The 56660-nt window shown below is 71.8% G+C and carries 53 protein-coding genes and 1 pseudogene (1 of these 54 running past the window's edge); 14 read left to right on the top strand and 40 right to left on the bottom strand.

Features of this window, described 5'->3' with window-relative positions; all coding sequences use genetic code 11:
* From ACWGH1_RS28025 to sigE, 3 genes are all read right to left on the bottom strand, one after another.
* On the bottom strand, positions 1-120 hold the beginning of the coding sequence (locus ACWGH1_RS28025; RefSeq protein WP_453357157.1) for a S1C family serine protease. It extends 1200 nt beyond the left edge of the window; only the first 120 of its 1320 coding nucleotides appear in the window; the start codon lies at positions 118-120; the stop codon falls past the left edge of the window.
* 151 nt (positions 121-271) lie between these two features.
* Positions 272-910 carry a zf-HC2 domain-containing protein gene (locus ACWGH1_RS28020; RefSeq protein ID WP_453409106.1) on the bottom strand — a complete coding sequence of 213 codons (639 nt, stop codon included), beginning with the start codon at positions 908-910 and terminating at the stop codon, positions 272-274.
* Positions 907-1686 (bottom strand): RNA polymerase sigma factor SigE, encoded by a 780-nt coding sequence (gene sigE, locus ACWGH1_RS28015; protein WP_453357560.1) that lies wholly within the window; start codon positions 1684-1686, stop codon positions 907-909. Before sigE ends, ACWGH1_RS28020 begins: the two co-directional genes overlap by 4 nt.
* A gap of 188 nt (positions 1687-1874) precedes the next feature.
* On the opposite strand from sigE, the gene ACWGH1_RS28010 reads away from it, so the two are divergent.
* Positions 1875-2537: an O-methyltransferase gene (locus ACWGH1_RS28010; RefSeq protein ID WP_453409105.1), complete on the top strand. Its 663-nt coding sequence runs from the start codon at positions 1875-1877 to the stop codon at positions 2535-2537.
* Positions 2538-2639: 102 nt separating this feature from the next.
* Here the strand turns inward: ACWGH1_RS28010 and ACWGH1_RS28005 are convergent, their stop codons facing one another.
* Positions 2640-2807 (bottom strand): DUF3117 domain-containing protein, encoded by a 168-nt coding sequence (locus ACWGH1_RS28005; protein WP_003966491.1) that lies wholly within the window; start codon positions 2805-2807, stop codon positions 2640-2642.
* A gap of 331 nt (positions 2808-3138) precedes the next feature.
* Between ACWGH1_RS28005 and chcB the strand changes: the two genes are divergently transcribed.
* Positions 3139-3942, top strand: coding sequence for a 2-cyclohexenylcarbonyl CoA isomerase (gene chcB / locus ACWGH1_RS28000; protein ID WP_453409104.1), 804 nt, complete (start codon positions 3139-3141; stop codon positions 3940-3942).
* A 49-nt stretch (positions 3943-3991) separates the two neighbouring features.
* Here the strand turns inward: chcB and ACWGH1_RS27995 are convergent, their stop codons facing one another.
* Positions 3992-4573 (bottom strand): DNA-3-methyladenine glycosylase I, encoded by a 582-nt coding sequence (locus ACWGH1_RS27995; RefSeq protein ID WP_453355683.1) that lies wholly within the window; start codon positions 4571-4573, stop codon positions 3992-3994.
* The gene (locus tag ACWGH1_RS27990) at positions 4570-4893 is read right to left on the bottom strand and encodes a DivIVA domain-containing protein (RefSeq protein WP_453355684.1); all 324 of its coding nucleotides are present in this window, start codon (positions 4891-4893) and stop codon (positions 4570-4572) included. Before ACWGH1_RS27990 ends, ACWGH1_RS27995 begins: the two co-directional genes overlap by 4 nt.
* A gap of 82 nt (positions 4894-4975) precedes the next feature.
* Here ACWGH1_RS27990 and folP point away from each other — a divergent pair, with 82 nt between their 5' ends.
* Complete coding sequence (folP, locus tag ACWGH1_RS27985; protein ID WP_453355685.1) at positions 4976-5836, top strand: dihydropteroate synthase; 861 nt, start codon at positions 4976-4978, stop codon at positions 5834-5836.
* A gap of 103 nt (positions 5837-5939) precedes the next feature.
* Here the strand turns inward: folP and ACWGH1_RS27980 are convergent.
* Positions 5940-6698, bottom strand: a pseudogene (locus tag ACWGH1_RS27980) (LOG family protein); the annotation flags it as partial.
* A 64-nt stretch (positions 6699-6762) separates the two neighbouring features.
* The gene (gene dapE / locus ACWGH1_RS27975; protein WP_453355686.1) at positions 6763-7842 is read right to left on the bottom strand and encodes a succinyl-diaminopimelate desuccinylase; all 1080 of its coding nucleotides are present in this window, start codon (positions 7840-7842) and stop codon (positions 6763-6765) included.
* Positions 7843-7940: 98 nt separating this feature from the next.
* On the opposite strand from dapE, the gene ACWGH1_RS27970 reads away from it, so the two are divergent.
* On the top strand, positions 7941-8900 hold the full coding sequence (locus ACWGH1_RS27970; RefSeq protein ID WP_453355687.1) for a hypothetical protein: 960 nt from the start codon (positions 7941-7943) through the stop codon (positions 8898-8900).
* Positions 8901-9153: 253 nt separating this feature from the next.
* The gene (locus tag ACWGH1_RS27965; protein WP_453355688.1) at positions 9154-9534 is read left to right on the top strand and encodes an ATP-binding protein; all 381 of its coding nucleotides are present in this window, start codon (positions 9154-9156) and stop codon (positions 9532-9534) included.
* Between the two features lie 99 nt (positions 9535-9633).
* Here ACWGH1_RS27965 and dapC read toward each other — a convergent pair whose 3' ends face one another.
* Both dapC and fdxA read right to left on the bottom strand, forming a co-directional pair.
* Complete coding sequence (gene dapC, locus ACWGH1_RS27960; protein ID WP_453356218.1) at positions 9634-10731, bottom strand: succinyldiaminopimelate transaminase; 1098 nt, start codon at positions 10729-10731, stop codon at positions 9634-9636.
* A gap of 178 nt (positions 10732-10909) precedes the next feature.
* On the bottom strand, positions 10910-11236 hold the full coding sequence (gene fdxA, locus ACWGH1_RS27955; protein ID WP_356739959.1) for a ferredoxin: 327 nt from the start codon (positions 11234-11236) through the stop codon (positions 10910-10912).
* A 117-nt stretch (positions 11237-11353) separates the two neighbouring features.
* On the opposite strand from fdxA, the gene ACWGH1_RS27950 reads away from it, so the two are divergent.
* Both ACWGH1_RS27950 and ACWGH1_RS27945 read left to right on the top strand, forming a co-directional pair.
* A complete protein-coding gene (locus ACWGH1_RS27950) occupies positions 11354-12337 on the top strand; it encodes a GNAT family N-acetyltransferase (RefSeq protein WP_453356219.1) in 984 nt (327 codons plus the stop codon).
* Complete coding sequence (locus tag ACWGH1_RS27945; RefSeq protein ID WP_453356220.1) at positions 12334-13125, top strand: transglutaminase-like domain-containing protein; 792 nt, start codon at positions 12334-12336, stop codon at positions 13123-13125. Before ACWGH1_RS27950 ends, ACWGH1_RS27945 begins: the two co-directional genes overlap by 4 nt.
* A 231-nt stretch (positions 13126-13356) precedes the next feature.
* Here ACWGH1_RS27945 and ACWGH1_RS27940 read toward each other — a convergent pair whose 3' ends face one another.
* The 21 genes from ACWGH1_RS27940 to ACWGH1_RS27840 form a co-directional block, all read right to left on the bottom strand.
* Complete coding sequence (locus ACWGH1_RS27940) at positions 13357-13974, bottom strand: response regulator (protein WP_453356221.1); 618 nt, start codon at positions 13972-13974, stop codon at positions 13357-13359.
* Positions 13971-15089 (bottom strand): sensor histidine kinase, encoded by a 1119-nt coding sequence (locus tag ACWGH1_RS27935; RefSeq protein WP_453409107.1) that lies wholly within the window; start codon positions 15087-15089, stop codon positions 13971-13973. Before ACWGH1_RS27935 ends, ACWGH1_RS27940 begins: the two co-directional genes overlap by 4 nt.
* A gap of 74 nt (positions 15090-15163) precedes the next feature.
* Positions 15164-15916, bottom strand: a complete 753-nt coding sequence (locus ACWGH1_RS27930) for an ABC transporter permease (RefSeq protein ID WP_453357132.1) — start codon at positions 15914-15916, stop codon at positions 15164-15166.
* Positions 15913-16872 (bottom strand): ABC transporter ATP-binding protein, encoded by a 960-nt coding sequence (locus ACWGH1_RS27925; protein WP_453357131.1) that lies wholly within the window; start codon positions 16870-16872, stop codon positions 15913-15915. The genes ACWGH1_RS27930 and ACWGH1_RS27925 overlap by 4 nt, the downstream gene beginning before the upstream one ends.
* Positions 16873-17048: 176 nt before the next feature.
* Positions 17049-19118, bottom strand: coding sequence for a hypothetical protein (locus ACWGH1_RS27920; RefSeq protein ID WP_453409103.1), 2070 nt, complete (start codon positions 19116-19118; stop codon positions 17049-17051).
* Positions 19119-19322: 204 nt separating this feature from the next.
* Positions 19323-19706 (bottom strand): DUF6113 family protein, encoded by a 384-nt coding sequence (locus tag ACWGH1_RS27915; protein WP_453357461.1) that lies wholly within the window; start codon positions 19704-19706, stop codon positions 19323-19325.
* On the bottom strand, positions 19703-20608 hold the full coding sequence (gene mshB / locus ACWGH1_RS27910; RefSeq protein ID WP_453357460.1) for an N-acetyl-1-D-myo-inositol-2-amino-2-deoxy-alpha-D-glucopyranoside deacetylase: 906 nt from the start codon (positions 20606-20608) through the stop codon (positions 19703-19705). Before mshB ends, ACWGH1_RS27915 begins: the two co-directional genes overlap by 4 nt.
* 23 nt (positions 20609-20631) lie before the next feature.
* A complete protein-coding gene (locus ACWGH1_RS27905) occupies positions 20632-20826 on the bottom strand; it encodes a hypothetical protein (RefSeq protein WP_136213899.1) in 195 nt (64 codons plus the stop codon).
* A 336-nt stretch (positions 20827-21162) separates the two neighbouring features.
* Complete coding sequence (locus ACWGH1_RS27900; RefSeq protein WP_453355648.1) at positions 21163-22260, bottom strand: ABC transporter ATP-binding protein; 1098 nt, start codon at positions 22258-22260, stop codon at positions 21163-21165.
* The gene (locus ACWGH1_RS27895; protein ID WP_453355647.1) at positions 22253-23236 is read right to left on the bottom strand and encodes an ABC transporter ATP-binding protein; all 984 of its coding nucleotides are present in this window, start codon (positions 23234-23236) and stop codon (positions 22253-22255) included. The genes ACWGH1_RS27900 and ACWGH1_RS27895 overlap by 8 nt, the downstream gene beginning before the upstream one ends.
* A 13-nt stretch (positions 23237-23249) precedes the next feature.
* On the bottom strand, positions 23250-24251 hold the full coding sequence (locus tag ACWGH1_RS27890) for an ABC transporter permease (RefSeq protein ID WP_453355646.1): 1002 nt from the start codon (positions 24249-24251) through the stop codon (positions 23250-23252).
* Positions 24244-25167, bottom strand: a complete 924-nt coding sequence (locus tag ACWGH1_RS27885; RefSeq protein WP_453355645.1) for an ABC transporter permease — start codon at positions 25165-25167, stop codon at positions 24244-24246. Before ACWGH1_RS27885 ends, ACWGH1_RS27890 begins: the two co-directional genes overlap by 8 nt.
* 30 nt (positions 25168-25197) lie before the next feature.
* The gene (locus tag ACWGH1_RS27880) at positions 25198-26820 is read right to left on the bottom strand and encodes a peptide ABC transporter substrate-binding protein (RefSeq protein WP_453409102.1); all 1623 of its coding nucleotides are present in this window, start codon (positions 26818-26820) and stop codon (positions 25198-25200) included.
* 105 nt (positions 26821-26925) lie between these two features.
* On the bottom strand, positions 26926-27861 hold the full coding sequence (locus ACWGH1_RS27875) for a GNAT family N-acetyltransferase (RefSeq protein WP_453409101.1): 936 nt from the start codon (positions 27859-27861) through the stop codon (positions 26926-26928).
* Positions 27862-27999: 138 nt separating this feature from the next.
* Positions 28000-29145 carry an ABC transporter ATP-binding protein gene (locus ACWGH1_RS27870; RefSeq protein WP_453353964.1) on the bottom strand — a complete coding sequence of 382 codons (1146 nt, stop codon included), beginning with the start codon at positions 29143-29145 and terminating at the stop codon, positions 28000-28002.
* The gene (locus ACWGH1_RS27865; RefSeq protein WP_453353965.1) at positions 29138-30193 is read right to left on the bottom strand and encodes an ABC transporter ATP-binding protein; all 1056 of its coding nucleotides are present in this window, start codon (positions 30191-30193) and stop codon (positions 29138-29140) included. Before ACWGH1_RS27865 ends, ACWGH1_RS27870 begins: the two co-directional genes overlap by 8 nt.
* Before the next feature lie 17 nt (positions 30194-30210).
* A complete protein-coding gene (locus tag ACWGH1_RS27860) occupies positions 30211-31131 on the bottom strand; it encodes an ABC transporter permease (RefSeq protein WP_453353966.1) in 921 nt (306 codons plus the stop codon).
* Between the two features lie 31 nt (positions 31132-31162).
* Complete coding sequence (locus ACWGH1_RS27855; protein WP_453353967.1) at positions 31163-32086, bottom strand: ABC transporter permease; 924 nt, start codon at positions 32084-32086, stop codon at positions 31163-31165.
* Positions 32087-32260: 174 nt separating this feature from the next.
* Positions 32261-33904 (bottom strand): peptide ABC transporter substrate-binding protein, encoded by a 1644-nt coding sequence (locus ACWGH1_RS27850; RefSeq protein WP_453353968.1) that lies wholly within the window; start codon positions 33902-33904, stop codon positions 32261-32263.
* Positions 33905-34341: 437 nt separating this feature from the next.
* Positions 34342-36246, bottom strand: a complete 1905-nt coding sequence (gene typA, locus ACWGH1_RS27845; protein ID WP_453353969.1) for a translational GTPase TypA — start codon at positions 36244-36246, stop codon at positions 34342-34344.
* 354 nt (positions 36247-36600) lie between these two features.
* Complete coding sequence (locus ACWGH1_RS27840; protein ID WP_453409100.1) at positions 36601-39030, bottom strand: ABC transporter family substrate-binding protein; 2430 nt, start codon at positions 39028-39030, stop codon at positions 36601-36603.
* Between the two features lie 377 nt (positions 39031-39407).
* Between ACWGH1_RS27840 and ACWGH1_RS27835 the strand changes: the two genes are divergently transcribed.
* The 4 genes from ACWGH1_RS27835 (at position 39408) to ACWGH1_RS27820 (ending at position 43238) form a co-directional block, all read left to right on the top strand.
* Positions 39408-39626, top strand: a complete 219-nt coding sequence (locus tag ACWGH1_RS27835; protein WP_453357661.1) for a hypothetical protein — start codon at positions 39408-39410, stop codon at positions 39624-39626.
* Positions 39627-39728: 102 nt separating this feature from the next.
* Positions 39729-40562, top strand: a complete 834-nt coding sequence (locus ACWGH1_RS27830) for a hypothetical protein (protein ID WP_453353528.1) — start codon at positions 39729-39731, stop codon at positions 40560-40562.
* Position 40563: 1 nt separating this feature from the next.
* Positions 40564-42468, top strand: a complete 1905-nt coding sequence (locus tag ACWGH1_RS27825; RefSeq protein ID WP_453353525.1) for a fumarate reductase/succinate dehydrogenase flavoprotein subunit — start codon at positions 40564-40566, stop codon at positions 42466-42468.
* Entirely contained in the window at positions 42465-43238 is a 774-nt protein-coding gene (locus ACWGH1_RS27820) for a succinate dehydrogenase/fumarate reductase iron-sulfur subunit (protein ID WP_453353524.1), read from the top strand. Before ACWGH1_RS27825 ends, ACWGH1_RS27820 begins: the two co-directional genes overlap by 4 nt.
* A 171-nt stretch (positions 43239-43409) precedes the next feature.
* On the opposite strand, the gene ACWGH1_RS27815 is transcribed toward ACWGH1_RS27820, so the two are convergent.
* From ACWGH1_RS27815 to ACWGH1_RS27790, 6 genes are all read right to left on the bottom strand, one after another.
* Positions 43410-46025: a SpoIIE family protein phosphatase gene (locus tag ACWGH1_RS27815; protein WP_453353527.1), complete on the bottom strand. Its 2616-nt coding sequence runs from the start codon at positions 46023-46025 to the stop codon at positions 43410-43412.
* Positions 46026-46182: 157 nt separating this feature from the next.
* A complete protein-coding gene (locus ACWGH1_RS27810; RefSeq protein WP_453353526.1) occupies positions 46183-46611 on the bottom strand; it encodes an ATP-binding protein in 429 nt (142 codons plus the stop codon).
* 392 nt (positions 46612-47003) lie between these two features.
* Positions 47004-47408 carry a (deoxy)nucleoside triphosphate pyrophosphohydrolase gene (locus tag ACWGH1_RS27805; RefSeq protein ID WP_453353523.1) on the bottom strand — a complete coding sequence of 135 codons (405 nt, stop codon included), beginning with the start codon at positions 47406-47408 and terminating at the stop codon, positions 47004-47006.
* Between the two features lie 62 nt (positions 47409-47470).
* Positions 47471-47665 (bottom strand): SPOR domain-containing protein, encoded by a 195-nt coding sequence (locus ACWGH1_RS27800; RefSeq protein WP_453353522.1) that lies wholly within the window; start codon positions 47663-47665, stop codon positions 47471-47473.
* 234 nt (positions 47666-47899) lie between these two features.
* Positions 47900-48652, bottom strand: coding sequence for a GntR family transcriptional regulator (locus ACWGH1_RS27795; RefSeq protein WP_453353521.1), 753 nt, complete (start codon positions 48650-48652; stop codon positions 47900-47902).
* Between the two features lie 141 nt (positions 48653-48793).
* The gene (locus tag ACWGH1_RS27790) at positions 48794-49948 is read right to left on the bottom strand and encodes a DUF4190 domain-containing protein (protein ID WP_453353520.1); all 1155 of its coding nucleotides are present in this window, start codon (positions 49946-49948) and stop codon (positions 48794-48796) included.
* A gap of 201 nt (positions 49949-50149) precedes the next feature.
* Between ACWGH1_RS27790 and ACWGH1_RS27785 the strand changes: the two genes are divergently transcribed.
* The 3 genes from ACWGH1_RS27785 (at position 50150) to ACWGH1_RS27775 (ending at position 53241) form a co-directional block, all read left to right on the top strand.
* Positions 50150-51262, top strand: coding sequence for a pyridoxal-phosphate dependent enzyme (locus tag ACWGH1_RS27785; protein WP_453353519.1), 1113 nt, complete (start codon positions 50150-50152; stop codon positions 51260-51262).
* Positions 51263-51464: 202 nt separating this feature from the next.
* Positions 51465-52301, top strand: a complete 837-nt coding sequence (locus tag ACWGH1_RS27780) for an isocitrate lyase/PEP mutase family protein (protein WP_453355841.1) — start codon at positions 51465-51467, stop codon at positions 52299-52301.
* 46 nt (positions 52302-52347) lie between these two features.
* The gene (locus ACWGH1_RS27775; protein WP_453355842.1) at positions 52348-53241 is read left to right on the top strand and encodes an EamA family transporter; all 894 of its coding nucleotides are present in this window, start codon (positions 52348-52350) and stop codon (positions 53239-53241) included.
* Between the two features lie 16 nt (positions 53242-53257).
* Here the strand turns inward: ACWGH1_RS27775 and ACWGH1_RS27770 are convergent, their stop codons facing one another.
* The 3 genes from ACWGH1_RS27770 to ACWGH1_RS27760 form a co-directional block, all read right to left on the bottom strand.
* Positions 53258-54043 carry a trypsin-like serine peptidase gene (locus tag ACWGH1_RS27770; protein ID WP_453409099.1) on the bottom strand — a complete coding sequence of 262 codons (786 nt, stop codon included), beginning with the start codon at positions 54041-54043 and terminating at the stop codon, positions 53258-53260.
* A gap of 8 nt (positions 54044-54051) precedes the next feature.
* Entirely contained in the window at positions 54052-55128 is a 1077-nt protein-coding gene (locus tag ACWGH1_RS27765) for an alpha/beta hydrolase (RefSeq protein WP_453355844.1), read from the bottom strand.
* 257 nt (positions 55129-55385) lie between these two features.
* Positions 55386-56438 carry an alpha/beta hydrolase gene (locus tag ACWGH1_RS27760; protein ID WP_453355845.1) on the bottom strand — a complete coding sequence of 351 codons (1053 nt, stop codon included), beginning with the start codon at positions 56436-56438 and terminating at the stop codon, positions 55386-55388.
* Positions 56439-56660: the final 222 nt, after the last annotated feature.

Below are 56660 nucleotides of genomic sequence, written 5' to 3'. Positions count from 1 at the left end.
CTCCGGCCCCGGGGCCTGCTCCGGCTCGGCCGCGCGCGGACCCGGTACGTCCACCGGGCCTTCGGGGCGGCTCCACCAGCGGGGCGCCGGGGCCGGTTCGGTGTGCTGGCTGTCGGACATGGGCGCTCCCCCGCGGCTGGCGGACTTCCAAAGCTGTCGCACCGCCGGGCGGCGCCTCAGGCGCCGATTCAATCAGGTCCGCCCGCAGGGCGAGCCCCCCGGCCCGCTTCCCGCAGGCCCCCGCACCGGAGCCGCGGGCGGCGGCTCCGGGTCAGTGCGCCAGGGACACGGCGGGTCGGGCCGAGACCGGCGCGGAGGGCGTCAGTACGCCCCTCGGCGCGAGGGTGGGCAGCACGCCGGGACTGGGCAGCCGGTCGCGCACCACCGCGTCGGTGAGCGGCGCGTACGGTCCCGGCCGCGCGGCGGGGGCCTCGCCCCGCGAGGCGCCCGGCTCGACCGTCTCCAGCGGCAGGGAGCCGCCCAGGGCGAGCGCGGCGAGCGAGACCGCGCCGGCGGCGACGAAAGCGAACCGGCGTCTGGGGCGGCCCGTCTCGTGGATGCGGCCGCCCTCGTGGATCGGGAGGGCATCGCGCGGCGCGGACGGAGCCACGTACCCGAAGGCGGCCGTGGGTCCGCCACCGCCCGGCGATCCGGAGGGGGGGTTCCCGGGGTCGCCGCCCGGCAGGCCCTGCAGGCGGGCGAGCAGCCCGGCGGACAGCGGCGGCGGTGCGCTCTCCACGAAGAGAGTCTTGAGCCGGCGCTGGGCGTCGGCTTCGGTCTTGCACTTGGGGCAGGTCGCCAGATGGGCGAGCACCCGCTCGCGGGCGTCATGGCTCAGTTCGCCGTCGACCAGGGCGGCGAGCCGGTCGCCCAGGTGCTGTTCCGCGGGGGAGGGTCGGGTTCCGCTCACTCGGTTCCGCCCTCTCCCCCGGCGCCCGGAGCGCCCACCGCCGCCCCTGCCAGCGCACGCTGCTCCGCGCGGGCCTCGGGGGACCGGTGCTTGAGCGCCCTGCGCAGGTGCGAGCGGCCCCGGTGGATTCGGCTGCGCACGGTGCCGAGCTTCACGCCGAGCGTGGCGGCGATCTCCTCGTACGACAGTCCCTCGATGTCACAGAGCACGACGGCCGCGCGGAACTCGGGCGCGAGGGTGTCCAGCGCCTGCTGCACGTCCGCGTCGAAGTGGGTGTCGTGGAGCACCTGCTGGGGGGACGGCTCACGGCTGGGCAGCCGCTCGGCGGCGTCGTCGCCGAGCGCGTCGAACCGGATCCGCTGCTTGCGGCGGACCATGTCCAGGAAGAGGTTGGTGGTGATGCGGTGCAGCCAGCCCTCGAACGTACCGGGCGTGTAGGTGGACAGCGAGCGGAAGACGCGGACGAAGACTTCCTGCGTCAGGTCCTCGGCGTCGTGCTGGTTGCCCGTCAGACGGTAGGCGAGGCGGTAGACCCGCGCGCTGTGCGTGCTGACGATCTCCTCCCAGGAGGGAGGCGTCCACGCCTGCGGTCCCGCTTCGGCGGCAAAGGTCGCGGTGGTTGCGGTGTCGGCGGTGTGGATGCGGTCAGCAGTCTCGGTCACGGATTTCGGCTCACCTGCCGACCAGAAGAGGCGTCGCAGCACCCCTCCTCGATCCGTAGGCGCAGCCGCACCTCCCCTATCGGCTCTGGTGGTGTCCAGTGGAGCCCCTACCATAGCCACCCCTCCCGTCAGCTCCGGATAAGTATTTTTGCAGTAACTTTGCACGAGTCTTATGGGTCCGCGGGCCTCCGGATCGCCGATCTGCCCTCTGCCGTCCCCTCTATCCCGCATCCGCCCGCGTCTACTTCTCCCAACGCCCGGTCCCATCTGCGGGTTCCCGACGTCAGCGGATACAGTCACCGTTGCGCCAACTATGGGGACAGGAGAGGGTCATTAGCGGCAACCGGCAGACGAGCTGGGCGTTCGCCGACGCGTTTGTCGCCGAGGACGACGCTCTGCGATGGGCCCGCGACCGGTCCAGGGAAGCGGGGCTGCGCTCCGTCTCCCCCGGCACCGGGGCCGCGCTGCGCCTGCTGGCCGCGGTGGCGGACGCCAAGGCGGTGGCCGAGATCGGCACCGGCACCGGCGTCTCCGGCATCCACCTCCTGTACGGGATGCGCCCGGACGGGGTGCTGACCACCGTCGACCCGGAGCAGGACCGGCAGGCGTTCGCCCGCCAGGCGTTCCGCGCCGCGGGCTTCGCGGGCAACCGGGCCCGGTTCATCCCCGGCCGTGCCCTGGACGTGCTGCCGCGGCTCGCCGACGGCGGATACGACCTCGTCTTCTGCGACGGGGACCCCACCGAGTCCCTGGACTACCTCGCCGAATCGTTGCGGCTGCTGCGGCCGGGCGGCCTGGTCTGCTTCGAAGGGGTCTTCTCCGACGGCCGCACCGTCGACTCCGCCGCCCAGCCGGTGGAGGTGCTCCGGGTCCGCGAGCTGCTGCGCAGCGTGCGCGAGAGCCCGGCGCTGGAAGCGGCACTGCTCCCGGTGGGCGACGGCCTGCTGTGCGCCGTCCGGCGCTGACGTGCGCCGCCGCGGGCGGACACGACACCGCCCCGGCCGCGCGGGGCGGCCGGGGCGGTGCGGAGTTTCTTAGGCGAAGTGCCTGTCAGCGTCCTCGGGGGATCAGCCGACGACCTTCTTCAGGGCGTCACCCAGGGCGTCCGCCTCGTCCGGCGTCAGCTCGACGACAAGCCGACCGCCGCCCTCGAGCGGTACGCGCATGACGATGCCTCGCCCCTCCTTGGTGACCTCGAGCGGGCCGTCGCCCGTCCGCGGCTTCATGGCCGCCATGCTCGTTCCCCTTCCTGAAACCAGCTCATCGTCGCCGACGGCCCCATTCAGGCGCCTAGTACCCGGCATCGAACACATTGCTTCCCAGCCATTATCCCGCATGTCAGGACCCGATGACCAACATCGGCGGGGAACGCTTGTGCAACGCGCTTGACCAAAACCACTCATTTCGGGGATCGGCCTGCGATACTTCGCCGCTGCGCCCGGCGGGGAGCCTCCGCTTTCTTTGACGCACATCACATGCCCGGTGCGCGTCCGGTCCGCCATGCTGGCCCTTGCACCGGCCGGTACCGGCCGGTAGCCAAGCCCGCGACGAAGGGGGACCCCCGCCATGGCCGACAGCGTGCTCTACGAAGTGACCGACGGACTCGCCACCATCACGATCAACCGGCCCGACGCGATGAACGCCATGAACACGGAGGCCAAGGCCGCCCTGCGCGACGCGGTCCAGGCCGCCGGGGCCGATCCGGAGGTACGCGCGGTGCTGCTCACCGCGGCCGGTACCCGGGCCTTCTGCGTGGGCCAGGACCTCAAGGAGCACATCGGGAACCTCGCGGCCGACCGCGAGAGCGGCTCCTCGCTGACGATGAGCACGGTCGCGGAGCACTACAACCCCGTCGTGCGGGCGCTGACGGAGATGCCGAAGCCCGTGGTGGCCGGCGTGAACGGGGTCGCGGCGGGGGCCGGCTTCGGTTTCGCGCTCGCGGCGGACTTCCGCGTCGTGGCGGACACGGCGTCCTTCAACACCTCGTTCGCCGGGGTGGCGCTGACCGCCGACTCGGGCGTCTCCTGGACCCTGCCGCGGCTGATCGGCGCCTCGCGGGCGAGCGACCTGCTGCTGTTCCCGCGCTCGGTCACGGCGCAGGAGGCGTACGAGCTCGGCATCGCCAACCGCGTCGTCCCGGCGGACGCGCTGGCGGCAGAGGCCGAGTCGGTGGCCCGCACCCTCGCCTCGGGCCCGACCGTCGCCTACGCGGCCGTCAAGGAGTCCCTCGCGTACGGCGCGTCCCGCTCGCTGCCCGAGGCGCTGGCCCACGAGGACGTCCTCCAGACCCGCGCGGGCGCCTCCGCGGACCACGGCATCGCGGTCGAGGCGTTCCTCGCGAAGCAGCCCCCGAAGTACCTGGGCCGCTAGGGGGCGCCCCCTCTCCGGGCGGCCGCCGGCCGGCCGCCCGGGTGACCGCTCAGGTCCGGTGCCGGAAGCCGCAGGCCGCGAGGTGGTCGTCGACCAGGCCGCAGGCCTGCATCAGCGCGTAGGCCGTCGTCGGGCCGACGAAGCGGATGCCGGCCTTCTTGAGCGCCTTGGCCAGCGCCGTGGACTCCGGCGTCACCGCCGGGACGTCAGCGAGGGTCTTCGGGGCCTTGCCCGGCTCGGGGGCGTGCGACCAGATCAACGCCTCCAGCTCGCCCGGCTCCCACCGCGCGAGCACCTTGGCGTTCGCCAGCGTCGCCTCGATCTTCATCCGGTTGCGGATGATGCCCGCGTCCAGCATCAGCCGCTCCGCGTCGCTCTCGTCGAACCGCGCGACCTCCGCGATGGCGAAGTCCGCGAAGGCCTTGCGGAAGCCCTCGCGCCGCCGCAGGATCGTGATCCAGGACAGTCCGGACTGGAACGCCTCCAGGCACAGCCGCTCGTACAGCGCGTCGTCGCCGTGGACGGGGCGGCCCCACTCCGTGTCGTGGTAGGCGATGTACTCGGGCGCCGAGAGCGCCCAAGGGCAGCGCAGGATCCCGTCCGGGCCGGCCACCGCCGGGGCGCCGCTCACCGGTCCTCTTTGGTGAGGTCGACGCGGCCGTGCGCGGAGGCGGCGGCGGTCAGTTCCGCGATGCGCGCGTCCCGCTCGGCCAGTTCGGCCGCCAGCCGGTCCAGCACGTCGTCCACCTCGGCCATCCGGTAGCCGCGCGGAGCGACCGGCAGCCGCAGGGCGTCGACGTCCGCCCGTACCACCGGCCGGGTCTCCGGCAGCGAGTCGGCCACCCGGTCCGGCTCCGCCTCGGGCAGTACGGCCTCCGAACCTCCGCCGACCACCGCGAGGGTGACCGCGGCCACGACCACGACCAGCGCGATCAGCAAGAACCAGAACACGATCAACTCCCCTGAGAGACTCCGGCCACCAGGTTAAGGTCGCAGGCGAGGCGCGAGGGCCGCCGAAGGAGGAAAGAGCAGGATGCTGCGACTGGGCACGCGCGAGTTCGACACCCACGAGCCGGTGATCATGGCCATCGTGAACCGGACCCCGGACTCCTTCTACGACCAGGGCGCGACGTTCCACGACGAGCCCGCGCTGGACCGGGTCGAGCAGGCGGTGGCCGAGGGTGCGGCGATCATCGACATCGGCGGGGTCAAGGCGGGCCCCGGCGAACACGTCGACGCGGCCGAGGAGGCCCGCCGTACGGTCGGCTTCGTGGCCGAGGTGCGCCGCCGCCACCCGGACGTGGTGATCAGCGTGGACACCTGGCGGCACGAGGTCGGCGAAGCGGTGTGCGAGGCCGGCGCCGACGTCCTGAACGACGCGTGGGGCGGGGTCGACCCCAAGCTGGCGGAAGTCGCGGCCCGTTACGGCGCCGGGCTGGTCTGCACCCACGCGGGCGGCGTCGAGCCGCGGACCCGGCCGCACCGGACCGCGTACGAGGACGTGATGGCGGACGTCCTGCGGGTCACGGTGGGCCTGGCCGAGCGGGCCGTCGCGCTCGGGGTGCGCCGCGACGCCGTCATGATCGACCCGGGCCACGACTTCGGGAAGAACACCCGCCACTCCCTGGAGGCCACCCGGCGGCTCGGCGAGATGACGGACACGGGCTGGCCGGTGCTGGTGTCGCTGTCCAACAAGGACTTCGTCGGCGAGACCCTCGACAAGCCGGTGAAGGAACGTCTCCTCGGCACGCTCGCCACCACCGCCGTCTCGGCCTGGCTCGGCGCGCAGGTCTACCGGGTGCACGAGGTCGCCGAGACCCGGCAGGTCCTCGACATGGTCGCGTCCATCCGGGGCCACCGGCCCCCGGCGGTCGCCCGCCGGGGACTCGCCTGACCGGGCAGCCCGCGAAGAGCGGCCCCGGGGCGGCCGGCTAGTCGCCGGTCTCCCGGGCCGCCTCCTCGGTGGCGGCGCGGGCGGCGCGTTCGTTCGTGCCCTCGCCGACTTCCTTGCTGACCAGCGTCACGGCCTCGTCCACGTCGTCCGTCACGTGGAAGAGGCACAGGTCGTACTCTGACGCCTTGCCCTGCGCGACGACGGTGTTCCGCAGCCAGTCGACCAGGCCGCCCCAGTACTCCGTGCCGAAGAGCACGATCGGGAAGCGGGTGATCTTCTGGGTCTGGACCAGCGTCAGCGCCTCGAACATCTCGTCCAGCGTGCCGAGCCCGCCGGGCAGCACCACGAAGCCCTGGCTGTACTTCACGAACATCGTCTTGCGGACGAAGAAGTACCGGAAGTTCAGCCCGAGGTCGACGTGCTGGTTCAGCCCCTGCTCGAAGGGCAGCTCGATGCCCAGGCCGACGGAGATCCCGTTGGCCTCCCGGGCGCCCTTGTTGGCCGCCTCCATCGCGCCCGGGCCGCCGCCGGTGATGACGGCGAAGCCGGCGTCGACGAGCGCGTGCCCGATCCGTACGCCCGCCTCGTACTCCGGCGAGCCCTCCGGGGTACGGGCCGATCCGAACACGCTGATCGCCGGCGGCAGCTCCGCCAGCGTGCCGAACCCCTCGATGAACTCCGACTGGATGCGCAGGACCCGCCAGGGATCGGTGTGCACCCACTCGGAGGGCCCGGCGGAGTCGAGCAGCCGCTGGTCCGTCGTACTGCCCGCCTGCACCTGGCTCCTCCTGCGCAGCACCGGCCCGAGCTGCTGCTCCTCGGGCCGACGAGCGAACCCCTCGGGATTGCGGTGGTTGCCCATGATGTGCTCCCTCCTGCTGATCGTTCAGTCAGGTTAGGCGCACGAAGGTGACGACGAGCGGAATTCAGGAGGTCAGCCAGGCGCGGAGTCGCTCCTCGCAGTGCAGGATCGCCTTCGTCTCGACCCGCTCGTCGACCTTGTGCGCCAGCAGCGCGTCGCCCGGGCCGTAGTTGACCGCCGGGACGCCCAGCGCGCTGAAGCGGGCCACGTCGGTCCAGCCGAACTTCGGCATGGCCCGGCCGCCGACCGCCTCCATGAACGCCGCGGCCGCCGGGTGTGACAGGCCGGGGAGGGCGCCGCCGGAGAAGTCGTCGACCACGAACTCGGCGATGTCGCAGCCCGCGAAGACCTCCTTCACGTGCGCGAGCGCCTCTTCCCCGCTCCGGTCCGGGGCGTAGCGGAAGTTGACCGTCACCGTGCAGGAGTCGGGAATGACGTTGTTGGCGACGCCGCCCTCGATCCGGACCGCGTTGAGGCCCTCGTGGTACTCCAGGCCGTCGATGACCGGCCTGCGGGCCTCGTACGCCGCGAGCCGCGCCAGGATCGGGGCGGCGCCGTGGATGGCGTTGGAGCCCATCCAGCTGCGCGCGGAGTGCGCGCGCTCGCCGGCCGTGCGGAGCAGTACCCGCAGGGTGCCCTGGCAGCCGCCCTCGACCTCGGCGTTCGACGGCTCCAGCAGGACCGCGAAGTCGCCCTTCAGCCAGTCGGGGTGGGCCTCGGCGACCTTGCCCAGGCCGTTGAGGTCGGCGGCGACCTCCTCCTGGTCGTAGAACACGAAGGTGAGGTCCCGGTTGGGCTCGGGCACGGTCGCCGCGATCCGCAGCTGCACGGCGACGCCGGACTTCATGTCCGTGGTGCCACAACCCCACAGGACGTCGTTCTCGTCCAGGCGGGAGGGCACGTTGTCGGCGATCGGGACCGTGTCGAGGTGGCCGGCGAGCACGACGCGCTCGGCGCGGCCGAGGTTCGTGCGGGCGACCACGTTGTTCCCGAAGCGGTCGACCGTCAGGTGCGGCAGACCGCGCAGCGCGTGCTCCACGAGGTCGGCGAGGACCTTCTCGTCGCCGCTCACGGAAGGGATGTCGACGAGCCGGGCGGTCAGCTCGGCAGCGTCCAGGGTGAGGTCCAGCTCGGATGGGGACATGAGCCGACCCTAACGCCCGGGCCGTGGCGAGGCCCTGCCGGTCCGCCCGGTGGACGCGTCCGCGGGACCCGGCACACAGCTCAAGTACGGTGGGCCGGGTGTCCCCCACCGATCACTCCAGCCCGCGCCGTCGCCGACCGCTGCTCAAGATCGCCGGTCTGCTCGTTCTGCTCGCGCTCGGCGGTTACCTCGTCGTGCAGTTCGAGTCCAACGGCGGGGGCGGCGCCCCGCACTGCACGGCCGAGGCGCCCGGCGGCCAGAGCGGTGCGGGCCGGCCGTACGAGATGTCGCCGGAGCAGGCCGGGAACGCGGCGACGATAGCCGCGGTCGGCGTCGCCAAGGGCGTGCCGGACCGGGCGGTCACCATCGCGCTGGCCACCGCCATGCAGGAGTCGGGGCTGCGCAACCTCGACCACGGCGACCGGGACTCGCTCGGGCTGTTCCAGCAGCGTCCCTCGCAGGGGTGGGGCACCCCGCAGGAGATCCGCGACCCGGTGTACGCGGCGGGGATCTTCTACGACCGGCTGCTGGAGGTACGGGGCTGGGCGCGGCTGCCGCTGACCGAGGCGGCGCAGGAGGTGCAGCTCAGCGGTTTCCCGCAGGCGTACGCGAAGCACGAGCCGAACGCGACCGTCCTGACGGCGGCCTTCGCTGGCGGCGGCTCCGTGGTCTGTGGCGGGCCGGCGCCAACCGAGCCCGGCCGGCCGGATCAGGTGCGGGCGGAGCTGGTGCGGATCTTCGGCAAGCAGGTGCGGGTGGACGCGGCTGCCGCCGCCCCCGCGAAGGAGGGCGCCGGCGCCCCGGAGGCGGAGGTCACCGTCGGGCAGCCGCAGGGACCCGCCGACGCGGCGTTCCGGCGCGCGCGGGTGGTGGCGTACTGGGCGGTGGCGCACTCCCGCGAGCTGGGGATCGCCCGCGTGTCGTACGCCTCCCGGGGCTGGACGGCGGGCGCGGCGGACGGCGCGTGGCAGGAAGAGCGCGCCGCGACCGGCCGGTCCGGCGCACCGCAGGCCCACACCGCTCAGGCGGACGAGGTACGGATCTTCGTGCACCGCTGATCCCCGCTGTGAACCGCCCCCGGGCCCGGATACCGCTCGGGTGTGCGGCCCGTCCCCCGCCCGGGGGTCACCGGCGCGGGGGCGCCCGGGGGCGCAGAGGGGGCGGAATGCCTGGTCGGCGCCCGTCCGGTGCGGTTGTCGCGGAACCCGATTAAACGATGCGTTACCAATCCTTTACCCGGCGGGTCCGCAACTTCGCCCGCCCCGGGAGCGGTTGTACCGGCGTACTCAGCCGCTACCGCTTAGGAGCATCATGTCCCTCCCCCTGACCCGTCGGATCGCCCGTGCCGCGCTGTTGCTCGCAGCCGGGACAGCTCCCGTGGTCGGTGCGGCCGGCGCGGCCAGCGCCGCGGGCCTGGAGTCCGTGCCGCAGCTGGGCGCGCTCACCTCTCCGGACGCCGCCGCCAGCACCGTGGGCAGCGCCGCCGGTGACACCGCCGCCACGGCCACGGACACCGCGGCGAAGGCCGCCCCGGCGCAGCTGACCGAGGCGGCCGGACCGCTGCTGGCCGGCCTGCCGACCTCGGGCCTGCCGACGTCGGAGCTGCCCACCGCGGGCCTGCCCACCTCCGGCCTGCCCGCCGCGCCGGAGCTGCCGCTGAACGCCGTGCCGCTGGGCGGTCTCGGCCACTGACCCGCCGCCGCGGGAAGCCGAGGGGCCGGGAGTGCGCACTCCCGGCCCCTCGGGCTGTGCCGGACCAGACGGACCGGAGCGGCCCGGCCCGGCCCGGGCCTACGCGCCGAGCCGCTTGACAGCGGCCGCGACCCGCTCGTCCGTGGCGGTGAAGGCGACGCGGACGAAGTTCGCCCCCGCCTCGCCGTAGAAGTCGCCCGGTGCGACCAGGATGCCCAGCTCCGCGAGGTGGGCCACCGTCTGCCAGCAGGGCTCGTCCCGGGTCACCCACAGGTACAGGCTGGCCTCGCTGTGCTCGATGCGGAAGCCGTGCGCCTCAAGCGCCCCGCGCAGCGCCTCGCGGCGGGCGGCGTAACGGCCGCGCTGCTCCTCCACGTGCGCATCGTCGCCCAGAGCGGCGACGACCGCGGCCTGCACCGGCGCCGGGGTCATCATGCCGCCGTGCTTGCGGATCTCCAGCAGCTCGCCGAGCACGTCCGCGTCACCGGCGATGAACGCCGCCCGGTAGCCCGCCAGGTTGGACCGCTTGGAGAGCGAGTGGACGGCGACGAGGCCCTCGTAGGAGCCCCCGCACACCTCGTCGTGCAGGACCGAGACCGGCTCCGCCTCCCAGCCCAGCTCCAGGTAGCACTCGTCGCTGAAGAGCAGGATGCCGTGCTCGCGCGCCCAGGCCACGATCCGGATCAGCTCGTCCTTGGGCAGGACCCGCCCGGTGGGGTTGGAGGGGGAGTTGAGCCACAGCAGCTTGACGCCCGCCGGGTCGAGCTCGGTCGGGTCGTCGTAGACCACCGGCTCGGCTCCGCACAGCCGGGCGCCGACCTCGTACGTGGGGTAGGCGAGGCGGGGGTAGGCGACCTTGTCGCCCGCGCCCAGACCCAGCTGGGTCGGCAGCCAGGCCACCAGCTCCTTGGAGCCGACCACCGGCAGGACGTTGCGGTGCCCCGCGGCGCTCGCGCCGAGGCGCCCGCGCAGCCAGCCCGTGATCGCGTCGCGCAGGGCGGCCGTGCCCCACACCGTCGGGTAGCCCGGGGAGTCGGCGGCGGCGACGAGGGCGCTGCGGATCAGCTGCGGCACCGGGTCGACGGGCGTACCGACCGACAGGTCGACGATGCCGTCGGCGTGGGCGGCCGCCGTCGCCTTGTACGGCTCCAGCTTGTCCCACGGGAAGGCGGGAAGACGTGCGGATACTGCGGCCACGGTGCTCTCTGCTCTCTGCTCGCTACTGGTGCTGCCGGCTGCTACCGGCCTGCTCGCCGCTGCTCGGCGGACGAGCGGGCCCCGGGAAAACGCCTCGGAGTACGCCTCGGAAACGGCTCGGTCCCGCGCGGCACGGGGCCGTACGGGACCGAGGCACACTGCGCCGGGGCGACGGCCGTCAGTGGCCCTCGCCCATCGGCGGCAGCGCGGCGATGAAGGGGTGGTCCCGCTCGATCAGGCCGAGCTTGGAGGCGCCACCGGGCGAACCGAGATCGTCGAAGAACTCGACGTTCGCCTTGTAGTAGTCCTTCCACTCCTCCGGGGTGTCGTCCTCGTAGAAGATGGCTTCGACCGGGCAGACCGGCTCACACGCACCACAGTCGACGCATTCGTCCGGGTGGATGTACAAGGACCGCTGGCCCTCGTAGATGCAGTCGACGGGGCACTCTTCGATGCATGCCTTGTCCTTGACGTCGACACAAGGCTCCGCGATGACGTAGGTCACGCTCTCGTTCCTCCTCGGTAGGGCTTTCCATATCGCGCGGGAGCGCGGCGTCGTCGATGCCCACGCCTAGTATCTCCGTTCCCGGGCACGATCCGAACAGGAGGGGCGGACAGAGCTGTGGAAATCACTGCCGGTGGACTGCTGGAGATCCGTATTACCCCGGCTGACGTGGGTAAACGGGTTTCTGTACGACGGGTGGAGGCGGACCTGAGCGGGCGCCCCTCGTTCACGGACACGGTCGGGGTTCTCACATCCTGGACCGAGGGTGTGCTCACGATCACACGCAAGGACGGGCTGTCCGTCCACATCGCGGAATCGACGCTGGTAGCAGGCAAGATCGTCCCTCCGGCGCCCGCCCGGCGCAAGGGGCCTACAGCGTCTTTCGAGGAGCTGGCCCGGGTCGCCGCGCGGGCCTGGCAGCCGCTGGAGGACGAGCCGCTGGGCGAGTGGAGGCTGCGGGCGGCCGCGGGATTCACCCGGCGGGCCAACTCGGTGCTGCCGCTGGGGGACCCCGGCGTACCGCTGGACGAAGCACTCGCGCGAGTGACCTCCTGGTACGCGGAACGTCGCCTTCCGGCGTACGTGCAGGCCGCTACCGGCGCGCTCGGTACCCAGGAGCGGCTGTGCACGGAGCTGGAGCGGCGGGGCTGGGTGAACGAGGTCTCGGCGGAGGTCCGGATCGCGGCGCTCGCCCCGGTCGGGGACGTGGCGGCCGCCGCGGCGTCCCGGGTAAGGCTGACCCGCACGCCCGACGCGGAGTGGCTCGGGCGGTACGGGCGGGTCAAGGACCCCGAGGTGGCCCGGAAGGTGCTGGTCACGGGCCCTTCCGTGTGGTTCGCGACGCTGCCCGGCCAGGCGATCGGGCGCATGGTGGTGGACGGCCGCTGGGCCGGGTTCGCGGCGGTCGAGGTCGACCCCGGTGAGCGGCGCCGGGGGCTCGCGACGGCGGTGATGACGGCTCTGGCCCGGCGGGCCCTGGAAGAGGGCGCCTCGGCGGCCTGGCTCCAGGTGGAGGCCGGAAATCCGGGCGCCCGGGCCCTGTACGACGGGATGGGCTTCGCGACGCACCACTCCTACCACCACTTCCGGGCGGCGGCGTGAGCCCCGACTGGCGGGCCCGGTTCGCGGCCGAGGCCCGCTCGGAGCGGCCGGACCTGGCGCTGCTGTGCCTGCTGCTGGCGACGGAGGCGGATCCGGAGCTGGACGAGCGGGCCATGGACTGGGCGCAGATCGAGCTGGACCGGCTGGCGGGGATGCTGCCGTTCGGGCTGCGCGGCGGGCCGGCGTGGGCTTCGGCGGTGACGGAACTGCTGGGAGGACGGCTCGGTTTTCACGGCACTCCGGCGGACTACGACCGGCTCTCGTCCTCGCTGCTGCACGAGGTGCTGCGGCGCCGCCGCGGCCTGCCGATCCTGCTGTCCGTGGTCTGGCTGGAGGTGGCGCGGCGCGCGGGTGCGCCGGTGTACGGGCTGGGGCTGCCCGGGCACTTCGTGGTCGGCTTCGGGGATCCGCAGGAGGGGATCGTGGTCGACCCCTTCGCGGGGGGCGCCTCGCTCGGGGCGGGCCCGGCGGAGCTGGCGACCGGACCGCGCACCCCGGCCCGCACGCTGGACACCGTGCTGCGGATCCTGAACAACATCCGGGCATGGGCCGCTACCCGGCCGGAGCAGTCCGGGGTCGCGCTGTGGGCGCTGGACCTGTCGCTGCTCCTGCCCTCGCACCCGGCGTCGCTGCGGTACGAGCGGGCGCGGGTGCTGGTGGAGCGGGGCGAGTTCGTGTCGGGCGCGGCGGAGCTGGACGCGTACGCGGAGGTGGTCGACGCGGTGGACCGGGCGGCCGCGGCCCGCGTCCGCGCGGAAGCCCTCTCGGCCCGCGCCCTGCTGAACTGACCCGCCCAGCGGGCGAGTCGCGGCCGGGACCGGGACCGGGCCCGGGAGAAGCTTCGTCCGCGCCGCCGCCGCGCAAGCGCCCCCGGCTGCGCCGGGCCTCGTGGGGCTCCGCCCCACACCCCGCGCCTCAAACGCCGGCGAGGCTGGGACTTTCCGGCGTGCCGGGATCGCCCCCGGCGCTGGGATGCCCGCGTGCCGGGATCGCCCCCGGCGGGGCTGTGACGACAGAACCTAGAGCCAGCCCTTTTCGCGGGCCACACGGACGGCTTCGGCGCGGTTGCGGGCGGCCAGTTTCTGGATCGCCATCGAGAGGTAGTTGCGGACGGTGCCCTGGGACAGGTGCAGCCGGGCCGCGAGTTCCGCGTTGGTCGCGCCGAATTCCGCCGCGCGCAGCACCTCCCGTTCCCGGTCGGTCAGCGGGTTCGCCCCCTCGGCCAGCGCTGCCGCCGCCAGCGTCGGGTCGATGACGCGCTCCCCGGTGAGGACCTTGCGCACCGCGTCCGCCAATTGTGCGGCCGGGGCGTCCTTCACGAGGAACGCCGACGCCCCCGCCTCCATCGCCCCGCGGAGGTAGCCGGGACGGCCGAAGGTGGTCAGGATGACGATCCGCAGGGCCGGCAGGGCGTCCCGCAGGGCCGCGGCCGCCTCGATGCCCGTCATGCCCGGCATCTCGATGTCGAGCAGCGCCACGTTCACGTCGTGCGCGCGGGCCGCCGCCAGTACCTCGTCCCCGCGGGCGACTTGGGCCAGCACCTCGATGTCCGGCTCCAGGCCGAGCAGCGCGGCCAGGGCCTCCCGGACCATGGACTGGTCCTCGGCGAGGAGGATCCGGATGGGCCGTGACGTCATGATGATGATCCTAGGGGGACGCGGGCCAGCAGCCGGAAGCCGGTCCGGCCCACCGGGGCCGCCTCCAGGGTGCCGCCCACCGCGTGCAGGCGCTCCGTCAGGCCGGTGAGGCCGTTGCCGTGGACCGCCGTGCCGCCCGCGCCGTCGTCGAAGACGGCCAGTTCGACGAACTGTCCGGCCAGGGTCTGGCGGGTGTCCAGGCTGACCGTGCAGCGTTTGGCGCCGCTGTGCCGCACCGCGTTCGTCACCGCCTCGCGCAGCGACCACGCCAGCGCCGACTCGATCTCCTGCGGGAGGTCCTCCGGGACCTCCGCGGGCAGGTCGGCGAGCACGCCCGCCGCGGTCAGGGCGGTGCGCGCACCGGCCAGTTCGCCCGGCAGGGTCGGCCGCCGGTAGCCGCTCACCGCTTCGCGTACGTCGACCAGCGCCTGCCGGCTGACCTGCTCGATGTCCGCCACTTGCTGGGCGGCGAGCTCCGGCCGGTCCGGCAGCATCCGGCCCGCCAGTTCACTCTTGAGCGTGATCAGCGACAGCGAGTGCCCGAGCAGGTCGTGCAGGTCCCGGGCCATCCGCAGCCGTTCTTCGTTGGCGGCGAGCTGCGCCACCGTCGCCCGGGCCTCGCGCAGTTCCACAGTGGTACGGATCATCGCGCGGATGCCGACCATCGCGAAGCCGCCCATCACGGCCGGGATCAGCAGGCCCGCCAGGTACGCGTCACCGCCGGGCACCGCCAGGGCCGTCGCCGTCAGCAGCGCGGTCGCGGCCGGTACCGTCCAGCGGGAGATCTCCCCCGGCAGCGCGGCGCCGGAGGAGATGGAGACGTAGACGAAGAGGACCAGCCATTCGCGGCCCAGGCTGAGGGAGAGGACCGCCGCCTGCGCGGAGAGCACCGCGACGGAGATCAGCAGCCAGCGCAACTCGCTCTCCCGGGCGGTGCGGAACACCAGGGCCAGGTACCAGGCGACGAAGACCGCGAGGCCCAGGCCGCCGAGCACCCGGGCCTGCGTACTGTGTCCGCCACTGACCAGGTCGGCCACGGGGGCGCTGAGGTAGAACAGCCACAGGCTGATCCACATCGCCTTCACGATCTTGTGGCGGCGGGTCTGGGGCCGCATGCCGATCCTCGGGCCGCCGGGCACCCCCGTCAGGCTGTCGTCAACCGCCCTGGTCGTGCTGGTCACTTCCGTCCTCACGCCTTCAGAGAGTCCTTGCGGTACAGCCAGGCGGCGGCACCAGTGAACAGTACGAAGTAGACCGCGAGGATCGCCACGTCCTTCATGTGGGGCGCGCCACCCAGTTCTATCGCCTGGCCGAGGCCCGCGTAGGCGTGGGTCGGCAGCCACTCGCAGATGTCGCGCAGCCACTGCGGGAAGTTCGCCGTGGGCATCCACAGGCCGCCGAGGATGGAGAGGCCGAAGTAGAACAGCATGGTGATGGGACGGACGGTGTCCCCGCTGGCCAGGTAGCCGATGGCCACGCCGAGGGCGGCGAAGACGAGGCTGCCCGCCCAGATGGAGCCCGTCAGGGCGAGCCACTGCCAGGCATCGAACCGTACGCCCTTGACCAGGGCGGCCACCGCGAAGACGACGAGGATGGCGGGCAGGGACAGCACGCCGGCGCTGGCGGTCTTGGCGAGGACGTAGCCGCGGCCCGGCAGGGCGGTCAGACGCAGCTGACGGACCCAGCCCGCCTCACGCTCCTTGGCTATGCGCTCGCTGTTGCCCATCAGGACGGCCGTCAGGGCTCCGAAGGAGGCCATGGCGACCATGTAGAAAGCGGGCATGGTCAGTTCGGTGCCCATGACCTTGGTCGTGCCGTTCAGGGTGCCGCCGAGCATCAGGAACAGCGCCGCCGGATAGAGGACGGTGAAGAACAGGTACTTCTTGTTGCGCAGGGCGCGGCTGATTTCGAGCTTGATGAGCTTGATCGTTCCGGTGGTCATGATGCGTTGGCCTCCTCGGCCTCGGTGAGGGCGATGAAGGCCTGTTCCAGGCCCAGCCCGGCGACTTCCAGGTTCCGGGGGTAGAGCCCCAGGGCGTAGACGGCGTGCACGGTCGCGTCGGCGTCGCGCGACTGGAGCTTCACGGTGTCCCCGTGCCGCTCGTAGCCGGTGAGGTGCGGCAGGGCGCGCAGCGCCTGCTCGTCCACCTGGTCGTCCGCGAGGTCGAAGGCGATCCGGCGGGCGCCGGCCTTCGCCTTGATCTCGGCGGCGGTGCCGTCGGCGAGGAGCCGGCCCTTGCTGAGGACCAGGACGCGGTCGGCTATCGCGTCCGCCTCCTCCAGGTAGTGCGTGGCGAACAGGACCGTACGGCCCCGGGCGGCCTGCTCCCGCATCGTGGCCCAGAAGGCCTGGCGGGAGGTGACGTCCATGCCGGTCGTCGGTTCGTCCAGGACGATCAGCTCGTTGTCGCCGGCGGTGGCGAGGGCGAAGCGGACGCGCTGCTCCTGGCCACCGGAGAGCTTGTTGACGAGCCGGCCCGCGATGTCGGCGATCCCGGCGCGGCCGAGCACCTCTTCGACCGGGTACGGGCGGGGGTGCAGCGCGCAGGTGAGGGCGACTATCTCGCGTACGGTCACTTCCTCCATCAGTCCGCCGGTCTGGAGCATGGCCCCGACCCGGCCGGCCGCTATCGCCTCGCGCGGCGTGGTCCCGAAGAGCCGGACGGACCCGGAGTCGGCGGGGCGCAGCCCGAGCAGGAGGTCGAGGGTGGAGGACTTGCCGGCGCCGTTGGGGCCGAGGAGCGCGACGGTCTCGCCCGGGTGCAGGTCGAGGGAGAGGCCGTCGACCGCGCGGACGGCGCCGTAGTTCTTGGTCACGTTCTGGAAGCTCACCACGGAACCGGTGGCGGCTCCTGAGCCCGGGGCGGCGGCTGTTTGCGTCGCGGTCGTCGTCTTCATGGCTCAAGATTCGCCCGTGGCGCGGGGTCCGCGGCAGTGTCGCGCGTCGTGACTGCCGCATGACAGTTGTCATCCGGTGGGCATGACGGCGTGCCGGAACGGGCCGGAGCCCCGGCCGGCCCGCTCGTGCGAGGGGGCCGGCCGGGGCTCCGGCCTGCGGTTTCGGCAGTGGGTGATCAGCTCGGGTTGGTGTCGATGACCGCGGTCCGCTCGGCGGGCGTCTTGCCGCGCAGGGCCTTGCCGAGGGCGCCCGCGACGTCCTGCGGGGTGACGGCGGTCTTCGCGCCGGTGCCCCGGGTGATCTGGATCCCGTCGAAGGTGTCGCTGTACGCCGCCTTCAACGCTTCGAGGTCGTACTTCTCGACGAGGTGCCCGTCGACGACCTGCATGCTGAGGATCTTGGGCAGGGTCTTGGCGCCGAACGCGATGGACTTGGTGCCCGCCTTGACGGTGGCGATGCCGGACATCGCGGGTTCCGCGAACTCCTTCATCGCGCGGTCCAGTTCGGCCTGGTTGACGGCCGGTTCCCGGTTGGCGGTGGGCAGTTCGACGGGGATGGGCTTGCCGGTGGCGACCGCGTCGCGGAACGCCTTGATCACCGGGTCGACGGAGCCGTCCACGTCCAGGCTGGTGCCGGCCTGTCCCGGAACGGCGACTGCCTTGCCCGTGTCGAACTTGATCGTGCCCTCGGTCGCCGTGCCCGCGCTGCCCGCCAGTTGCTGGAGGGCGACGCGCAGCTTCTCCTCGTCCACGGGCATCACCGCTTCGGCCTTGCGCTCCTGGCCGAGGAGGGAGCCGATGACGGTGACGGGGTTGTAGTCGCTGCCCGTGGCGTTGCGGACGGTGGTCTGGGTGTCGAGGGTCAGCCCGGCCTTGTCGGGCTTCAGCTCGACCTGCTTGCCGCCGATCGTGAACTGGAGCGGGGCGGCGGCGCGGGTGCCGAAGCGGTCCTGGAGCTTGGTGACGGCCTCGTCGCGGCCGCCGCTGATGTCGACGCCGAGGACGGTGGTGCCCTTGGGGACGTCGGAGTGGTTCAGGAGCAGCCCGGCGCAGTAGGCCACGCCGAGCAGGGCGATGAGGCCGCCGCCGATGACGACGAGCTTGGAGCGCTTCTTGGCGGGCTTGGCGGGGGCCTTGGGGGCCGGCCGGGTCTGCTTCGGCGGCTGCGGGGCCGCCGTCGGCACGACCGGCCCGGGTCCGGGGCCGCCTGCGGACGGACCGCCGGGCAGCGGGCCGGGGCCGCCGGGGAACTGCGCGCCGGGCAGCGGGCCGGGACCACCCGGGAACTGCGCGCCGGGGACCGCGGGCCGCGGCCCGCCGGCCGGCGGGGCCTCCGGGCCGGGCCAGCGCGGCGCGTCGTCGGCGCGTACGGGGGCGGTGCCCAGCGCGGGACCACCGGTCGGCCCGGCGGGCGCGGCCGGCCCGGCGGGATCGCCGTACGCGGGGAACGCCTCGGTGGAGGGACCGTTGTCGAACTCCGGGTACCCCTGGGCCGGTCCGCCGCCCGGACCGGACGGGGCGGGCGGCCCCGGCGGGAACGGCCGGTCGGCGCCGTAACCGGCGCCGGGGCCCTGCGGGCCCGGTGCGCCGCCGCCGAGGGGCGCCCCGGGTACGGCGGACCCGCCCGGCCCGGCACCCGGGACCGAGCCGTAGCCCGCGCCCTGCGCGGGACCGGCCGGCGCGGGACCGCCCTGCGCGGGACCTGAATCGGTCCGCACGCCCGCCGGCGGCGTCGCGGGGGCCTTGCGCGGCGCGAACCAGTTGCTGGACGCCTCGTCCGGGCCGCCCTGGGCCGGCCCGCGACCGGCCTGGGAGGCGGCGGGGTTCCGCGTGGGCAGCGGCGCGGGCGGTGCCTGCGGGGCGGCCCCGGCCTGCGGACGAGCGGGCGGCGCGGGCGCCGGAGCGGGCGCCTGCCCGGCCGCCTCCCCGGGCGCGCCGGGCCGCGAGTCGGCGGAGCCTTCGCCGTCCTTCACCGGCTTGCGCACGACGACGGGCGGGATCGGCCGGGAACCCGGGATGTTGATCCGGATCCGGGTCGTCAGGGTGGTCTCGGTCTTCGGCCCGTCGGAGTCGGGCGTGGACGGCTTCGAAGTCACAGGGTTCTCCTCCGTGGCGGTCGCCGCGCCAGGGCCGGGTGGCACAGTCGGGGACGGATACTGGCCGGTTCCATACGGCGTGCCCGAGGGGTAGGCGGCTCCACCGTGCCCTTGGGGCCCGGGGGACGAACTGTCAGTTTCACGGCTCAAAGCAGGTTCTCCCGGTTGGCTCCGCCGCCCGTAACCTTGCGCGGGCAGCTCGGCGGCCCGTCCACCATACTGGCCGCCGCGCACGCGCAACTGTCCGTCGGGAATCAGGGATTCCTCTTGGGCCTTCGCGGGCCCACCCTCGCACGGACCGTCAAACCCCCTCAAGCCGTCCCCGATCGGAGTCCGGCCGAGTTCGACAGCACGTCAGCGCCGCGGCCCCGCGGCCGAAACCGGCCCGTCCGGCGCGCCCTTCATCGTGGCGCAGATCACAGCGACGACGACCCCGCCCAAAAGGTATGCGTACAGCCCGATTCCGGACGAACCGAGCAGGAAGTCCCCTTCGGGGCGCGGCAGGCTGAGCAGCACGTACGCCAGGAACCAGCCACCCGCGGCCGCACCCACCCCGATCCCGCTCCCGGTCACGAGCCGGCCGGCGAGGAAGACCCCGAAGAGGGCGAGCAGCGCCAGCAGCAGTCCGCCCGGGAACCAGAGGTCGACGACGAGCCATCCGGCCGCGCCCGTCACCGCCCCGGCGACGAGCAGGCCCAGCAGGGCGGCGATCCGCCCGGCGCCCGGCGTCCCGGTCATGCCGTCACCCCCGCGAACAGGTCGTGCTCCCGCTCGCCCGCCGGGGCGCCCGGCTCGCCCGCGACGAGTTCGTAGTACTCGCGGGCGAAGAGCGGCTGGGCCAGGTCGTTCGAGAGGGCGAAGAAGGGGCCGTCCACGGCCACCTGGGTGACGTGCGCCCGCATCGCGGCGGCCTTGGCCCGCGCGAAGGTCTCCCGGCCGTCCTCGTCACCGATCTCGGCGGTGATCCGCTCGTCCGGGACGACGCCCGGCACGTCCTGCGGGGTCGCGACGCCCGGGAAGGGCACGGCCCCCCCTGCCGCGCGCAGCCGCGCGAAACCCTCGTCGACCACCGAGCGCGGCACCCGGTTCCAGTAGACCTTGCGGATCTCGTGCGGGTCGCCGAGGTCACGGCGGTACGTGGGCTCCGCCGCGAGTTCGGCGGCGCGGGTGGCGACCCGGTGCGCCTGGATGTGGTCGGGGTGGCCGTAGCCGCCGTCGGGGTCGTAGGTGACCAGCACCTGCGGCCGCAGCTCCCGGATCACTTCCACGAGGTGCGCGGCGGCCTCGTCCACGCCGGCGGACCAGAAGGCCCCGGGCCGGCGGTTCTGCTCGGCCCCCATCATCCCGGAGTCGCGGAAGCGGCCGGGGCCGCCGAGGAAACGGTGGTCGGTGACGCCCAGTTCCTTCATGGCGGCGGCGAGCTCGCCGACGCGGTGCGCGCCGAGGGTGTCGTCGCGGTCGGGCGCCAGGTGGGCGAGGGCGGGCGGGATCACCTCGCCCTCCTCGCCGAGCGTGCAGGTGACCAGCGCGACGTGGGCGCCCTCGGCCGCGTACTTGGCCATGGTGACGCCGTTGTTGATCGACTCGTCGTCCGGGTGCGCGTGCACGAGGAGCAGACGACGGGCGGGAAGACCGTTCATGGGGTCAGCCTACGAGCTGGGCCCTACAGCTTGAGGCCACTGATCATGCTCGCCACGTTCGACGTCAGCTGGCTGAGGGTGGGCGCGATCGTCGAACTCGCCAGGTAGAAGCCGAGGAGCACACAGACGAAGGCGTGTCCCGCCTTCAGCCCCGACTTCCGCACCAGCAGGAAGACGACGATCGCCAGCAGCACCACGGCCGAGATCGAGAGTGCCACGGCGTTTCACCTCCACGTCGAGCGGACATCGGTACGCGTACTCGTGCTCGGCGGAGTCATACCCACCGTGCGCTACGGATCATAACTATCCGTACCAGCGCATCGATCGAATTCCGGCAGCACGAGGGGCGCACGCCGCGCACGTGGAGGGGCACGGGGAGGCCGGCCGGGAAGGCTGTACGCCTGCCCGGCCGGCCGACGGCACCCGCACGGCCGCACACGCACCAGGCTGCCCGGCGGATATCTCGGGGCAGATACCGCCAAGTTGCCACGAAGTAAACGCCAGTTGCGTGTACCGGAGAGATATTCGGACTTACGCGCGGGGGTGGCCGGAAATCATCGGCCCCCCGGTGGTCCCTCCTCCTTGGTGAGCCCCGTCGGCGGCGCGGCCGGCGGCGGACCCGGTGGCGGGGCCGTCACCGGCACCACCTGCTTCTCCGCCGCGAAGTGACAGGCCGACGGATGGGCCCGCGGCCCGGACGGGAACCACTCCGGTACGGCCAGCGGCGGCACCTCCACCGCGCACCGCTCCTGCGCCTTCCAGCAGCGGGTGCGGAAGCGGCACCCCGACGGCGGGTTGGCGGGGGACGGGACGTCGCCGGCCAGGATGATCCGCTCCCGCAGTGCCCGGGCGCGCGGGTCCGGCACGGGCACGGCCGAAAGCAGGGCCTGGGTGTACGGATGTGTGGGGTGCTCGTAGATCTCGGTGTCGGTGCCGATCTCGGCGATGCGGCCCAGGTACATCACGCCGACCCGGTCGGAGATGTGCCGGACGATCGACAGGTCGTGCGCGATGAACACGTAGGAGAGGCTGAACTCGTCCTGGAGGCGCGCCAGCAGGTTGACGACCTGCGCCTGGACCGAGACGTCCAGCGCCGAGACCGGCTCGTCCGCGACGATGACCTCGGGCCGCAGGGCCAGTCCGCGGGCGATGCCGATGCGCTGGCGCTGGCCGCCGGAGAACTGGTGCGGGTACCGGTTGATGTACTCCGGGTTCAGACCCACGACGTCCAGCAGTTCCCGGACCTTGCGCCGCCGGTCGCCCTTCGGCGCCACCTCGGGGTGGATCTCGTACGGCTCGCCGATGATGTCGCCGACCGTCATCCGCGGGTTCAGCGAGGTGTACGGGTCCTGGAACACCATCTGGATGTTGCGGCGGACGGCCTTGAGGGCCTTGCCCGACAGCCTGGTGATGTCCTCGCCCTTGTACGAGATCGTCCCGGCCGTCGGCCGCTCCAGGTTGACCAGCATCTTGGCGACGGTCGACTTGCCGCAGCCCGACTCGCCGACGATGCCGAGGGTCTCGCCCGCCCCGAGGCCGAAGGAGACCCCGTCCACCGCCCGGACCGCTCCGATCTGCCGCTTGAAGACGATGCCCTGGGTCAGCGGGTAGTGCTTGACCAGCCCCTTCGCCTCCAGGATCGGCTCAGGCATGCAGGCACTCCTTCCAGAAGTGGCAGGCGGTGGTGCGCGGCACGGGCGACTCGGTCACCTCGTACAGCGGCGGGACGTCGGTCCGGCAGACGGGCTGCGCCATCGGGCAGCGCGGGTTGAACGCGCAGCCGGGCGGGATGTGCAGCAGGTTGGGCGGCAGCCCCTTGATCGCGTAGAGCTCCTGGCCCTTCTGGTCCAGCCGCGGAATGGAGTCCAGCAGGCCACGGGTGTACGGGTGCGCGGGGGCGGCGTAGATCTCGTGCACGGGGGCCGCCTCGACGATCCGGCCGGCGTACATGACGGCGATCTTGTCGGCCACGTCGGCGACGACGCCGAGGTCGTGGGTGATCAGGATGAGCCCCATGTTCAGTTCGCGCTGGAGCTCCGCGAGCAGGTCCATGACCTGGGCCTGGACCGTGACGTCCAGGGCCGTGGTGGGCTCGTCGGCGATGATCAGCGCGGGTTCCAGGGCCAGCGCCATGGCGATCATGATGCGCTGGCGCATGCCGCCGGAGAACTGGTGCGGGTAGTCCCCCACCCGCTGCCTGGCCGCCGGGATCTTCACCCGGTCCATCAGCTCGACCGCCTTGGCCCGCGCGGCCTTGCGGGACAGGCCGCGGTGGACCTCGTACATCTCGCCGAGCTGGGCGCCGACGCTCAGTACGGGGTTCAGGGAGGAGAGGGCGTCCTGGAAGATCATGGCCATCCCGGCCCCGCGGATCCTGCGCCGCTCCTCCTCCCGCATCTTGAGCAGGTCTTCGCCCTGGAACAGGATCTCGCCGCCCGCGATCCGGCCAGGCGGCATGTCGAGGATCCCCATCACGGCCTGGGCGGTCACCGATTTGCCGGAGCCGGACTCGCCGAGCACGGCGAGGGTTTCGCCCGCGTCCACCGAGTAGTCGACGCCGTTCACCGCCTTCGCGACCCCCTCGCGGGTCTTGAACTCCACGTGCAGGTCCCGCACTTCGAGCAGCATGGACAGGGGCTCCTCAGCGCAGCTTGGGGTCGAGGGCGTCGCGCACCGCGTCGCCGAGCATGATGAACGCCAGCACGGTCAGGCTCAGCGCGCCCGCCGGGTACAGCAGCATGTGCGGGGCGTTGCGGATCTGCGAGGCGGCGTTGGAGATGTCGATGCCCCAGGAGACGGTCGGCGGCCGCAGGCCCACCCCGAGGAACGACAGGGTGGCCTCCAGGGCGATGTAGGTGCCCAGGGCGATGGTGGCGACGACGATGACGGGGGCGACGGCGTTGGGCGCGACGTGCCGCAGCAGCATCCGCGTGTTGCCGGCGCCGAGGGCGCGGGCGGCCTGGACGTAGTCGTTCTGCTTCGCGGTGATCACCGAGCCGCGGGCGATGCGGGCGAGCTGGGGCCAGCCGAGCAGCACGATGAATCCGACGACCGGCCACACGGTGGTGCTGGTGACGACGGACAGGAAGACCAGTCCGCCGAGCACGACCGGGATGCCGAAGAAGATGTCGGCGGTCCGGGAAAGCAGGGAATCGCCCCAGCCGCCGAAGAACCCGGCCAGTCCGCCGAGCGCCGAGCCGAGCAGGGTGGCGCCGAGGGTCGCGCAGACGCCGACGGTGATGGAGGCGCGGGCCCCGTAGACGGTGCGCGTGTACACGTCGCAGCCCTGGGTGTCGTAGCCGAAGGGGTGCCCCGGTGAGGAGCCCTGCTGCGACTTGGACAGGTCGCAGTGCAGCGGGTCGCCACTGGCGATGAGCTGCGGCCAGATCGCGATGACGACGAGGAAGAGGATCAGCAGCGAGGAGACGATGAAGACGGGGTTGCGGCGCAGCTGGTGCCAGGCGTCGGACCACAGCGAACGGGCCTTTTCGGCCGGGCCCGTCGGCTCGTCGCCCAGTACCTTCTCCAGGCTTTCCGCCTCGTCCAGCGCGAGGTCCATGGGGCCGCCCTGGCCGGTGGGTGCGATGGCCTCTCCCTCTCCTGGCTGCAGCGGGTCGTAGGCGGGCTCGTCACGCTCAGGCATAGCGGATCCTCGGGTCCAGGACCGCGTACAGCAGGTCGACGAGCAGGTTGGCCAGCAGGAAGACGATGACGAGGATCGTCACGAAGCCGACCACCGTCGGGGAGTTGTTGCGCAGGATGCCCTGGTACAGCTGGTAGCCGACGCCGTGGATGTTGAAGATCCGCTCGGTGACGATGGCGCCGCCCATCAGGGCGCCGATGTCCGTGCCGATGAAGGTGACGACCGGGATGAGCGAGTTGCGCAGCAGGTGCCGGGTGACGACGCGCCTGCGCGGGAGGCCCTTGGCGGTGGCGGTGCGGACGTAGTCGGCCTTGACGTTCTCGGCGATGGAGGTGCGCGAGAGCCGGGTGACGTAGGCGAGGGAGACGAGCGCGAGGACGATGCCGGGCAGGATCAGCTCGTTGAAGGGGGCGTCCGGGGAGACGGTGGGCCGCACCCAGCCCCATTTGACGCCGAAGAGGTACTGGAGGAGGTAGCCCGTCACGAAGGTGGGTACCGAGATCACGATCAGCGTGAGCACCAGCAGGCTGGTGTCGACGGACTTGCCGCGGCGCAGTCCGCTGACCACGCCGAGGGTGATCCCGACGATGACCTCGATGACGATGGCGACGATGGTCAGGCGCAGGGTGACGGGGAAGGCGGTGGCCATCAGGTCGGTGACGCTCTGGCCGTTGAAGGCGGTGCCGAAGTCGCCCTGGAAGATCTGCCCCATGTAGTGGAGGTACTGCTTCCACAGGGGCTGGTCCAGGTAGAGGTCCTTGCGGATGCGGGCGGCGGTCGCGGGGTCGGGCGCCTTGTCGCCGAAGAGGGCCGCGACGGGGTCACCGAGCGCGTACACCATGAAGAAGATCAGGAACGTGCTGCCGATGAACACCGGGATCATCTGGAGCAGCCGCCGGATCACATAACGTCCCATGGACTGCTCCAGGATCGATCCGAAGGCGGGTCAGCTGACCTTGATCTCGTTGTAGACCGGGACGCTGAACTGGTTGAGGGTGACGTCGGAGATCCGCTCCGAATGCCCGGCGCTGCCGTTCTGGTACCAGAGGGGGATCGACGGCATCTGCTCCGCGAGGATCTTCTCGGCGTCCTGGAACTTCGCGATCGCCTTGGCGGAGTCGCTCTCCTGGTTGGCCTCGTCGACGAGCTTGTCGAACTCCGGGTTGCTGAACTTGCCGTAGTTCGAAGAGGCGCCGGTGAAGTAGAGCGGCTGGAGGAAGTTCTGGATCAGCGGGTAGTCGGCCTGCCAGCCGGAGCGGAAGGGGCCGGTGAGCTTGTAGGCGCTCTGCTGGTTGCGGAAGTCGGCGAAGGTGCCGACCGGGTTGACGGTGCAGACCGGGCCTTCGCCCAGGGCGTTGTTGATGCTGTTGCAGACGGCGTCCATCCACTCGCGGTGGGAGCCGGTGTCGACGTTGGAGGTCAGCGTGATCTTGCCGCCGGGAACCCCGCCGGCGTCCTGGATCATCTTCTTGGCCGCCGCGGGGTCGTACATGCACAGGTTGCCGCAGACGTCCTTGAAACCGCCCTTGGCGCCGAGCGCCGGGGACGTCCAGTCCTTGGCGGGGGTGCGGGTCTCGCGGAAGATCTGCTTGGTGATCTCGTCGCGGTTGATGGCGCGGGAGATGCCCTGGCGGACCTTCTCCATCCCGTCCTTGCCCCAGTTCGCGTCGTACAGGGGGAAGGTGAGGGTCTGGATGATGAGGGCCGGCTGGTTGATGTAGCGGTCGCCGAGGTCGTTCTGGACGTTCTTCAGCTGCTGCGCGGGCACGTCGTCGACGAGGTCGAGGTTGCCGGAGATCAGGTCCGTGTAGGCGGTGTTGTTGTCGGTGTAGACCTTGAGGTCCACCCCGCCGTTCTGCGCCTTGTCCGGGCCCGGGTAACCGTCCCACGTGCGCAGCTTCATGCCGGTGCCCTTGGTGTACGAGTCCACCGTGTACGGGCCGTTGCCCACGGGCTTGTCCAGCCAGGCCGCATGGTCGGTGAAGAAGGACTTGGGCAGCGGGGAGAAGGCCTGGTAGCCGAGGGTCTCGGGCCAGGTGGAGAACTTGGCCTTCAACGCGACCGTGAAGGTCTTGGCGTCCTTGACGACCAGGCCGGACATCGTCTTGGCCTTCGGTTCGCCGGAGGCGGGGTGCAGGTCGGCGTATCCGACGATGTCGGCGAAGAAGGGCGCGTTGTTCTGCTTGTTGCGCACGTCCGCCGCGTAGTTCCACGCGTCCACGAAGGACTGGGCGGTGACCGGCTCGTCGTTGCTGAACTTCCAGCCGTCCTTCAAGGTGATCGTGAAGTGCTGGCTGTCGGTGGTGTCGATCTTCTCGGCGACCATGTTGACGGCCTCGCCCGTCTTCGGGTCGTACCGCTTGAGGCCCCGGAAGAGCATGTCGAGCACCTTGCCGCCCTGCACCTCGTTGGTGTTGGCCGGCTCCAGCGGGTTCTGCGGGTCACCCCAGGAGGAGCTGACGATGCCGGCGTCCCCGCCGCCGCTGTCGCTTCCGCCGCCGCAGGCCGTCGCCACGAGGGCGACGGCCGCGGCGCATGCGGCCCACTTCGCGTGGGTGGCTCCGCGCATGGAGTGCCTCCTAGGTCCCAAGACTCACGTAGGCCCCACTGTCACCCCGGGTGGGGCCCCGTGCCTTCATGGTTGGACCGATTCCACCCGGGCGATACGCGCGCGTCACCCCTGTGGGTGCAAACGCAGCTCCCAGGTGTCCACGGCGTAGTGCAGCCTCATGCCGTGCGCCTCGTAGAGCGCCAACGCGCCGGTTTCATTGCCGGTGTCGACGCCCAGGCCCACGGTGTCCCGGCCGCGCCCGGCGTAGGCGGCGAAGGCATGGCGCAGCAGGAAGCCGCCGATGCCCCGTCCGCGTACGTCCTCGCGCACGCCGATGTGGCTGATCCAGCCCATGCTGGTGCGGTCGTCGCGGGTGAGCAGGACGGCTACGTCGCCCAGCGCGGGCAGGGCCGCGAGCCAGACCAGGCTCCAGTCCAGGTCCCGGGCGCCGAGGTGGTCCAGCCAGGGCTCGTACGCGCGCTGCACGTGCCCGAAGTGCGCGGCGAAGGTCTGCTCCACCAGGGCGTGCGCCCGCCGCCGGTCGGCCTCGTCCGTACCGCAGTGGCGCAGGGTCAGCCCGGCCGGGGCGGCCCCGGCTCCTTCGGCGGGGTCCAGCGGCCGGGTCATGACCTGGTGGCGGCGCACGGTGCGGTAGCCGCGCCGGGTGAGGACCCCGGGGTGGAGGGTGGGTTCCACGTTGAGCTGGACCCGCAGGACGGCGTCGCGGTCCGGGCCCGCGATCCGGCGGGCCCGGATCTCCATGAGCTCCAGCAGCCGGACGGCCGCCTCGGTGTGGCCGGGCAGGACGTAGTGGTCGCAGTCGACCCTGCCCGGCCCGGAATCGGCCCAGACCAGCGCGTAGGCGACGAGCCGGCCGCGCTGGAAGGCGAGCCGGGAATCGGTGGCGAGGTTCGTCCCGGGGTGCTGGAGGTCGGCCTCGACACTGCCGAGGTCCGTCTCCGGTCTGCCGATCTCGATCACGTCGACGGCGTTGAGCAGCGCGCAGATGTCGGCGGCGTCCCCCGGCCCGGCGGGGCGGACGGTCAGCGTGTCGGTCATCCCGACACTCTCGGCCGGGCCCGGGCGCGGCCGCAACCGCCTTTGCCCGGCACCCGGCCGCGGGACGGGGAACGCCGGAGCGCCCGGCGCCGGAGGAATCCGGTGCCGGGCGCCCTGGGGGACGTACGCCTCGCGGGATCAGACGGCCAGGACGGCCTTCTCCTCCGCGAAGTGGCAGGCCGACTCGTGCGCGGCCGGGGTGTCCACGGTCTTGAACCGCTCCGGGACCGCCAGCAGCGGCTCCTCCGTGGCGCACTTGTCCTCGGCCTTCCAGCAGCGGGTGCGGAAGCGGCAGCCCGACGGCGGGTTGGCCGGGGACGGGACGTCACCGGTGAGGATGATCCGCTCGCGGCCCTCGCGGGCCGCCGGGTCGGGAACCGGGACGGCCGACAGCAGCGCCTGCGTGTACGGGTGCGTCGGGTGTTCGTAGATCTGGGTGTCGGTGCCGATCTCGGCCATCTTGCCCAGGTACATGACGCCGACGCGGTCCGAGATGTGCCGGACGATCGACAGGTCGTGCGCGATGAAGATGTAGGAGAGGTTGAACTCGTCCTGCAGCTTCGCCATCAGGTTGATGACCTGCGCCTGCACCGACACGTCGAGCGCGGAGACCGGCTCGTCGCAGATGATGATCTCCGGGTTGAGCGCGAGGCCGCGGGCGATGCCGATGCGCTGGCGCTGGCCGCCGGAGAACTGGTGCGGGTACCGGTTGATGTACTCCGGGTTCAGACCCACGACGTCCAGCAGGTCCTGGACCTTGCGCCGCCGGTCGCCCTTCGGCGCCACCTCGGGGTGGATCTCGTACGGCTCGCCGATGATGTCGCCGACCGTCATGCGCGGGTTCAGCGAGGTGTACGGGTCCTGGAACACCATCTGGATGTTGCGGCGGACGGCTTTGAGCGCCTTGCCCGACAGCCTGGTGATGTCCTGGCCCTTGTAGAAGACCTCGCCGGACGTCGCCGTCTCCAGCAGCATCAGCAGCTTGGCGACGGTCGACTTGCCGCAGCCGGACTCACCGACGATGCCGAGGGTCTCGCCCTGGTGCAGGTCGAAGGAGACCCCGTCGACCGCGCGGACGGCGCCGATCTGCTTCTTGAACAGGATGCCCTGGGTCAGCGGGAAGTGCTTGACCAGGTTGCGCACCTGCAGGATCGGCTCGCCGCGGTCGACGGGCGCCTCGATGGCGGCCAGGGCCGCCGTCTCGGTCGCCGCCTCGACGACCTCGACCTCGCTGATGCCGGGGGTCGAGTCCACGGCGTCGTCCTTCTTGTCCAACTCAGCCATGGAGCTGCTCCTCCCGGAAGTGGCAGGCGCTGCCGCGACCGACCAGTTCGGTGCCGTCCGGTTCGGCCACCGGCAGCAGGGCCGGGACCTCGGTGCGGCAGATGTCCTGCGCCTTCGGGCAACGCGGGTTGAAGGCGCAGCCGGCGGGGGTCTTCAGCAGGTTCGGCGGCAGACCCTTGATCGCGTAGAGCTCCTGGCCCTTCTGGTCCAGGCGCGGGATCGAGTCCAGCAGCCCTCGGGTGTACGGGTGCGCGGGGCGCTTGTACAGCTCGTGGACCGGGGCCTGCTCGACGATGCGGCCCGCGTACATGACGGCGATCTTGTCAGCCACGTCGGCGACGACGCCGAGGTCGTGGGTGATCAGGATCAGACCCATGTTGTACTCGCGCTGCAGGTCCGCCAGCAGGTCCATGACCTGGGCCTGGACGGTCACGTCGAGCGCCGTGGTGGGCTCGTCCGCGATGATCAGGTCCGGCTCCAGGGCGAGCGCCATCGCGATCATGATGCGCTGGCGCATGCCGCCCGAGAACTGGTGCGGGTAGTCGTTGACGCGGCTGCGGGCCGCCGGGATCTTCACCCGGTCCATCAGTTCGATGGACTTGGCCTTGGCGTCCTTCTTCGACATGCCCTGGTGGACGCGGAACATCTCGCCCAGCTGGTTGCCGACGGAGAACACCGGGTTCAGCGCCGACAGCGCGTCCTGGAAGATCATCGCCATCTTCGGGCCGCGCAGCTTGCGCCGCTCGCTCTCCGGAAGCTGGAGGATGTCCTGGCCCTGGAAGAGGATCTCGCCCTTGGAGACCCGCCCGGGGGGCGAGTCGAGGATGCCCATGATCGCCTGCGCGGTCACGGACTTGCCCGAGCCGGACTCGCCGAGGACGGCCAGCGTCTCGCCGGAGGAGACGCTGTAGTTGACGCCGTTGACGGCCTTGACGACGCCTTCGCGGGTCTTGAACTCGACGTGCAGGTCGCGCACTTCGAGTACGGGACCCTCGGCCGCCTCACCCCTCTGCCGGGGCACTTCTGCGGTGATGCCTGAAGTAGTCATGTGATGGTGCCGCCCTTCTAGCGCAGCTTCGGGTCAAGGGCGTCGCGGAGCCCGTCACCAACGAAAACGAAGCCGAGGACCGTCAGCACGATCGCGATGCTGGGGTACGTCCAGAGGTAGTCCTTGACGCCCATGAAGTCCTTGGCGGCGGCGAGCATGTTGCCCCACTCCGGGACCTCGGGGCTCACGCCCACGCCCAGGAAGGACAGCGAGGCCTCGGCCACGATGGCACCACCGACGTTGAAGGCGGCGTAGGCCATCACGGCGGCAATGGAGTTGGGGAGGATGTGACGCATGATGATCCGGCGGGTGGTGGCGCCCAGGGCCCGCGCCGCCAGCACGTAGTCGGCCTCGCGGACCGACAGGATCGAGCTGCGCAGCAGTCGGGAGACCGTCGGCCAGGAGAATACGGCCAGCGAGATGATCACGGGTGTCACTCCGCGGCCCATCACGATGATGATCACGATGGCGCCGATGAGCAGCGGGAAGGCGAAGAAGACGTCGGCGATGCGCATCAGCACCGAGTCGGTGCCGCGGCCGAAGTAACCCGCCACCGCGCCGACGGCGATGCCGATGACGCAGGCCAGGAAGATCGAGGCGAGACCGACGACGACGGCGATGCGGCTGCCGTAGAGGATGCGCGAGAGCTGGTCGCGGCCGAGCGCGTCCGTGCCGAGCAGGTGCGCTCCGCCCGGGCTGGCCAGCGTGTTGTTCAGGTCCTGGGCGTACGGGTCGTGCGGGGACAGCAGGGGCGCGAATATCGCGACCACGAACAGCAGGGCGACCAGTACGAGGCCGATGACTGCGAGCTTGTTGGCCAGGAAGCGGTGGCGGATCTCGCCCCACTGCGTGACGCGGGCGATCGCCGGCTCCGCGGGGGCGGCCGGCGCCGTTTGAGCGGGCCCCGCCCCAGCTGTGCTCTTGGTGAGCTCGGACATGGGTGTGACTCCTAGAACAGGCTGCCTGGAATCAGGCGAGACGGATGCGCGGGTCGAGGACCGCGTACAAGAGGTCGACGATCAGGTTGAGCAGAACGAACACGGCGACGCCGAAGCTCACCACGCCGATGATGATCGGATTGTTCTGCTGCTGGACCGCTTGCACGAGCGCGAGTCCGATGCCGTCCCAGTTGAAGATCGCCTCGGTGATGAGCGCACCACCGAGCAGCGTTCCGAACGAGATGCCCAGGTAGGTGACGACCGGGATGATCGAGTTGCGCATCACATGCTTGAAGAGCACCGTCCGCCGGGGCAGGCCCTTGGCGACGGCCGTCTTGACGTAGTCGGCGCGCAGCACCTCCAGCATGGTGCCGCGCATCAGGCGGGCGACCAGCGCGGCGTCGAGGATCGCCAGGGTGAAGGCGGGCAGGATCAGGGAGTTGGCCGTCCCGTCGGAGATCAGGGGGAACCAGGGCAGCTCGATGACGAACGCCTTCTGCAGCACCATGCCGATGACGAAGGACGGGAATCCGACGGCCATCGTCGTGAGCAGCGTGATCAGCACGTCCCAGAAGGAGTATCTGAACAGCGCCGCGACCAGGCCCGCCAGGAGGCCGATCACGATGTCGATGACGATGGCGGTGATGGCCAGCTCGGCGGTGTTGACGAGCTTGGGCTGCAGGATCTCGGTCACCGGTCGCCGCTGGGTGAAGTCCTCGCCGAGGTCACCCTGGGCCAGGTTCTTCACGAAGTGCCCGTACTGGACGGGGAGCGGATCGTTGAGTCCGTAGCGCTCCCTGAGCTGTTCGACGACAGCCGGGTCGCGGGCCTTGTCACCGCCGAGCGAACCCACCGGGTCGCCGGGGAGGATGAACAGACAGCAGAAGAGCACAACCGTCGCACCGAAGAGGACGACCACCATCTGCCCGAGCCGGCGGATCACATATCTGCCCACGATGCCTCCTTCACATACTGAGCGTGGGAATGGGCGGCATCATCCGATCGGGAGAGGGGCCGCCGCCGGGCGCCGGTAGAGGGGTGCGCCCGGGACTGGACGAAGGCCGTGGAGAGAGAGGAAGTAGCTCCGTCCCCACGGCCTTCGCTTACCTGCTGTGTGTGGAGGGGGCCGCTACTTGAGCGAGATCTCCGCGAGGGTCGGGTCCTCGTAGAAGTCCATCTTGATGTCCTTGAACTTCTTGCTGTTGACCAGGCGGTACTGGGTCCGCTGCCACAGCGGGATGACGCCCTGGTCGGTGTCGACGGCGAGCTTCTCGGCCTGCTTGTACAGGGCGGCGCGGGCGGCGTCGTCCTTCGTGGCCTTGGCCGTGACGAGCAGCTTGTCGAACTCCGGGTTGGAGTAGCGGCCGCGGTTGTCGCCCTGCGCCTTGCCGGTCGCCGGGTCCTCACCGATGCCGGTGGTGCTCAGCAGCGGGGTCATGAAGTTGTCCGCGGTCGGGTAGTCGGCGGTCCACGCCTGACGCCACAGACCGGAGGTGGCCTTGTCCTGCTGGGTGGCCAGCGCCTCCTTGAACGGCTTGCCGTCCAGCTTGACCTCGAGGCCGAGGACGTCCTTCAGCTGCTGCGCGACGGCCTGGACCCACTCTTCGTGGCCGGCGCCGGTGTTGTAGCCGAAGTTGACGACGGTGCCCGGCTTGAGGCCGCCCTTCTCGGCGTACTCCTTGGCCTTCGCCACGTCCTGCTTGACGCAGCTGGTGCAGACACCGGCCTGGTAGACGTCGGCGAACGACGGCGGCAGGAACGCGCTGGCCGGCTTCTGCAGGCCCTGGAAGACGCCCTTGGCGATGGCCTCCCGGTCGATCGCGTAGGAGATCGCCTTGCGCGCGTCCGGATTGTTGAACGGCGCGTTCTGGTTGAAGATGTTCAGGTAGTTGATGCCGGAGAAGTCACCGGAGATCCACTCGCCCTGCGGGTCGTACTTGGCCTTGGCCGAGGTCAGCTGCGGCGTGGGCATACGGGCGTAGTCGAACTGGCCCGACTGGAAGCCCTGGTACTCCAGCGTGGAGCCGTTGGCCGGGTTCAGGATCTTCGCCTCGACCTTGTCGAGGTGCGCCTTCTCCAGGCCGTAGTCGTCGTTGCGCACCAGCGTGATCGACGTGTTGTGCTGCCACGGGCCGGTCATCTTGAAGGCGCCGTTGCCGATGGGCTGGTCGTTGAACGCCTTGTTGTCTCCGGCGCCGGCGACCTTCGGCACGGGGCTGAAGACGGAGTGCGCGGTCTTCTTGACGAACTCGAAGTCCGGGATGGACAGCTCCACCTTGAGGGTGGTGGCGTCCACGGCGGTCAGACCGGCGAACTTGTCGCTCTTGCCCGAGTGCAGGTCCTCGTAGCCGGCGATGTCGGCCATGTGGTACGAGACGTCGGAGGCGGACGCCTTGGCGGAGACACGGGTCCAGCCGCGGATGAAGGCCTCGGCGTCGACCGGCTCACCGTTGGTGAACTTGGTGCCGGCCTTGATCTTGAACGTCCAGGTCTTGCCGTCGTCGCTCGGCGTGCTGGATTCGGCCAGCTTCGGGATCAGCTTGCCGTCGTTGGACGTGTCGTACAGCCCGGTGAAGAGCGCGCGGGCGATGACGATGCCCTCAGACTCCTGTGCGTTCACGGGGTCGATGGCCGCCGGCTCGGTGATGCCGAAGCGGAACGTACCGCCCGACGCACCGTCAGACTTCTTGTCGTCGCCACCGCCGCACGCCGTGGCAGCCATTGCCACGATGACGGCACCCACGACCCACTTGGCGCTCGTTGCTCCGCGCATGGGTAATTGCCTCCTCAGGAGTCACTGTCGATAGTGAAGGGCCGTCCCCCGCTGACACCCCTGACAGCGAAATCCGGTCCCGTCGTGTGTGCTCGTGAGTCGACGCTCCCCACAGCGTGTGACCCATTGACCCGAGCTCAATGGAGCCATCCTCGGCGACACCCAGACCGTAAACCACACTTACGGGGTCTCGTTTTCACAACATCACCGCATGGCGAAAACCCGAAATCCGGACAAACGGATAGGAGACAGACACGTGCGAAACGGACGGTTAGCTCACCTTCCGGAGTGTCACGGTCGGTATGCGGACACTCGAAGCGACAAATCCGCTTGACAAAAGCGAACAGCCCCTCCTCTCACGGACATCGTGAGAGGAGGGGCCGGTCGACCGAACGGCTTTCAGCCGCCGCCGGAGCGGGGCTCAGGCAATGTGCCTGTTACTTACCGGACTTGGCGCGCGACGCGGTGCGCGAGCGCTCCTTCTGGTCCAGGACGACCTTGCGGATGCGGACGGCCTCCGGGGTCACCTCGACGCACTCGTCGTCGCGGCAGAACTCCAGGGACTGCTCCAGGGAGAGCCTGCGGGGCGGCACCACGTTCTCGGTGTTGTCCGCGGAAGCCGCACGCATGTTGGTGAGCTTCTTCTCCTTGGTGATGTTCACGTCCATGTCGTCGGAGCGCGAGTTCTCACCGACGATCATGCCCTCGTACACCTCGGTGCCGGGCTCGGTGAACAGGACACCGCGCTCCTGGAGGTTGATCATCGCGAACGGCGTGACCGCACCGGCGCGGTCGGCGACCAGCGAACCGTTGTTACGGGTCACCAGCGGGCCGAACCACGGCTCGTGGCCCTCGTGGATCGAGTGGGCGATACCGGTACCGCGGGTGTTCGTGAGGAACTCCGTACGGAAGCCGATGAGACCGCGCGACGGGACGACGAACTCCATGCGGACCCAGCCGGAGCCGTGGTTCGACATGTTGTCCATGCGGCCCTTGCGGATGCCCATGAGCTGCGTGACGGCGCCCATGTGCTCCTCGGGCACGTCGATCGTCATGCGCTCGACGGGCTCGTGCACCTTGCCGTCGATCTCCTGGGTGACGACCTGCGGCTTGCCGATGGTCAGCTCGAAGCCCTCGCGGCGCATCTGCTCGACCAGGATGGCGAGCGCGAGCTCACCACGGCCCTGGACCTCCCAGGCGTCCGGGCGCTCGGTGTCGAGCACGCGGAGCGAGACGTTGCCGACCAGTTCGCGGTCCAGACGGTCCTTGACCTGGCGGGCGGTGACCTTGCGGTCCTTGACGGCGGACTTGGCGTCCGCGCCCTTGCCCGTGCCGCCGCGGCCGACGAGCGGCGAGGTGTTGGTGCCGATGGTCATGGAGATGGCCGGCTCGTCCACCGAGATCAGCGGCAGCGCGATCGGGTTCTCCGGGTCGGCCAGGGTCTCGCCGATCATGATCTCGGGGAAACCGGCCACCGCGCAGATGTCACCGGGGCCGGCGACCTCGGCCGGCTTGCGGGTGAGCGCCTCGGTCATCATCAGCTCGGTGATGCGGACGTTCGACATCGTGCCGTCACGCTTGATCCAGGCGACGGTCTGACCCTTGCGCAGCTCACCCTGTTCGACACGGACCAGGGCGATGCGGCCGAGGAAGTTGTCGGCGTCCAGGTTGGTGACGTGGGCCTGGAGCGGGGCCTCCTCGTCGTACACCGGGGCCGGGACGTGCTCCAGGATCGTGGAGAAGAACGGCTCCAGGCTGTCGCTGTCGGCGGGGACGGTGCCGTCCTCCGGCTTGGTCAGCGAGGCGATGCCGTCACGGCCACAGGCGTAGACGATCGGGAACTCGATCTGCTCCTCGGTCGCGTCCAGGTCCAGGAAGAGGTCGTACGTCTCGTTGACGACCTCGTCGATCCGGGAGTCCGGGCGGTCCGTCTTGTTGATGCAGAGGATGACCGGCATCTTCGCCTGGAGCGCCTTGCGGAGCACGAAGCGGGTCTGGGGCAGCGGACCCTCGGAGGCGTCCACCAGGAGGACGACGGCGTCCACCATCGACAGACCGCGCTCGACCTCGCCACCGAAGTCGGCGTGGCCGGGGGTGTCGATGATGTTGATCGTGATGGGCGCCCCGCCGTCCTTGGGGTGGTACTTCACCGCCGTGTTCTTGGCGAGGATCGTGATGCCCTTCTCACGCTCCAGGTCGTTCGAGTCCATCATGCGGTCGTCGAGGTGCTGGTGGGCGGCGAAGGCACCGGCCTGCTTGAGCATGGCATCGACGATGGTCGTCTTGCCATGGTCGACGTGGGCGACGATGGCGACGTTACGGATGTCGTGGCGCGTGGGCACTTCGGCGCTTCTCCCGGGATCGTGGATGGCGGCGCGTACGGTCCGGCACGCGAGCCTTGAGCCGGGCGGAAACCTGCCACGGCCTTACCCCATCGTACGTCGAATGGCGGGAACCGCATGCCGTGGGGTCTGTCAAGAGGCCGGACGACTGAGCGGGGCCGGGTGTGGAGTGGGGTGCCGCGGCCGTGGCAGTCGCCCGTGTGCACCTGGGATCGGCGCGGGTCAACGGGTATCCACGACCTTGCCCGCCGGGTGTCCGGCGGGCAAGGCAATTGAGTCACTTCTGAGCTTGTGACCCGCGGGTCAACCTGTCCGGCACCTCTTCGTCACCCATTCTTCCCCGGGTCTCCTCCGCTACTTCTTGCCGTTCTTCTCCGGGGCCGCGCCCGGCTTCTTCCAGCCGATGTCCTGGAAGCGGGGGGTGCCGAGGCCGAAGGCGCCCGCGTTCACCAGGTTCGGCTTGACCGCCACCAGCTGCGGGCGCTGGTAGAGCGGGATGGACCCGGCGGCGGCCCAGATCCGGGCATCCGCCTTGCGGATCAGCTCCCGGGACTGCTCCTCGTCCAGCTCCCCGAGCGCCTGGTCGAAGAGCTGGTCGATGTGGTCGGTGCCGACCCGGGTGTAGTTCTGCTCCACGAGCAGCGATCCGTCGGCGGCCGGCGCCGGCTTGGCGAAGATGGGCCGGGCGTCGGTGGCGGGGTAGGCCGTCGCGGGCCAGGAGTAGAGGGCCAGGTCGTACTGGCCCGAGGCGATGTGGTCCTTGAAGAAGCTCTCGTCGGCGACCTTGGTCACCTCGGTCTGGATGCCGACCTTCTGGAGCATCTGGGAGATCCGGTCCCCCACCGTCCGCAGCGCCTCCGAGCCGGGGCCCGAGGGAAGCACGAACCGCAAGGTCAGCGGCTTGCCGTCCTTGGCGAGCGGGGCGCCGGCCCGGTTCTGCTTGGCCGGGGCCGCCGGGGCGGGGCTGGCCTTCGCCGGCGCGGGGTCCTTGGCGTCGGCGCCGTCCTTGGCGTCCGCGCCCTCCTCGCCCGCGGCGCGCTTGGCGTCGTCGATGACCTTCGACGCCTGGGCCAGCAGCGCCCGCTCCTGCTGGACCGCGAGCGGGGCCGGGGCCAGCACCGGCGACGGCCGGCCCGCGGCGGCGCCCGGCGCGAAGCGGTCCGCGTCGACGATCTCCCCGTCCGGGGCGTACAGGCCCTCGGGCAGGGCCTCCTCGGCCGGGAGCATGCCCGCGCCGCGCAGGCCGCCGTGGGCCGGGTGGTCGCCGGGCTTGCCCGCCCGGGCGCGCCCGGCGCCCGCAGGCTTGTCGTCGCCGTTGCGGTCGTCCTGGCCGACGATGTAGAGGCCGTCGTTGCCGGTGCCGGGCCCCGAGGGGGTCTTGCCGTCGTCCTTCGCGGCCCCGTCCTCGCCTTCGGGGCCCGCCTTGGCGCCCGACGGCTCCTTGATCTTGCCGCCCCGGTGCCAGCCCGCGTCCGCCAGCAGCGCCTGGGCGGCCTGGGTGTCCTGGCCGCCGATGGCGTCGCTGTTGTCGGCGTACGCGCGCTGCCCGGCCAGCGCCAGGTGGCTGCCGACGGGCTCGGCGGGCAGGCCGAGCGGCTTCAGTACGGTCTCCGCGAGGGCCTTGCGGTCGATGGCCCGGGCGACCGCGCGCCGGACCCGCTCGTCGGAGAGGGGCCCGGAGGCCCCGTTCATGGCCAGCTGGGTGTAGGCGGGCTCCAGGGACTTGCGGACGGTGAAGGCGCGCAGGGCCGCCTGCTCGTCGGCGTACTTCTTGGCCGCGTCCGCGTTCCTGGCCCGGGTGTCCTGCTCCTCCCGGGCCCGGTTCTCGTCGGCGCCGTAGGCCAGCGCCCAGGACAGGGTGGCCTCCGCGGCCGTCACCGAGGCGCCGGGCCCGTGCGCGCCGCCCGCGTGGCCCGCGTCCCGCTGGGCGAGCGCGATCCGGTCGGCGCCGGCCCGGTCCACTTCGGCCATGTCGAGCCGGCCCGCGGCGAGGGCGGCCGGGCGCTCGGAGCGGGGCACGGCGGTCAGCACGAGGCTGTCCAGCTTGGCCGGCCGGCCCCACCAGCGGGCGTTGCGGGTCAGCGCCGCGGTGCCGGTCTGCTTGTCGATGGCGCCGAGGTTGAAGGGTCCGGCGGTGACCTTGAGGGCGCCGCGGGCCCCCTCGTTGAAGGCCTCGGGGGTGCCGGTGACCTGCTTCGGGTAGAGCGGGCTGAACAGCGAGCGCCAGTCGGTGTACGGCTTGGCGAAGGTGACCTTGACCTCCAGGTCGGTCTTGCCGCGCTCGATCTTCTCGATCCGGTCGTAGCCCGCGTTGCGCGCGGTCCAGTACGCCGAGTCCTTGCCGTTAAGGGCCCGCCACTGGGCGACGAAGTCGGCGGCGCCGATCTCCCGGCCGTCGCTCCACACCGCCTGCTGGTTCAGCTTGTAAAGGACGACCTGCTTGGGCTCCCGCTCGACGATCTCCGCCTTCTCCAGGTAGTCGGGATCGGCCACGGGCCGCCCCTTCTCGTCGAGCGTGAACAGCTGCGGCAGCACCGCCCCGGCGATCCGCACGGTGGTGCCGTCGGCGTCGGCCTGGAAGGTGTTCAGGGTCTCCGGCAAGGTGTCCACGGCCCAGCGCAGCACACCACCGTCGGCGACCCGGTCGCGGGCCGTCGTGGCGATGTCCTGGCCGGCGGCGACCGGACCGCCCTCGTCTTCACCCGCGCCGCAGCCCGCGAGCAGCGGCAGTGCGAGGACTCCCGAGGTCAGGAGCGCCAAGGACCTGCGCCTTCTCTGGGTCATGGGTGGTACCTCCGGGGCGGGGCGTGGGGTGAGCCTGAGCGGAAAGCTTGATCATTTGGCGGTATATGGAGCTGATCACACTGCGTGCGAGACCCACTGAAATCGACGCCCCGCCGGGTGCCCCGCAGGGGACCCGCGCCACGCCGCGAACCCCACCCGTGCGGACCAATCCGGCTTGCGGCACGGGCCGCTTCCCGGCCGCGGCCGGAGGGGCGTTCGCCCGTACGAGGGATGAGAATGGGGGCAGGGAGGGGCGCACACATCGCGCCTGCGCGCCCGCAATCGCTGCACGTCCCTTCACAACCGGGGAGCGGAAGCGCGACACTCGCAGGCGCCCAGGAGCATTGCCAGCGCACGCGCGGAAGTGAGGGCACCTCATGTCCCTGCAAGACGATTTGACCGCCGTACGACGGAACCTGAACGAGCTGGTCCGCTCCGTCGAGCGGCTGGAGCAGGACGTCGCCCGCCAGGCCCCGGCCGCCTCCCGGCCCGGCAAGGAGGGCATGGTCACCGTCCCGGACACCCCGTACGACAGCACGCTGTGGACGGACTCCGACGACGAGGGCCTCGGCGCCCGCGACCGCCGGGCCCCCTGACCCGGCAGACTCCCCCGCACACCCACACCCCGTCCGACCCGGCCGCGCAGCGCGCGGCCGGGTCCGCCGGGCCACCCCTCATCACTCCACCCGGAGTCCCCCTTGGCCACAGGCACCGACCTGCCCCCATCCCACCGGCCTCCTCGGTCCGGCGTCCACGGACCCGCCCGGGCCGCCATCGCGGCCCGTCACCTGCGCACGGACCGGTGGTGGCTCTCGCCCGCCGGCACCGCGGCCGGACTGCTCGCCTTCATCGCGTACTCGACCTGGCGGGCCTTCGCGAACGCCGACTACTACGCGGCGCCCTACGTCTCGCCCTTCTACTCGCCCTGTCTGGCGGAGAACTGCCGGACCATGCGCGGCGGCCCCAACCTGGACCTGTTCGGCAGCTGGTGGGGCCTGTCCCCCGCCCTGCTGATCCTGGTCTTCCCGCTCGGCTTCCGGCTGACCTGCTACTACTACCGCAAGGCCTACTACCGGGGCTTCTGGGCCTCGCCGCCCGCCTGCGCGGTCGCCGAGCCGCACACCGCGTACACGGGCGAGACCCGGTTCCCGCTGATCCTGCAGAACCTGCACCGGTACTTCTTCTACGCGGCGCTGCCGGTCGCGGGGATCCTCACGTACGACACCGTGCTGACGTTCCGCAACGACCGCTACGAGTGGGGCCACATGGGCGTCGGCACGCTGCTGTTCCTCGTGAACATCGTGCTGATCTGGGCCTACACGCTCTCCTGCCACTCCTGCCGGCACATCATCGGCGGCCGCCTCAAGCACTTCTCCAAGCACCCCGTCCGCTACCGCCTGTGGGGCTGGGTGAGCCGGCTCAACGCCCGCCACATGCAGCTGGCGTGGGCCTCGCTGATCAGCGTCGCCCTGTGCGATCTGTACGTCTACCTGGTGGCCAGCGGCGCCTTCACCGACCCGAGGATCTTCTGACATGGCTCAAGTCGACCGGCAGCAGTGGGACGTGGTCGTGGTCGGCGCGGGCGGCGCCGGGCTGCGGGCCGCGATCGAGGCCCGCGAACGGGGTGCCCGTACGGCCGTGATCTGCAAGTCCCTCTTCGGCAAGGCCCACACGGTGATGGCGGAGGGCGGGATCGCCGCCTCCATGGGCAACGTCAACGAGGGCGACAACTGGCAGGTCCACTTCCGCGACACCATGCGCGGGGGGAAGTTCCTCAACCAGTGGCGCATGGCGGAACTGCACGCGAAGGAGGCGCCCGACCGGGTCTGGGAGCTGGAGACCTGGGGCGCCCTGTTCGACCGGACGCCCGAGGGGAAGATCTCGCAGCGCAACTTCGGCGGCCACGAGTACCCGCGCCTCGCCCACGTCGGGGACCGGACCGGCCTGGAGCTGATCCGCACCCTCCAGCAGAAGATCGTGGCGCTCCAGCAGGAGGACTTCAAGGAGTACGGGGACTACGAGGCCCGGCTCAAGGTCTTCCAGGAGTGCACGGTGACCCGGGTGTTGAAGGACGGGCAGAGGGTCTCGGGGACCTTCTGCTACGAGCGCGAGACGGGCCGGTTCTTCGTGCTGGAGGCCCCGGCGGTGGTGCTGGCGACGGGCGGGATCGGCAAGTCCTTCAAGACGACCTCCAACTCCTGGGAGTACACCGGCGACGGCCACGCGCTGGCCCTGCTCGCCGGGGCCCCGCTGCTGAACATGGAGTTCGTGCAGTTCCACCCCACCGGCATGGTCTGGCCGCCCTCGGTGAAGGGCATCCTCGTCACCGAGTCGGTGCGCGGCGACGGCGGGGTGCTGCGCAACAGCGAGGGCAAGCGGTTCATGTTCGACTACGTCCCGGACGTGTTCAAGGAGAAGTACGCGCAGTCCGAGGAGGAGGGCGACCGCTGGTACGAGGACCCGGACCACAACCGGCGCCCGCCCGAACTGCTGCCGCGCGACGAGGTGGCCCGGGCCATCAACTCCGAGGTCAAGGCCGGGCGCGGGTCCCCGCACGGCGGGGTCTTCCTGGACGTGTCCACGCGGATGCCCGCCGAGACCATCAAGCGGCGGCTGCCCTCGATGTACCACCAGTTCAAGGAGCTGGCGGACGTGGACATCACCGCGGAGGCGATGGAGGTCGGCCCGACCTGCCACTACGTGATGGGCGGGATCGCGGTCGAGTCGGACACCGCCGCCACCCCCGGGGTACCGGGGCTGTTCGCCGCCGGTGAGGTCGCGGGCGGTATGCACGGCTCGAACCGGCTCGGCGGGAACTCCCTCTCCGACCTGCTGGTGTTCGGCCGGCGGGCGGGGCTGCACGCGGCGCAGTACGCCTCCGGCCACGGCGCGCCCCCGGCCGTCTCGCAGGCGGAGGTCGACGCGGCGGCCGCCGAGGCGCTGGTCCCCTTCCAGGCCGCCGAGGGCGCGGAGAACCCGTACACCCTCCACCAGGAGCTCCAGACGACGATGAACGACCTGGTCGGCATCATCCGCCGGGAGGGCGAGATGGCCGAGGCGCTGGAGCGGCTCCGCGGGCTGCGGGCGCGGGCCGCGCGGGCCGGGGTCGAGGGCCACCGCCAGTTCAACCCGGGCTGGCACCTGGCGCTGGACCTGCGGAACATGCTGCTGGTCAGCGAGTGCGTGGCGCGGGCCGCCCTGGAGCGCACGGAGAGCCGGGGCGGCCACACGCGCGAGGACCGCCCCTCGATGGAGCGGGACTGGCGGCCGGTGAACCTGCTGTGCCGGCTCGTGGAACCGCGGCCCGGGGACGGGCCGGCCGCGGACCGGATCCGCCTGGAGCGGACCCGTACCGAACCCATTCGCCCTGACCTGCTGGCCCTCTTCGAGAAGGAAGAGCTGGCCAAGTACCTCGCCGAAGAGGAGCTCTACGAGTGACTACCTACGACGCCCGGTTCCGGATCTGGCGGGGCGACGCGGACGGCGGGGAGCTGCGTGACTTCACCGTCGAAGTGAACGACGGCGAGGTGGTGCTGGACATCGTCCACCGCCTCCAGGCCACGCAGGCCTCGGACCTCGCCGTCCGCTGGAACTGCAAGGCGGGCAAGTGCGGCTCGTGCAGCGCGGAGGTCAACGGCCGGCCGCGGCTGATGTGCATGACCCGCATGTCCACCTTCTCGCGGGAAGAGACCATCACCGTGACCCCGCTGCGGGCGTTCCCGGTGGTCCGCGACCTGGTGACGGACGTGTCCTTCAACTACGCCAAGGCGCGGGAGGTGCCGGCCTTCGTGCCGCCGCCCGGGGTCGCCGCGGGTGCGTACCGGATGCAGCAGGTGGACGTGGAACGCTCGCAGGAGTTCCGCAAGTGCATCGAGTGCTTCCTGTGCCAGGACACCTGCCACGTGGTGCGCGACCACGAGGAGAACAAGAGCGCCTTCGCCGGTCCGCGGTTCCTGATGCGGGTGGCGGAGCTGGACATGCACCCGCTGGACGCGGCCGCCGGGGAGGGCCTGGACCGCAAGCGCACCGCCCAGGAGGAACACGGACTGGGCTACTGCAACATCACCAAGTGCTGTACGGAGGTCTGCCCCGAGGGCATCAAGATCACCGACAACGCGCTGATCCCGTTGAAGGAGCGGGTGGTGGACCGCACGTACGACCCGCTGGTGTGGCTGGGGAACAAGATCGGCAGGCGTTCGCAGCCCTAGCACCCCGGCTGTTCACATCGCAGCCACGATGCCCCCTGGGGAACGTCATCGACGTGAGTCAGGGGGCACGTCCGGTGCGGGTGGGGGATCGACCGGCGGACAGGTCCCGCACGGACCGGCGGCCCGGGCTCCGGCGGCCCGGGCCGGTGGGCAACCGCCCGGACCGCGCGGCTACCCGTACATGCCGAGCAGCTGCTCCGCCGACAGCTCCGTCACCGGTTCCGCGGCCGCGCCCGGCAGCGGGAGTTCGAACCAGACGGTCTTGCCCCGGTGGGTCCGCCGCGTGCCCCACCCGGCGGACAGCAGCCCGACCAGCTGGAGTCCGCGGCCGCCCTCGTCGGTGTCGCGCGCCCGGCGCCGGCGCGGCTGGGCGAGGTTCGCGTCCCACACCTCGCACACCAGGGTGCGGTCGAGCAGCAGCCGCAGCCGGATCTCGCCCTCCCCGTACCGCAGGGCGTTGGTCACCAGCTCGCTGACCAGCAGCTCGGTGGTGTCCAGCAGCTCCTCCAGGCCCCACGCCGGCAGCTTCGCCCGCGCCAGTTCCCGCGCGCGCCCCACCGACCGGGCCTCGCGCGGCAGCTGCCAGTCCCCGACCGCGTCCACCGGAAGCCCTTGGACGCGTGCCATCAGCAGCGCTATGTCGTCCTCGCCGTGCCGGGTCTCCAGGGTGTTCAGCACGTGGTCGCAGACCTCCTCCAGCGGGCGCGCCGGGTCGGCCAGCGCCTTGCGCAGCCCGCTCAGGCCCTCCTCCAGCGGATGGTCGCGCGATTCGACGAGCCCGTCGGTGTACAGGGCGAGCAGGGCCCCCTCCGGCAGGTCGACCTCCACCTCCTCGAACGGCTCGCCGCCCACGCCGAGCGGCATCCCCGGCGGCACCTCCAGCAGCAGCCCGGGGCGCGGCGGGGCGCCCTCCTCGGCGGGTTCGACGAGGACCGGCGGCATGTGGCCGGCGTTGGCGATGGTGCAGCGCCGGGTCACCGGGTCGTAGACGGCGTAGACGCAGGTGGCGAGGTACACCTCCGAGCGGTCGGCGTCCCGCGAGTGCAGCGCCGCCCGCGACGCCTGCTGTGCGCCTCCCGGGGCGCCGAGGCCGCGGGCGACCTCGTCCAGCGCGGTGAGCACCTCGGCCGGTTCGAGGTCCAGCAGGGCCAGCGTCCGTACGGCAGTGCGCAGTTCGCCCATCGCGACGGCGGCGCGCAGCCCCCGGCCCATCACGTCCCCGACGACCAGCGCCGTGCGGTGCCCGGGCAGTTCGATGACGTCGAACCAGTCGCCGCCCACCTCGGTCGCCGCGTTCCCCGGCAGGTAGCGGCAGGCGATGTCCAGGCCGGCCGCCTCGGGGTCCCCCGGGGGCAGCAGGCTCCGCTGGAGGATCAGCGCCCGCTCGTGCTCGCGCCGGTAGAGGCGGGCGTTGTCGATGCACACGGCGGCCCGGGCGGCGAGTTCCACCGCGACCGCCCGGTCGCGTTCCCCGAACGGCTCGCTGCCCTTCGCGCGGGAGAACTGCGCGAGCCCCACCACCGTGTCGTGGGCGACCATCGGCACGACCAGCGTCGACTGCACGAGGTCCTCGGAACCCCCGCCCTCGACGAGGCGGGGCCGGGCCGTCCGCAGCGCGAGGGCGCCCGGCGATCCGGCCGGGTAGCGGTGGATCTCGCCCACGGAGACGGGCGCACCCGGCCCGGCCGGCGGGGCGTCGGACACCGCGGAGGCGAAGGCCACCCGCCGCAGCGGCGCGGACGGCGCGCGCCCGGACCCCTGCCCGGGCAGGGCCGGCAGCTCCCGGCGCCGGCCCTGCGGCCGGGCGGGCCGGTCGTCGTCGCCGAGCAGCAGTCCCTGGTAGAGGTCGACGGAGGCCAGGTCGCAGAAGCCGGGGACGGTGACGTCGAGGAGTTCGCGGGCGGTGGTCTCCAGGTCGAGGGAGTTCCCGATCCGGTGCCCGGCCTCGTTGAGGAGGGCGAGGTTGCGCCGGACCCCGGCCGCCTCGCGGGCCGCGAGGTGGCGGCGGGTGACGTCGATGCCGATCCCGGCGATGCCGATGGGGCTGCCGGTGCCGTCGTGCACCCGGTAGAGGTTGATCGACCAGTGCCGGTCCTCCCGGCTGCGCGGGGTGGCGCCGGTGATCCGCAGGTCGTTGACGGACTCCCCGGTCTCCAGCACCCGGCGCAGGGCCTCGGTCATCCGGTCGGCCTCCTGCGCCGGGAGGTAGTGGTGGACCGTGCGGCCCCGGTGCTCCTCCACGGCGCCGCCGAAGACCGTCGCGAACCGGCGGTTGGCCCGCTGCACGGTGAGGTCCGTACCGAACAGCAGGAAGCCGAAGGGAGATTGACCGAATATGGCCTGCGAAGCAGCGAGATCGGATTCGATCCGGCGCAGCGCGCGTACGTCGACGACGACGCACAGGGCGGCCCGTCGGCCCGTCTCCGTCCGGGTGGGCATCACGTAGATCTCCGCCACCCCGTGCGCCCCGTTCCCGCCGGGGATGCGGAAGGGGATCAGGCCCGTCCACTCCTCGCCGTCGAGGATCTCCGCGACCTTGCGGTGACCGCCGGCGCGCAGTTCGGGCGGCATGAACGCGTCGACCGGGTCGCGTCCCACCGCCTGGGCGGCGGTCAGGCCGAAGAGTTCCTCGGCACGCAGGCTCCACTGGTCGATGAGGCCGTCCGGCCCGATCGAGAAAGAGGCGACTTTTATGTAGTCGTATATCGAGCCAGGCGGGCTGCTGTGCCACAGGGAGTCATGCCACGCCTCCCCGCGCACGCGGGCCTGATGTGCCTGTGCAGGTATCTCGCTCACGCGACCGTCCCCTCCAGCTCACCGCAACCGGACCGGCCATGACCGAAGTATTCAGCACCACGGCCCGGGACGGCACGGCGTTCACGATCACAAAAAGGTCCCGTTGTTTTGAGCCATTCTGGATGGTGGTCGGCCACCCTTCTCCTTGTTACTCACCAGGAAGTGCCAACTCGAACCACACAGTCTTGCCCGACTTCCCGTGCCGGGTCCCCCAGCGCTGCGCCGAGACGGCCAGCAGGTGCAGGCCCCGGCCGCCCTCGTCGTCCGGGTCGGCGACCCGCTCGCGGGGCGGATCCGGAAGCGGATCGGAAACCTCCACGAGAAGCGCCGGACCCGACACGGTATCCCCTGCGGCGGAATCGCGCCGCTCCAGACGGACCCCGATGGGGCCGGAGGCGTAGCGCAGGGAGTTGGTCACCAGCTCGCTGACCAGCAGAACGGTCACGTCACCCACGGAATCCAGGCCCCAGGCGCGGAGCTTTCCGCGCACGGCGTGGCGAGCGGTGCGGACGGCACCGGGCTCGGCGGGGAAGGCCCACTCGGCGCACTCACCGTCTGTGTCGATCACGCCGATCACTTCCCGGGCCGCGGCGACCCCAGTCGGGTTCAGCAGGGACGTTTCGGAGACGAGATACGGATTAATAGCGACATACCCGATATCTGATGCGTCGTACCACACCATCCCTCACCCACCGGCGCACTGTGGCGCAGACGGCCTACACCGCGAGCCGCCACGCGCCCCCCTTCCTCTTTTGGGGCTCGGTTCGGCTCCGGCGCGCTACGAGCCTGACTCAGAGCGGCCACGTGCTCATACCGCTCGTACCTCGCGGTCTTCCGCGCGAGGCCCCTCTTCTCCCCCAGCTTCCGGCCGGGAGGTGCGCCCACAGGCGCGCCCCTTCGCCTCACTCGCCCGTGCCGACTTCTAGCAGGGGAAGGGCAGGGGCTTCATTCAGCGGGTTCGAAGGGCGCTTACTCGCGGTTCAGGAGGGCGAGGCGGCGGCCGGCTTCGGTGACCGCGGGGCGGTCCTGGTCGAGCCAGTCCACCGAGTCCAGTTCGTCCGGGCCCAGCCAGCGCAGTTCGTCGTGGTCCTCCAGCGGCGCCGGGACTCCCGACACCAGCCGGGCCGTCCACACGTGCAGGACCAGGCCCGGCCGTACCGGCCACTCACCGGGGATCCGCTCCAGCGCCTCGGTCTCCACGCCCAGTTCCTCGCGCAGTTCGCGCACCAGTGCCTCGGGGACCGACTCCCCCGGTTCGGTCTTCCCGCCCGGGAGTTCCCACCGGCCGGCCACCTCGGGCGGCGCACTGCGCCGGGCGGCCAGCAGCCGCCCGTCATGACAAAGGGCTCCGCCCACGACCACGCGTACAGTCATGGGCGGAGCCTATGCCAGCGCGCCGGCAGCCCCGGCGCCCGGTTCTTCGATCAGTGCGTTGATCAGTTCGTCGTCGCGGTCTGGGTGTCCTGACCGACCCGCTCGACCCAGTAGAGCTGCTTGTGTCCCCGGTCGTCGAGACTGTCGGCGACCTTCTGGGCCTCGGCCCGGGTGGCGTAGCGGCCCACCCGGTAGCGGTTGCCGTTGTCGTCCTGACGTATGACCAGCCATGAGAGCGGGGCACCGCTGTCGTTCATCGCGTTTCACCCTCCGCCGATATGCCTGCCCGGGAAACCGCATTGCGCATATGCCCGAGCTTACGCCCGACCTTTACTGAGCGGATACGGTTTTTCACGAAGAGGCACCTGGCAGGCGTACGCATCCGGCCACGCGTACGAACACACCGCGCGTGCACCGGCGCACATCCAGTACCGCGCGTTCACACGGCGCACCGTCCGGCGGGGGTCACCCGGCGCACCACCCGCGCCGGATCACCGCACCGGCAGGTGGTACGCCAGCCGGTAGCGGTCCGCCGGCACCACCACATCGGCGGTCTCGACGGCCAGCCCGGAGGCGTAGTAGGTGCGGCTCACCACCAGGACCACGTGTCCCGGCACTCCGCCCAACAGCGCGATCTCCTCCGCCAGACCCGGCCGGGCGCCGACCTCCTCCACCACGTTGTCCACGACCACGTCGATCGCGGCCATCCGTTCCACCACGCCGGAGCCGCCCAGCGGCCCCTCCTCCGGCAGCATCACCGGGGTGCGGCCGGTCACGGCCAGCGGCTCCCAGGAAGTGGAGAGCATCATGGCCTCCCCCGCGTCGCGGAAGACGTAGCGCGTCCGCATGACCCTGTCCCCCGGGGCGACGCCCAGCCGTTTGGCGATCTCCGCCGGGGCGTCGGCCTGTTCGCTGTTCGACTCCCACGTACCGCGCGCCCCCGCGTCCGCCTGTTCCTGGCGGAACGGCGTGGACGGCCCGCCCGTCCGGTAGCCGGAGCGGGCCACCCGTCGCGGCACGGGCTGCTCCCGTACGTACGTGCCGGAACCGGAGCGGCCCTCCACCAGGCCCTCCGCCATCAGGACCTTGCGGGCCTCCAGCGCCACGGTGTCGGACACCCCGTACTCCTCGCGGATCCGGGCCTGCGAGGGGAGCCGGGCGTGCGGGGGCAGGGACCCATCGACGATCTTCTGCCGCAGATCCCCGGCGACGCGCAGATAGGCCGGCTGCTCACCGAAAGTCACTGGCCACTCCCATCAGGTTGACAGACAGCTACACCCTGGCAACCCATGGTTGTACGCCGCAAGCAGAGGCCAGAGTTTCACCCGAAGTGATGAAGCCTGGTCACTCAAACCCGTTACCGCGCGTTACGCACCGACGCGCCCTCACACCCGCTCGGTCGAGGGACCCTTCCCGGAACCACCGCCCGCATCCTCCGGGACGGACCGCAGCCAGAGCGGAACGTCCGTCGACAGCCCGTACGCCCCGCGCAGCGCCTTTTCCGTGTCGACCGTGACCCCGTCCAGAGCCCGGTCCCAGGCCTCCTGGAACTGGCCGGGGGTCGTGGCCGCGGCCGCCCGCCGCCACTGCTTGCGCGCCGCCTCGACCTCCCTGAGCCGGGCCGCCGCCGGAGCGGCTGCCGCCGGGCGCGCCACGGGGGCCGTCTCCAGCATCCGCGCCTCGCCGCCCAGCGCCGCTTCGACCTCCCGCGCCCACGTCCGGTACTCCGCGAGCGCGCCGTCGACGTCCGCCTCCGGCTCGCGCCCGATCGCCCGGTCGGCCCCGTTCATCGCCCGCAGGAACGTCACCTGATCCGGCCTCAGGGTCGCCTCGTCATGGCGCAGGCTGCCCCGGTGCTCCTTGGTGGAGGTGCCTATGACGCACACCAGCCGCCGGTCCCCGACGTGCCACGCCTGCACCGAGGGCGCGAAGTAGTACATCTCGGCGTAGTCGGGCAGCGCCCAGCTGTCCATGGCGAACTCGTCCTGCCACTTCCAGCAGGTGTCCGTCGCGGCCCTCTTGAGGCGCTCCGCCCCCGGGAACGGCCCGTCCTCCATGATCTCCACGAACGTCACCTCCGCGTGGTGCACGCCCGCGCACTGCGTCGCGTAGACCGGGGCGCGCTCGGCCAGGAGGTCACCGCCGGGAACGTTGAAGCAGGCGCCGGACTGCAGTTGGTCCAGATCCGTCAGCCGGCCCTCGACGTGCCGGGCGGTGCGCGCCGAGCCGAGGCGCTGGAGGAAGGGGTCGGCGTACCGGCCCGTGGCGTACAGCAGGGCCGCCGTCATCGCCAGGGACACCACCAGGCCCACCACGGCCAGTGCCCTGCCGCGGTCGCCCTTCCGCGCGATCTGCACCAGCGCGACGACGGCGAGGACGATGCCCAGCGGCGGCAGGCAGAGCAGTCCGACCGGCAGCGAGGCGGCGGCGAAGCCGTTGAGCGCGGGCGGCAGCGGGGTCACGGGCGAGCCCCACGCGGACGGCGGGGGCCAGTGCCGGCCCGGGCCGGCGGGAGGGGGCGGCAGGGGCGGAGTGGTCACGAGGTGCGGTGCTCCATCACAAGGGCGCGCGGGGCGCGAGGGCGCGGGGCGCGGACGATTGCGCGCATCGTACGAGGCGGAGGCGACCGGTCCGCCGGTCGGCCCCCGTTTTCACGGTCCGGCCGCGCCGGCGCGCGGGACCAGCGTCAGGACGGCCCGGAACGGCCCGCCTTGAGCCCGGCGGCCGCGTAACATCCGTGTATGGCGCAGGAACTCCCCGGTTACATCTGCCCCGAAGACGGCACACGGTCGCAAGCGGCGACCGCGCGGTGGTGCTGCCCCGCGTGCGGCGGCCCCTGGGACCTCGACTTCGTACCGGACCCGGCGGTGGCGCTGGAACCGGCGGCCGGTCCTGCCTCCTTGTGGCGGTACGCACCGGTGCTGCCGTTGCAGGGGGAGGTCCCGGTCTCGCTCGGCGAGGGACTCACCCCGCTGGTGCCGCTGACGGAGCGGATCCACGCCAAGCTCGACTTCCTGATGCCGACGCTGTCCTTCAAGGACCGGGGCGCGGTGATGCTGGTGGAGCTGGCCCGGAGGCTGGGCCCGGAGCGGGTGGTCGCGGACAGCAGCGGCAACGCGGGGACGGCGTTCGCGGCGTACTGCGCGCGGGCCGGGCTGAACTGCGAGGTCTTCGTGCCGGAGGGCACCTCGGAGCAGAAGACCGGGCGGATGCGGGCGCACGGGGCGGCGGTCCGGGTGGTACCCGGCGGGCGCGAGGCGGCGGCCCGGGCGGCCCGGGCGGCCGCCGACGAGCCGGGGGTCTTCTACGCGAGCCACGTCTTCAACCCGTACTTCCTGCACGGGACGAAGACGTACGTGTACGAGATCTGGGAGGCACTCGGGGGAAGGCTGCCCGAGGTGCTGGTGGTTCCGGTGGGCAACGGCACGCTGCTGCTGGGCGCGGCCCTGGCGGTGGAGGAGCTGTCCCGGCGCGGCGTACGGCCGCCCGCGCTGATCGGGGTACAGGCGGAGGCGGTGGCCCCGCTGGCGACGGCGTTCGCGGCGGGCGCCGACGACGCGGGGCCCGTGGTGCAGCGGCCGACCCTGGCGGAGGGCATCGCGATCCCGGCCCCGCCGCGGGCCCGGCAGATCCTGGCGGCGGTCCGCAAGTCGGGCGGTGCCATCGTGACGGTGCCGGACGACCGCCTCCGTGCGGCCCGCGCGGACCTGGCCCGACGCGGCCTCTCGGTCGAACCGACGGCGGCGGCCTGCTGGGCGGCGGTCTCCCCCGCCTCCCCCGCCGACCCCCTGCAAGACCGCACGGCGGCCCTCCCCCTGTGCGGCGCGAACCACACCGGCCCCGCGGGCGTTTGAGGCGCCCGTTCAGCCCGCCGGCGTCTGAGGCGTCCTTCCGGCCCCGCGGGCGTTTGAGGCGCGGGACGCGGGGCGGAGGCCCCGCAGAGGCCGGCGCAGCCGGGGCCGCGCAGCGCAACCGGGCCGCACCCGGACTGCCCTCCCCACGACCCCGTCGGAAAATGGCCAGCCCCCACCCCCCACCCTCTGCTGGACTGACCCCATGACCACCGCCAACGCCAACGCCAACGCAACCGCCACCGCAACCCGCGCCCGCACCTTCACCGCCCTGCACACCCCCGCCTCCCCCCTCGCCCTCGCCAACGCCTGGGACGTCGCCAGCGCCCGCCTCGTCGAGGCGGCCGGGGCCCCCGCCGTCGCCACCACCAGCGCCGGCGTCGCCTGGTCGCTCGGCTCGCCCGACGGCGACGCCCTGGCCCGCGCCCGCGCGCTCGACCTCGTCGCCCGCGTGGTCGCCGCCGTCTCCGTGCCCGTCACCGCCGACATCGAGGGCGGCTTCGCCACCGACCCCGCCGGCGTCGGCGAGACCGTCACCGCCGTCCTGGCCGCCGGCGCGGCCGGGATCAACATCGAAGACGGCAACCGCGCCCCCGCCGACCACGCCGACCGCATCACCGCCGCCCGAGCCGCCGCCGACGCCGCCGGGATCCCGCTCTACATCAACGCCCGCGTCGACACGTACCTCTTCGGCCTCGGCGAACCGCACACCCGCCTCGACGAGACCCTCGCCCGCGCCGCGGCCTACCTGCGGGCCGGGGCCTCCGGCATCTTCGTGCCCGGGGTCACCGACCCCGCCACCGTCGCGGAGCTCGCCAAGGGCATCGACGCCCCGCTCAACGTCCTCGTCGGTCCCGGTGCCCCGACCGTCGCCGAGCTCGGCGCCCTCGGCGCGGCCCGCGTCAGCCTCGGGTCCGCGGTGGCGGAGGCCGCGTACGCCGTCGTACGCCGCGCCACCGAGGAGCTGCTCACCGCCGGCAGCTACGACGCCCTCTCCGGCGGCCTGCCGTACGGAGAGCTGAACGGCCTGCTGGGGGGCTGACGGCCCGCGAAGGCCGGTCCGGAGACCCTCACCGTAGGCTCCCGTGATGCGCACATCGAAGATCTCCGGCTCCGTATGGGTCGCCCTCGGCCTGGTCTACGTCCTGTGGGGCTCGACCTACCTCGGCATCCGCGTCGTCGTGCGGACGATGCCGCCGTTCCTCTCGGCCGGGGCCCGGTTCGTCACGGCCGGGCTCCTGCTGGCCGGCATCGTCGCCTGGCGCTTCGGCCCGTCCGCGCTCCGCGTCACCCGCGCGCAGCTCGGCTCGGCGGTGCTGGTGGGTCTGCTGCTGATCCTCGGCGGCAACGGCCTGGTGGTGCTCGGCGAGACCTCGATCCCCTCCGGCCTCGCGGCCCTGCTCGTCGCCGCCGTGCCGATGTGGCTCGTGCTGCTCCGGGCGGCCACCGGGGACCGGCCGCCGGCCCGCACCGTGGCCGGCGTACTGCTGGGGCTGGCCGGTCTGGCCGTGCTGACCAGCCCCGGGGTCGGTGGCGACGTAGCCCTGTCGGGGGTGCTGCTGGTGCTGGCCGCCTCGGTGCTGTGGGCGCTCGGCTCGTTCTCCGCCTCGAAGCTGCCGCTGCCCGCCAATCCGTTCGCGGGCAGCGCGTACCAGATGCTCGCGGGCGGGATCGGCGGGATCCTCACCGGCCTCGCCCGGGGCGAGCAGCACGGTCTGCGTCCGGCGGAGTTCTCCACCGCCTCGTGGCTGGCGCTGGGTTACCTCGTGCTGTTCGGCTCGCTCGTCGCCTTCACCGCGTACGTGTGGCTGCTGCGCTCGGCGCCGCTGTCGCTGGTGTCCACGTACGCCTACGTCAATCCGGTCGTCGCCGTCGCGCTGGGCTGGCTGATCCTGGCCGAGCCGCTGACCTGGCCGATCGTGACCGGCGGCGCGATCGTCGTGGCGGGGGTGGGCCTGATCGTCAGCACCGAGCGGGGCTGAGGGGCGCAGGCCCGGTTCAGCCGCGCGCGGCCCGCTCGTACAGCGCCTTCGCCCGTTCGTCGTACAGGGCGGCCGTGGAGTCCACGTCCGTGTCGCCGCCGCTGAGCACCCCGATCAGCCGGCCCGGCCGGCCCGGGCCGCCCCGGTCGGCGATCCAGGGGCTCCCGCTGGTCCCCGTCCAGAAGCCCGAGCAGCTGATGTACAGCATGGCGGGGTCGTCCTCGTCGTGCCGGGTCTGGGTCGTGCAGGAGACCGGCTTGTTCTGCGGGTTGCGGTCGGACTCGGGGTAGCCGACGACGGTGACCTCCCGCTCGTACCCGGAGGTCCAGTCGGGCTTCGGCGCCTCGTCGCGGCCGACGCGGTCCTGCACGCTGCGGCCGTCCTCGTCGGGCTCGACGGTGAGGAAGGCGAAGTCGGCGGTTTCGTCGCCCCACTTCGTCCAGCGGTCGTCCACGTGGACGGACCGGACCTTCCACAGCCCGAGCGGCCGGGTGCCCGAGCCCTCGCCGGAGAAGGCCGGAGCGAAGGCGAGCTCGCCGACGGCCTGGCCGTCGTGGGCGGCCTCGCCCGGCTGTCCGTCCTCGCCGGCGGGGGCCACGCAGTGCGCGGCGGTGGCGACGACGTTGCCCTTGGGGCTGTCGACGACGCTGGCCGTGCACCAGTGCTCCCCGTTGGCCATCAGGACTCCGACGGTGGGGAAGGGGTGCACCGCCCGGTCGCCCGTCGCCTCCACGAACGCGACGCCGAACACCGCCGCGATCCCGGCGGCGGCCAGCGCACCGATGACGGCGCGTCCCTTCACCGGCGGGCTCACGGCACGTCGGGGTCGGGGGTCGGCCCGAGCATCACCTTGCTGATCCACTCCAAGGAACCCTCCCTCATGCCCCGCACGTAGGACTTGCCATTGTGCTCGCCATCCTGGATCACCTGGAGCCGGGTGTGCACGGGGCCCTTCCCGTACTCCCTCATGAAGCCCTCGGCCAGGTCGCGGCCGCTCTCCTTGGTGCCGATCTGGAAGCTGACGTAGACGTCCGGGCCGCCCGCTTCGATCAGCTTGGCGGCCAGCTTCTCCGGGTTGTTCGCGTCCATCTCCCTCTGGTGGCCCTTCCACAGCGGGGAGTCGGGGACGATGTCCACACCGCTCGCGATCACGGCCTTGAACCGGTCGGGGTATTTGAGGACGTGCTTGAAGGCGCCGAAGCCGCCCGAGGAGGAGCCCATGAAGGCCCAGCCGTCGCGGGAGGTGAAGGTGCGGAAATTGGCCTTGGCGAAATCGGGGACGTCATCGGCCATCCAGGTGCCCATCTTGGGCCGGCCGGGGATGTCCGAGCCGTCGAAGTGGTGCTTGGTGTCGGCGTTGATCACCGGCATGACCAGGATGAACGGCAGGCTGGTGCCGGCCTTCGCGCCGTCGGCCACGGCCTGCTGGAGCCCGAGGCCGGGGCCGGTCCCCCAGTAGTTGGTGGGGTAGCCGCGGCCGCCGGGCAGCGAGATCAGGACCGGGAAGGCGCTCTTGGCGTACCTCGGCTCGTCGTACTCCTTCGGCACCCACACCCATACGTCACCGGTGAAGCCGGACTTCGCCCCGGTCAGGGTGGTCCTGGCGATCTGGGTGCCGTCGGGCAGCCGGGCGGCGCGGACGAACGCGGCCCTCGGGCCCGTGGGCATGCGGACGCCCCGGGGCATCTCCACGGCGGCCGCGGCGGTCTCCTGGGTCTTGCCGAAGGCGACCGGTTCGCCGACGCCCGAGAAGAAGCCGGTCTCGTACGCGGCCGCGCCGCCCCCGGCGGCGAGGGCGAGGGCGAGGCCGCCGCTGAGGAGGATCAGACGGCGGCGGCCGGTGGTCTTGGTCGTCGGGCTGCCGTCGCCTTGCTGGTCTTGCTGCACGGATCGTTGTCCCGTTCCTTCTCCGGCGCCCTGCGCGAGCGCGGGTCGGACCGATTGGTCCCCCTTACACCCCTTACAGAGGTGTGAACGACGCTATGGGTTGCCTGGGACGGGTGCGACGTGGTGAGAGCCACGCGGGGGACGGGCGCCCCCGCGCGACGGCGGGCCCACGTGGTGCCCGGCGTACGGGTCGGCGTACCGGCCCGGGGACCGGACCGTCGGCCGTTCGCGCACGCCGGGGGCGGTGCGGCGGCTCGTCAGCCGGCGGCGGGCACGGGGCCCTTCAGCACCTTGCTGATCCACTCCAGGGAACTTTCCTTCATCCCCCGGACGTAATGCCAGCCGTTGTGTTCACCGTTCTGGATGTCGTGGATGGTCGTCTTGACGGGGCCGGTGCCGTACTCGCGCTGGAACTTGAGCATCCGGTCCTTGCCGGTCTCCTTCGTACCGACCTGGAAGTTGATGTAGACGTCCGGGCCCTTGCCGTCGATCAGCCTCTTGGCGAGCTTTTCCGGGTTGTTCTCGTCCATCTCGGTCTGGTGGCCCTTCCAGAGCGGGGAGTCGGGAACGATCTCACCGCCACTGGCGATCACGGCCTTGAACCGGTCCGGGTGCTGGAGGACCTGCTTCATGCCGACGAAGCCGCCCGAGGAGGAGCCCATGAAGGCCCAGCCGTCACGGGACTTGTACGTACGGAAGTTGGCGCGGGTGAAGTCCGGGACGTCCTCGGCGAGCCAGGTGCCCATCTTGGGCCGGCCGGGGATGTCCGAGCCGTCGTAGTAGTACTTGTTGTCCGGGTTGAGCACCGGCATGATCAGGATGAACGGCAGGCTGGTCCCGGCCGCGACGCCTTCCTCGACGGCCTTCTGGAGGCCGAGGCTGCGGTCGGACCAGTAGTTGGCCGGGAAGCCGTTGCCTCCGGGCAGCGAGATCAGGACCGGGAAGGCGCTCTTGGCGTACTTCGGGTCGCTGTACTCCTTGGGCGTCCAGACCCAGACGTCGCCTTCGAAGCCGGATTTGGCGCCGGCGAGGCGCGTCTTGGCGATGACGGTGCCGTCGTCCAGCTTGGCGGTCTGCTTGAAGTCGGACCGCGGGCCGGTCTCCATGAGGACGTCCGGGTCCCCGGTGGGCCGCGGCGGGGCCGACGGGGCCCGCTGCTCCGGGCTCCGCGGCGCCTTCGCGTCGGCGGTCGGGGCGGTCTTGCCGAAGGAGACGGCCCGGCCGTTGCCGGAGAACCACTCGGCCTTCCAGGCGGCGAAGCCGCCGCCCCCGGCGATCAGCGCGACCGCGAGGCCGGCGCTGGTCCACATCGCGCGACGGGACCGCCTGGGCGCGCGGCCGCCGGTCGTCTCGTGGGGCCGCGGGCCCTGCGGGTGCTGAGGCACGGACTTCGCTCCGAACGCTGAACGGGGTGGGTGGGGCATCGGGCATCCCGATTACTGACCCACTAGTGCTGATGTACGAATCCTGCCGGGAGTTCCCGAACCGGCCAAAAAAGCCGCGGACCCGCCCCGGCCGGGCCCGGATCGGGG

Source organism: Streptomyces sp. NPDC054883 (assembly GCF_053610645.1).
The sequence above is the reverse complement of the archived record's forward strand: the minus strand, read 5'-3'. Positions and strand labels throughout refer to the sequence as shown.

Excerpts from the sequence above, each read along its gene's own strand:
- sigE (WP_453357560.1), bottom strand. The coding sequence starts at position 1,686 with ATGGTAGGGGCTCCACTGGACACCACCAGAGCCGATAGGGGAGGTGCG.
- ACWGH1_RS28005 (WP_003966491.1), bottom strand. The coding sequence starts at position 2,807 with ATGGCGGCCATGAAGCCGCGGACGGGCGACGGCCCGCTCGAGGTCACC.
- chcB (WP_453409104.1), top strand. The coding sequence starts at position 3,139 with ATGGCCGACAGCGTGCTCTACGAAGTGACCGACGGACTCGCCACCATC.
- folP (WP_453355685.1), top strand. The coding sequence starts at position 4,976 with ATGCTGCGACTGGGCACGCGCGAGTTCGACACCCACGAGCCGGTGATC.
- dapE (WP_453355686.1), bottom strand. The coding sequence starts at position 7,842 with ATGTCCCCATCCGAGCTGGACCTCACCCTGGACGCTGCCGAGCTGACC.
- ACWGH1_RS27965 (WP_453355688.1), top strand. The coding sequence starts at position 9,154 with ATGTCCCTCCCCCTGACCCGTCGGATCGCCCGTGCCGCGCTGTTGCTC.
- ACWGH1_RS27940 (WP_453356221.1), bottom strand. The coding sequence starts at position 13,974 with ATGACGTCACGGCCCATCCGGATCCTCCTCGCCGAGGACCAGTCCATG.
- ACWGH1_RS27935 (WP_453409107.1), bottom strand. The coding sequence starts at position 15,089 with ATGCGGCCCCAGACCCGCCGCCACAAGATCGTGAAGGCGATGTGGATC.
- ACWGH1_RS27930 (WP_453357132.1), bottom strand. The coding sequence starts at position 15,916 with ATGACCACCGGAACGATCAAGCTCATCAAGCTCGAAATCAGCCGCGCC.
- ACWGH1_RS27925 (WP_453357131.1), bottom strand. The coding sequence starts at position 16,872 with ATGAAGACGACGACCGCGACGCAAACAGCCGCCGCCCCGGGCTCAGGA.
- ACWGH1_RS27915 (WP_453357461.1), bottom strand. The coding sequence starts at position 19,706 with ATGACCGGGACGCCGGGCGCCGGGCGGATCGCCGCCCTGCTGGGCCTG.
- mshB (WP_453357460.1), bottom strand. The coding sequence starts at position 20,608 with ATGAACGGTCTTCCCGCCCGTCGTCTGCTCCTCGTGCACGCGCACCCG.
- ACWGH1_RS27900 (WP_453355648.1), bottom strand. The coding sequence starts at position 22,260 with ATGCCTGAGCCGATCCTGGAGGCGAAGGGGCTGGTCAAGCACTACCCG.
- ACWGH1_RS27895 (WP_453355647.1), bottom strand. The coding sequence starts at position 23,236 with ATGCTGCTCGAAGTGCGGGACCTGCACGTGGAGTTCAAGACCCGCGAG.
- ACWGH1_RS27890 (WP_453355646.1), bottom strand. The coding sequence starts at position 24,251 with ATGCCTGAGCGTGACGAGCCCGCCTACGACCCGCTGCAGCCAGGAGAG.
- ACWGH1_RS27885 (WP_453355645.1), bottom strand. The coding sequence starts at position 25,167 with ATGGGACGTTATGTGATCCGGCGGCTGCTCCAGATGATCCCGGTGTTC.
- ACWGH1_RS27880 (WP_453409102.1), bottom strand. The coding sequence starts at position 26,820 with ATGCGCGGAGCCACCCACGCGAAGTGGGCCGCATGCGCCGCGGCCGTC.
- ACWGH1_RS27875 (WP_453409101.1), bottom strand. The coding sequence starts at position 27,861 with ATGACCGACACGCTGACCGTCCGCCCCGCCGGGCCGGGGGACGCCGCC.
- ACWGH1_RS27870 (WP_453353964.1), bottom strand. The coding sequence starts at position 29,145 with ATGGCTGAGTTGGACAAGAAGGACGACGCCGTGGACTCGACCCCCGGC.
- ACWGH1_RS27865 (WP_453353965.1), bottom strand. The coding sequence starts at position 30,193 with ATGACTACTTCAGGCATCACCGCAGAAGTGCCCCGGCAGAGGGGTGAG.
- ACWGH1_RS27860 (WP_453353966.1), bottom strand. The coding sequence starts at position 31,131 with ATGTCCGAGCTCACCAAGAGCACAGCTGGGGCGGGGCCCGCTCAAACG.
- ACWGH1_RS27850 (WP_453353968.1), bottom strand. The coding sequence starts at position 33,904 with ATGCGCGGAGCAACGAGCGCCAAGTGGGTCGTGGGTGCCGTCATCGTG.
- ACWGH1_RS27840 (WP_453409100.1), bottom strand. The coding sequence starts at position 39,030 with ATGACCCAGAGAAGGCGCAGGTCCTTGGCGCTCCTGACCTCGGGAGTC.
- ACWGH1_RS27835 (WP_453357661.1), top strand. The coding sequence starts at position 39,408 with ATGTCCCTGCAAGACGATTTGACCGCCGTACGACGGAACCTGAACGAG.
- ACWGH1_RS27825 (WP_453353525.1), top strand. The coding sequence starts at position 40,564 with ATGGCTCAAGTCGACCGGCAGCAGTGGGACGTGGTCGTGGTCGGCGCG.
- ACWGH1_RS27805 (WP_453353523.1), bottom strand. The coding sequence starts at position 47,408 with ATGACTGTACGCGTGGTCGTGGGCGGAGCCCTTTGTCATGACGGGCGG.
- ACWGH1_RS27800 (WP_453353522.1), bottom strand. The coding sequence starts at position 47,665 with ATGAACGACAGCGGTGCCCCGCTCTCATGGCTGGTCATACGTCAGGAC.
- ACWGH1_RS27785 (WP_453353519.1), top strand. The coding sequence starts at position 50,150 with ATGGCGCAGGAACTCCCCGGTTACATCTGCCCCGAAGACGGCACACGG.
- ACWGH1_RS27780 (WP_453355841.1), top strand. The coding sequence starts at position 51,465 with ATGACCACCGCCAACGCCAACGCCAACGCAACCGCCACCGCAACCCGC.
- ACWGH1_RS27775 (WP_453355842.1), top strand. The coding sequence starts at position 52,348 with ATGCGCACATCGAAGATCTCCGGCTCCGTATGGGTCGCCCTCGGCCTG.
- ACWGH1_RS27760 (WP_453355845.1), bottom strand. The coding sequence starts at position 56,438 with ATGTGGACCAGCGCCGGCCTCGCGGTCGCGCTGATCGCCGGGGGCGGC.